This is a genomic window from Falsirhodobacter xinxiangensis, from assembly GCF_004959935.1.
GTDB lineage: Bacteria > Pseudomonadota > Alphaproteobacteria > Rhodobacterales > Rhodobacteraceae > Falsirhodobacter > Falsirhodobacter xinxiangensis.
In genome coordinates this window covers 168,390-225,465 of sequence record NZ_SMYN01000006.1, presented here as the reverse complement: position 1 = coordinate 225,465, position 57,076 = coordinate 168,390, and the positions used below count along the sequence as shown (strand labels likewise).

52 protein-coding genes and 2 pseudogenes (1 of these 54 running past the window's edge) are annotated in these 57,076 nt (G+C 65.4%); 39 read left to right on the top strand and 15 right to left on the bottom strand.

What is annotated here, in order from left to right:
- The 8 genes from E2K76_RS10020 to E2K76_RS21115 form a co-directional block, all read left to right on the top strand.
- Positions 1-1,310, top strand: partial view of a TerC family protein gene (locus tag E2K76_RS10020; RefSeq protein ID WP_136684157.1) — the 3' portion only. The gene continues 241 nt to the left of window position 1, outside the view; only the last 1,310 of its 1,551 coding nucleotides appear in the window; its start codon lies beyond the left edge, outside the window; its stop codon occupies positions 1,308-1,310.
- Positions 1,311-1,688: 378 nt separating this feature from the next.
- Positions 1,689-3,770, top strand: coding sequence for a hydantoinase/oxoprolinase family protein (locus E2K76_RS10015; protein ID WP_136684156.1), 2,082 nt, complete (start codon positions 1,689-1,691; stop codon positions 3,768-3,770).
- Positions 3,767-5,422, top strand: coding sequence for a hydantoinase B/oxoprolinase family protein (locus E2K76_RS10010; protein WP_136684155.1), 1,656 nt, complete (start codon positions 3,767-3,769; stop codon positions 5,420-5,422). Before E2K76_RS10015 ends, E2K76_RS10010 begins: the two co-directional genes overlap by 4 nt.
- Complete coding sequence (locus tag E2K76_RS10005) at positions 5,419-6,981, top strand: ABC transporter substrate-binding protein (RefSeq protein WP_136684154.1); 1,563 nt, start codon at positions 5,419-5,421, stop codon at positions 6,979-6,981. The genes E2K76_RS10010 and E2K76_RS10005 overlap by 4 nt, the downstream gene beginning before the upstream one ends.
- Complete coding sequence (locus E2K76_RS10000) at positions 6,978-7,934, top strand: ABC transporter permease (RefSeq protein WP_136684153.1); 957 nt, start codon at positions 6,978-6,980, stop codon at positions 7,932-7,934. Before E2K76_RS10005 ends, E2K76_RS10000 begins: the two co-directional genes overlap by 4 nt.
- Complete coding sequence (locus E2K76_RS09995; RefSeq protein WP_136684152.1) at positions 7,931-8,785, top strand: ABC transporter permease; 855 nt, start codon at positions 7,931-7,933, stop codon at positions 8,783-8,785. Before E2K76_RS10000 ends, E2K76_RS09995 begins: the two co-directional genes overlap by 4 nt.
- Positions 8,782-10,425, top strand: coding sequence for an ABC transporter ATP-binding protein (locus tag E2K76_RS09990; protein ID WP_136684151.1), 1,644 nt, complete (start codon positions 8,782-8,784; stop codon positions 10,423-10,425). The genes E2K76_RS09995 and E2K76_RS09990 overlap by 4 nt, the downstream gene beginning before the upstream one ends.
- A gap of 165 nt (positions 10,426-10,590) precedes the next feature.
- Positions 10,591-10,758, top strand: a complete 168-nt coding sequence (locus tag E2K76_RS21115) for a hypothetical protein (protein WP_350339342.1) — start codon at positions 10,591-10,593, stop codon at positions 10,756-10,758.
- 170 nt (positions 10,759-10,928) lie between these two features.
- Here the strand turns inward: E2K76_RS21115 and E2K76_RS20815 are convergent.
- Positions 10,929-11,100 (bottom strand): annotated as a pseudogene (locus tag E2K76_RS20815) (transposase); the annotation flags it as partial.
- A 356-nt stretch (positions 11,101-11,456) separates the two neighbouring features.
- Here E2K76_RS20815 and E2K76_RS09975 point away from each other — a divergent pair.
- The 6 genes from E2K76_RS09975 (at position 11,457) to E2K76_RS09950 (ending at position 17,644) form a co-directional block, all read left to right on the top strand.
- Positions 11,457-12,422 (top strand): DUF4394 domain-containing protein, encoded by a 966-nt coding sequence (locus E2K76_RS09975; RefSeq protein WP_136684180.1) that lies wholly within the window; start codon positions 11,457-11,459, stop codon positions 12,420-12,422.
- Between the two features lie 509 nt (positions 12,423-12,931).
- Complete coding sequence (locus tag E2K76_RS20810; protein ID WP_246032934.1) at positions 12,932-14,557, top strand: alpha/beta hydrolase; 1,626 nt, start codon at positions 12,932-12,934, stop codon at positions 14,555-14,557.
- A gap of 57 nt (positions 14,558-14,614) precedes the next feature.
- Positions 14,615-15,949 (top strand): metal-dependent hydrolase family protein, encoded by a 1,335-nt coding sequence (locus E2K76_RS09965; RefSeq protein ID WP_246032933.1) that lies wholly within the window; start codon positions 14,615-14,617, stop codon positions 15,947-15,949.
- A 46-nt stretch (positions 15,950-15,995) separates the two neighbouring features.
- A complete protein-coding gene (locus tag E2K76_RS09960) occupies positions 15,996-16,700 on the top strand; it encodes a porin family protein (RefSeq protein ID WP_136684148.1) in 705 nt (234 codons plus the stop codon).
- A 29-nt stretch (positions 16,701-16,729) separates the two neighbouring features.
- Positions 16,730-16,999 carry a hypothetical protein gene (locus E2K76_RS09955; RefSeq protein ID WP_136684147.1) on the top strand — a complete coding sequence of 90 codons (270 nt, stop codon included), beginning with the start codon at positions 16,730-16,732 and terminating at the stop codon, positions 16,997-16,999.
- Positions 17,000-17,092: 93 nt separating this feature from the next.
- Entirely contained in the window at positions 17,093-17,644 is a 552-nt protein-coding gene (locus E2K76_RS09950; protein WP_136684146.1) for a cytochrome b, read from the top strand.
- Positions 17,645-17,648: 4 nt separating this feature from the next.
- Here E2K76_RS09950 and E2K76_RS09945 read toward each other — a convergent pair whose 3' ends face one another.
- Positions 17,649-18,398, bottom strand: coding sequence for an IclR family transcriptional regulator domain-containing protein (locus E2K76_RS09945; RefSeq protein ID WP_136684145.1), 750 nt, complete (start codon positions 18,396-18,398; stop codon positions 17,649-17,651).
- A 100-nt stretch (positions 18,399-18,498) separates the two neighbouring features.
- On the opposite strand from E2K76_RS09945, the gene E2K76_RS09940 reads away from it, so the two are divergent.
- The 3 genes and pseudogenes from E2K76_RS09940 to E2K76_RS09930 all read left to right on the top strand — a co-directional run bounded on the left by E2K76_RS09940 (position 18,499) and on the right by E2K76_RS09930 (position 21,108).
- Positions 18,499-19,218 carry a 3-oxoacid CoA-transferase subunit A gene (locus E2K76_RS09940; protein WP_136684144.1) on the top strand — a complete coding sequence of 240 codons (720 nt, stop codon included), beginning with the start codon at positions 18,499-18,501 and terminating at the stop codon, positions 19,216-19,218.
- Positions 19,218-19,880, top strand: a complete 663-nt coding sequence (locus tag E2K76_RS09935; protein ID WP_136684143.1) for a 3-oxoacid CoA-transferase subunit B — start codon at positions 19,218-19,220, stop codon at positions 19,878-19,880. Before E2K76_RS09940 ends, E2K76_RS09935 begins: the two co-directional genes overlap by 1 nt.
- 2 nt (positions 19,881-19,882) lie before the next feature.
- Positions 19,883-21,108 (top strand): annotated as a pseudogene (locus E2K76_RS09930) (thiolase family protein).
- 31 nt (positions 21,109-21,139) lie between these two features.
- Here the strand turns inward: E2K76_RS09930 and E2K76_RS09925 are convergent.
- Both E2K76_RS09925 and E2K76_RS09920 read right to left on the bottom strand, forming a co-directional pair.
- Positions 21,140-22,390, bottom strand: a complete 1,251-nt coding sequence (locus E2K76_RS09925; RefSeq protein WP_136684142.1) for an Nramp family divalent metal transporter — start codon at positions 22,388-22,390, stop codon at positions 21,140-21,142.
- A gap of 48 nt (positions 22,391-22,438) precedes the next feature.
- Positions 22,439-23,350: a LysR substrate-binding domain-containing protein gene (locus E2K76_RS09920; RefSeq protein WP_136684141.1), complete on the bottom strand. Its 912-nt coding sequence runs from the start codon at positions 23,348-23,350 to the stop codon at positions 22,439-22,441.
- Positions 23,351-23,432: 82 nt separating this feature from the next.
- On the opposite strand from E2K76_RS09920, the gene pcaD reads away from it, so the two are divergent.
- The 6 genes from pcaD (at position 23,433) to E2K76_RS09890 (ending at position 28,729) form a co-directional block, all read left to right on the top strand.
- On the top strand, positions 23,433-24,200 hold the full coding sequence (gene pcaD / locus E2K76_RS09915; RefSeq protein ID WP_136684140.1) for a 3-oxoadipate enol-lactonase: 768 nt from the start codon (positions 23,433-23,435) through the stop codon (positions 24,198-24,200).
- Positions 24,193-24,573 (top strand): 4-carboxymuconolactone decarboxylase, encoded by a 381-nt coding sequence (gene pcaC, locus E2K76_RS09910; RefSeq protein ID WP_136684139.1) that lies wholly within the window; start codon positions 24,193-24,195, stop codon positions 24,571-24,573. The genes pcaD and pcaC overlap by 8 nt, the downstream gene beginning before the upstream one ends.
- Before the next feature lie 17 nt (positions 24,574-24,590).
- Positions 24,591-25,337: a protocatechuate 3,4-dioxygenase subunit beta gene (gene pcaH, locus E2K76_RS09905; RefSeq protein WP_136684179.1), complete on the top strand. Its 747-nt coding sequence runs from the start codon at positions 24,591-24,593 to the stop codon at positions 25,335-25,337.
- Positions 25,337-25,930 carry a protocatechuate 3,4-dioxygenase subunit alpha gene (pcaG, locus tag E2K76_RS09900; protein WP_136684138.1) on the top strand — a complete coding sequence of 198 codons (594 nt, stop codon included), beginning with the start codon at positions 25,337-25,339 and terminating at the stop codon, positions 25,928-25,930. The genes pcaH and pcaG overlap by 1 nt, the downstream gene beginning before the upstream one ends.
- 11 nt (positions 25,931-25,941) lie before the next feature.
- The gene (locus E2K76_RS09895; protein ID WP_136684137.1) at positions 25,942-27,261 is read left to right on the top strand and encodes a class-II fumarase/aspartase family protein; all 1,320 of its coding nucleotides are present in this window, start codon (positions 25,942-25,944) and stop codon (positions 27,259-27,261) included.
- 205 nt (positions 27,262-27,466) lie between these two features.
- Positions 27,467-28,729, top strand: a complete 1,263-nt coding sequence (locus tag E2K76_RS09890) for an MFS transporter (protein WP_136684136.1) — start codon at positions 27,467-27,469, stop codon at positions 28,727-28,729.
- A 13-nt stretch (positions 28,730-28,742) separates the two neighbouring features.
- Here the strand turns inward: E2K76_RS09890 and pobA are convergent, their stop codons facing one another.
- Complete coding sequence (gene pobA / locus E2K76_RS09885) at positions 28,743-29,909, bottom strand: 4-hydroxybenzoate 3-monooxygenase (RefSeq protein ID WP_136684135.1); 1,167 nt, start codon at positions 29,907-29,909, stop codon at positions 28,743-28,745.
- Positions 29,910-29,999: 90 nt separating this feature from the next.
- On the opposite strand from pobA, the gene E2K76_RS09880 reads away from it, so the two are divergent.
- A complete protein-coding gene (locus E2K76_RS09880; protein WP_136684134.1) occupies positions 30,000-30,833 on the top strand; it encodes a helix-turn-helix domain-containing protein in 834 nt (277 codons plus the stop codon).
- 9 nt (positions 30,834-30,842) lie between these two features.
- Here the strand turns inward: E2K76_RS09880 and E2K76_RS09875 are convergent, their stop codons facing one another.
- On the bottom strand, positions 30,843-31,694 hold the full coding sequence (locus tag E2K76_RS09875) for a LysR substrate-binding domain-containing protein (protein WP_246032932.1): 852 nt from the start codon (positions 31,692-31,694) through the stop codon (positions 30,843-30,845).
- Between the two features lie 137 nt (positions 31,695-31,831).
- Between E2K76_RS09875 and E2K76_RS09870 the strand changes: the two genes are divergently transcribed.
- The 4 genes from E2K76_RS09870 to E2K76_RS09860 all read left to right on the top strand — a co-directional run bounded on the left by E2K76_RS09870 (position 31,832) and on the right by E2K76_RS09860 (position 34,676).
- On the top strand, positions 31,832-33,070 hold the full coding sequence (locus tag E2K76_RS09870) for an aromatic ring-hydroxylating oxygenase subunit alpha (RefSeq protein WP_136684132.1): 1,239 nt from the start codon (positions 31,832-31,834) through the stop codon (positions 33,068-33,070).
- Positions 33,071-34,138 carry a 2Fe-2S iron-sulfur cluster-binding protein gene (locus E2K76_RS09865; RefSeq protein ID WP_136684131.1) on the top strand — a complete coding sequence of 356 codons (1,068 nt, stop codon included), beginning with the start codon at positions 33,071-33,073 and terminating at the stop codon, positions 34,136-34,138.
- 85 nt (positions 34,139-34,223) lie between these two features.
- A complete protein-coding gene (locus E2K76_RS20595) occupies positions 34,224-34,421 on the top strand; it encodes a hypothetical protein (protein WP_220432201.1) in 198 nt (65 codons plus the stop codon).
- Between the two features lie 33 nt (positions 34,422-34,454).
- Positions 34,455-34,676, top strand: coding sequence for an aldo/keto reductase (locus E2K76_RS09860; RefSeq protein WP_136684130.1), 222 nt, complete (start codon positions 34,455-34,457; stop codon positions 34,674-34,676).
- Positions 34,677-34,716: 40 nt separating this feature from the next.
- Here the strand turns inward: E2K76_RS09860 and E2K76_RS09855 are convergent, their stop codons facing one another.
- Positions 34,717-36,864: a TonB-dependent siderophore receptor gene (locus E2K76_RS09855; protein ID WP_136684129.1), complete on the bottom strand. Its 2,148-nt coding sequence runs from the start codon at positions 36,862-36,864 to the stop codon at positions 34,717-34,719.
- Positions 36,865-37,106: 242 nt separating this feature from the next.
- Entirely contained in the window at positions 37,107-37,994 is an 888-nt protein-coding gene (locus E2K76_RS09850) for an AraC family transcriptional regulator (protein WP_169053257.1), read from the bottom strand.
- A gap of 161 nt (positions 37,995-38,155) precedes the next feature.
- Here E2K76_RS09850 and E2K76_RS09845 point away from each other — a divergent pair, with 161 nt between their 5' ends.
- The gene (locus E2K76_RS09845) at positions 38,156-39,091 is read left to right on the top strand and encodes a GNAT family N-acetyltransferase (protein ID WP_136684127.1); all 936 of its coding nucleotides are present in this window, start codon (positions 38,156-38,158) and stop codon (positions 39,089-39,091) included.
- On the opposite strand, the gene E2K76_RS09840 is transcribed toward E2K76_RS09845, so the two are convergent.
- Entirely contained in the window at positions 39,083-40,360 is a 1,278-nt protein-coding gene (locus tag E2K76_RS09840) for an NAD(P)/FAD-dependent oxidoreductase (protein WP_136684126.1), read from the bottom strand. The two genes, E2K76_RS09845 and E2K76_RS09840, sit on opposite strands and share 9 nt — an antisense overlap.
- Positions 40,357-41,019, bottom strand: coding sequence for a haloacid dehalogenase type II (locus tag E2K76_RS09835; RefSeq protein ID WP_136684125.1), 663 nt, complete (start codon positions 41,017-41,019; stop codon positions 40,357-40,359). Before E2K76_RS09835 ends, E2K76_RS09840 begins: the two co-directional genes overlap by 4 nt.
- A gap of 197 nt (positions 41,020-41,216) precedes the next feature.
- Between E2K76_RS09835 and E2K76_RS09830 the strand changes: the two genes are divergently transcribed.
- From E2K76_RS09830 to E2K76_RS09785, 10 genes are all read left to right on the top strand, one after another.
- Positions 41,217-41,576, top strand: coding sequence for a cupin domain-containing protein (locus E2K76_RS09830; RefSeq protein WP_136684124.1), 360 nt, complete (start codon positions 41,217-41,219; stop codon positions 41,574-41,576).
- Entirely contained in the window at positions 41,573-42,655 is a 1,083-nt protein-coding gene (gene argE / locus E2K76_RS09825) for an acetylornithine deacetylase (protein ID WP_136684123.1), read from the top strand. Before E2K76_RS09830 ends, argE begins: the two co-directional genes overlap by 4 nt.
- A gap of 115 nt (positions 42,656-42,770) precedes the next feature.
- On the top strand, positions 42,771-43,559 hold the full coding sequence (locus E2K76_RS09820) for a GNAT family N-acetyltransferase (protein ID WP_136684122.1): 789 nt from the start codon (positions 42,771-42,773) through the stop codon (positions 43,557-43,559).
- 12 nt (positions 43,560-43,571) lie between these two features.
- A complete protein-coding gene (locus E2K76_RS09815; RefSeq protein ID WP_136684121.1) occupies positions 43,572-44,936 on the top strand; it encodes an aspartate aminotransferase family protein in 1,365 nt (454 codons plus the stop codon).
- On the top strand, positions 44,933-45,823 hold the full coding sequence (locus E2K76_RS09810; RefSeq protein WP_136684120.1) for a 2-hydroxyacid dehydrogenase: 891 nt from the start codon (positions 44,933-44,935) through the stop codon (positions 45,821-45,823). The genes E2K76_RS09815 and E2K76_RS09810 overlap by 4 nt, the downstream gene beginning before the upstream one ends.
- Before the next feature lie 133 nt (positions 45,824-45,956).
- The gene (locus tag E2K76_RS09805) at positions 45,957-46,685 is read left to right on the top strand and encodes an HAD-IA family hydrolase (protein ID WP_136684119.1); all 729 of its coding nucleotides are present in this window, start codon (positions 45,957-45,959) and stop codon (positions 46,683-46,685) included.
- A 58-nt stretch (positions 46,686-46,743) separates the two neighbouring features.
- Complete coding sequence (locus tag E2K76_RS09800) at positions 46,744-48,357, top strand: ABC transporter substrate-binding protein (RefSeq protein ID WP_136684118.1); 1,614 nt, start codon at positions 46,744-46,746, stop codon at positions 48,355-48,357.
- Positions 48,358-48,406: 49 nt separating this feature from the next.
- A complete protein-coding gene (locus E2K76_RS09795; RefSeq protein WP_136684117.1) occupies positions 48,407-49,366 on the top strand; it encodes an ABC transporter permease in 960 nt (319 codons plus the stop codon).
- Positions 49,366-50,214: an ABC transporter permease gene (locus tag E2K76_RS09790; RefSeq protein ID WP_136684116.1), complete on the top strand. Its 849-nt coding sequence runs from the start codon at positions 49,366-49,368 to the stop codon at positions 50,212-50,214. The genes E2K76_RS09795 and E2K76_RS09790 overlap by 1 nt, the downstream gene beginning before the upstream one ends.
- Positions 50,214-51,860 carry an ABC transporter ATP-binding protein gene (locus E2K76_RS09785; RefSeq protein WP_136684115.1) on the top strand — a complete coding sequence of 549 codons (1,647 nt, stop codon included), beginning with the start codon at positions 50,214-50,216 and terminating at the stop codon, positions 51,858-51,860. Before E2K76_RS09790 ends, E2K76_RS09785 begins: the two co-directional genes overlap by 1 nt.
- Here E2K76_RS09785 and E2K76_RS09780 read toward each other — a convergent pair whose 3' ends face one another.
- The 5 genes from E2K76_RS09780 to E2K76_RS09760 form a co-directional block, all read right to left on the bottom strand.
- Positions 51,861-53,003: a serine hydrolase gene (locus tag E2K76_RS09780; protein ID WP_136684114.1), complete on the bottom strand. Its 1,143-nt coding sequence runs from the start codon at positions 53,001-53,003 to the stop codon at positions 51,861-51,863. It abuts the gene before it with no gap.
- A gap of 101 nt (positions 53,004-53,104) precedes the next feature.
- Positions 53,105-53,863 (bottom strand): ABC transporter ATP-binding protein, encoded by a 759-nt coding sequence (locus E2K76_RS09775; RefSeq protein ID WP_136684113.1) that lies wholly within the window; start codon positions 53,861-53,863, stop codon positions 53,105-53,107.
- A gap of 12 nt (positions 53,864-53,875) precedes the next feature.
- Entirely contained in the window at positions 53,876-54,841 is a 966-nt protein-coding gene (locus E2K76_RS09770) for an ABC transporter substrate-binding protein (protein WP_136684112.1), read from the bottom strand.
- Between the two features lie 24 nt (positions 54,842-54,865).
- Complete coding sequence (locus E2K76_RS09765; RefSeq protein WP_136684111.1) at positions 54,866-55,678, bottom strand: ABC transporter permease; 813 nt, start codon at positions 55,676-55,678, stop codon at positions 54,866-54,868.
- A gap of 4 nt (positions 55,679-55,682) precedes the next feature.
- Entirely contained in the window at positions 55,683-57,026 is a 1,344-nt protein-coding gene (locus E2K76_RS09760; RefSeq protein WP_136684110.1) for an LLM class flavin-dependent oxidoreductase, read from the bottom strand.
- Positions 57,027-57,076 lie beyond the last annotated feature (50 nt).

Below are 57,076 nucleotides of genomic sequence, written 5' to 3'. Positions count from 1 at the left end.
TCGGGCATCCCTTCTCGGGGCGCGACCTGATCCTGATCTTCGGGGGCCTGTTCCTCTTGTTCAAAGGCACGATGGAGCTGCACGAGCGTCTGGAAGGCGCGTCCCACCACAAGCAAGCCAACCCCGTCCACGCCGTCTTCTGGCAGTTGCTCGTGCAGATCGTGGTGCTGGATGCGGTCTTCTCGCTCGACAGCGTCATCACTGCGGTGGGAATGGTCGAACATCTGTCTGTGATGATGATCGCCGTCATCGTCGCCGTGGGCGTCATGATGCTGTCGGCAAAACCGTTGATGGCATTCGTGTCGCGCCACCCGACCGTGGTGATCCTGTGCCTCGGCTTTCTGATGATGATCGGTTTCTCGCTTATCACCGAGGGTTTCGGCTTCCACATCCCGAAGGGCTATCTCTATGCCGCCATCGGCTTCTCGGTCGGGATCGAGGCGTTGAACCAGATTGCCCGCCGCAACCGCGAACGGGTGCTGACCACGGGCGATCTGCGCGACCGCACCGCCGGGGCGGTCCTGCGGATGCTGGGCGGCGCGCGGGGCGAGGACCTTGGCGGAGCCGCCGATACGATGGCCAAGCAGGTCGAGGAGCAGTCGATCTTTGGCCGCGAGGAGAAGGACATGATCCGTTCCGTCCTGACACTGGCCGACCGCCCCGCAACATCGGTGATGACCCCCCGGAACGAGATCGACTGGCTGGACCTGAACGCGGACGAGGATACCTTGCGCGAGCAGATCCTGATCCAAGGCCATTCGCGCTTCCTTCTGGCGCGCGGCGGCTTGGAGAACTTCGTCGGTGCCGCGCTGGCCAAGGACCTTCTGCGCGATTTGCTGACGGCAGGCAGGATCGACCTTGCCAACTCCGTCCGCGAACCTTTGATCGTGCATGAAAGCCTGAATGTGGTGCGCCTGATGGAACAGCTTCGCACCTCTCCCGTGCAGCTTGCCGTCATCCCGGACGAATTCGGCGCGTTGGAGGGTATCGCAACGCCGACCGACATCCTGGAGGCCATCGCAGGCGACTTCCCGGAGGAGGGAGAGGAGCCGTTGCTGGCCGAGCAGGCCGAAGACGGGTCTTGGCACTTCAGCGGCTGGATCGACATCCGCCGCGCGGGTGACCTGCTGGAGACGGACTTCAGAGACGAGGCCGAACGCTATTCCACGCTGGCAGGTTATGTCCTGTGGTCGCTGGGACGCCTGCCGGAGACCGGTGAGGCGGTGATCATCGGCGAATGGACCTTCGAGATCGAAAAGATCGAGAACCGGGCGATCGAGATGTTGAGGGCACGGCGGATCGCGGCCTAGGGACTATGAGAGGGGGCGACGCCGCCCCCCTGTGCCAATCGGGTTGCGGCCAGCCTTGATCAATTCCGTGCCGGCAGCGCCCGTTAGCTCGCGATGGAGGGTCCTGGATTTTCCGGGGCTCGGCCCCGACCTCCGCTTTGCCGATCACGGCGGGGCGCCGTCAGCATCCGGTTGTCGCCCCGAACCTCCCTGATCGGCCTTGGATCGCACCTCTGACCGGCCGGAGAACGAGAGTTCTTTCCCCGTGCCTGTCGGGGCGGAACCAGCGCGCCGGGCGATGGCAAAACAGGAAAGGCTTCTATCGCTCTGAGCCTGACCGAAGACGTAGACTTTCGATCCGAAGCGCCTGTGCGCGCCTTTGAAACGAAGGATCAGAACTTGTCTTCCTTACGCCTCTCGTCGGATGTCGGCGGCACTTTTACCGATATCGTTCTTCAAGAAGGCGATAGCCGTTGGACCGCAAAGGTCCTCACGACCCCCGCCGCTCCCGAAAAGGGGGTGATGCAGGGCGTGGCCGAAATCCTCGCGCTTGCCGGGCGGAGCCTTCGGGATGTCGCAAGCTTCGTGCACGGAACCACCCTTGCCACCAATGCGATCATCGAACGCCGTGGCGCGAGGACGGCGCTTTTGACCACGAAAGGCTTTCGCGACGTTCTGGAGATCGGGACCGAAAGCCGTTACGATCAATACGAACTGGCGCTGGATCGTCCTGCCCCGCTTGTCGCGCGTCCTCTGCGGCTGACGGTGGCGGAACGTATCGACGCGCGCGGCAAGGTGCTTTTGCCGCTTGATGAGCCTGCGCTGCATGCGATTGCGGAGCGGGCGAGGGCGGAGCGTGTCGAGAGCCTCGCCATCGCGTTCCTGCATGCCTATGCCAATCCAAAGCATGAGCAGCGCGCGGGCGAAATCCTGCGGGCGATGGTGCCCGGTCTGGCGATCTCGCTTTCGTCGGACGTCTGCCCCGAGATTCGCGAATATGAACGTATCTCGACGACGGTCGCGAATGCCTATGTCCAGCCTTTGATCGACGGATATCTGGGGCGGCTTCAACAGGAACTGCGCGAAAGGGGCTTTGTCGGAACGCTTGCGCTGATCACTTCGGGCGGGGGGCTGACCTCCATCGAAACGGCGCGGGCGTTTCCCGTGCGGCTGGTCGAATCCGGTCCGGCGGGCGGGGCGGTCTTTGCTGCAGAGGTTGCCGCGCGGCTGGACGAGCGGCGCGTCATCGCATTCGATATGGGCGGCACCACCGCCAAGGTCAGCCTGATCCGCGACTTCCGCACGGAATCCGCCCGCCTGTTCGAGGTGGACCGCGCCGCCAGGTTCCTCAAAGGGTCGGGCCTGCCGCTGCGTATTCCGGTGATCGAATTGGTCGAGATCGGCGCGGGCGGCGGATCGCTGGCCGGTGTGGATCATCTGGGCCGCATCGGCGTCGGGCCGGAAAGCGCGTCCTCGGTGCCCGGTCCCGCCTCCTATGGACTTGGAGGCGCTCGTCCTGCTGTCACGGATGCCGATGTGGCGCTGGGCCTGATCCGGCCCGATGGTTTCGCCGGGGGGGCAATCACGCTCGATCCCGAAAAGGCGCGGGCGGCATTGCGCGAAGCGATCGGCGCGCCGCTGGGCTTGGATGACGAAACCGCCGCCCATGCGGTCTATGAGGTGGTGTGCGAGAATATGGCCAGCGCCGCCCGGGCGCATACGGTGGAACGGGGCGTCGATGCCTCGGATCATACCATGATCGCATTCGGCGGCGCGGCCCCGCTGCATGTCGCCCGCGTGGCCGAGAAGATCGGCGTGCCGCGGGTGATCATCCCCTCCAACGCTGGTGTCGGCTCGGCTGTCGGCTTCCTTGCCGCGCCCGTCGCGCTGGAGATCGTCCGCAGCGCATATCAGCGGCTGGACCGGTTCGATCCCGTCGCCGCAACCGCGGTGCTGGACGAGGTCGGCCGCGAGATCCGCGCATGGGTCGAACCCGCATCCCAAGGCGCGCCCACGCAGGAGACGCGGATTGCCTTCATGCGCTATGTCGGCCAAGGGCACGAGATCGCCGTTTCCCTGCCGCTGCGCGCGCTGACGGACGCCGATGGCGATGCGATCCGCGCCGAATACGAGGCGACTTACGAGGCCCATTTCGGGCGCCGCATCCCGAATGCCGCCATCGAAATCCTGGCGTGGTCCGTCAGCGCGGCGACGGCACAGGACCGCCCCAAGGCCATCGCGCCGGTCACGACCCGCATCCCAGCCCGCCCCGGCGGCAGCACCCGCATCTTCGACGGGCGCGCGGGCGCATGGCGCGACGTCCATCTTTACGACAGGGCGGCGCTTTCCCCCGGTTCGACCCTGTCCGGCCCCGCCCTTATCGCCGAGGCCGAGACCACCACCTTCGTCACCGCCGCCTTCGACGCATGGATCGACGCGGCAGGCTCCATCGTCCTCGACCGCAAGGGAGCAGCAGCATGACATTTCACGGCAAGATCGGACTGATCGACCGCCAGATCATGTGGAACCGCCTACTGGCCGTTGTCGAGGAACAGGCGCAGGTTCTGCAGCGCACCGCCTTTTCCACCATCGTGCGCGAATCCGGCGATCTTGCGGCGGGCGTGTTCGACGCGCAGGGGCGGATGCTGGCGCAAGCCGTGACCGGCACACCGGGTCACATCAACTCCATGGCGCTGGCGGTCGGACATGTCATCGCGCATCACCCGCTGCACACGATGAAACCCGGGGATGTATTCATTCATAACGATCCGTGGATGGGCACCGGGCACACCAACGATATCTCGGTCACGACACCCTGCTTCGCCGGGGACCGCCTGATCGGGTTCGCCGCCTGCAACAGCCATGTGCTGGACATCGGCGGGATGGCGGACTGGACCTCCTCGACCGACGTGTTCATGGAGGGGCTGTATCTGCCCATCGTGCGCCTTGTCCGCGAAGGCGTGGTGGACGAGACGCTGATGGCCGTGATCCGCGCCAATACGCGTCAGCCGGTCGAAACCATCGGCGACGTCTATTCCCTGCTGAACTGCAACGAAATCGCCTGCCGCCGCCTGCGCGAGATGATGGAGGAGTTCAGCCTGACCGAGCTGGACGAGCTGGCGGAACACATCATCGAAACCTCGCGCCAAGGCGTGCTGAAGAAGATCGCGGCGCTTCCCAAGGGCACGTGGCGGTCCGAGATCGCGTTGGATGGCATGGACGAGCCGATCGTGCTGAAGGCGGCGCTGACCATCGCCGATGACGGCATCCATGTCGATTACTCCGGCTCGGCCCCGATGACGAAGCGGAACTTCAACGTGCCGTTCTGCTATACGCTGGCCTATACCAGCTATGCCCTTGGCGTCGCGGTCATCAAGGACATCCCGAACAATGCCGGATCGCTTGCGCCGCGCACGGCCTTTGCGCCCGAAGGGTCGATCCTGAACGCGCTTAAGCCTGCGGCGGTGATCTCGCGCGCGCAGATGGGGTTGATGCTGCCCGACCTGATCTTCGGCTGCCTGCGTCAGGCGATCCCGGACCGCATCCCGGCCGAAGGGGCGGGCGTTCTGTGGAACATCAACGCCCGCGGCCCCCGCACCAGCCCGCCGGTCTTCGGTGATGAGTTCCGGGTCGGCGTCGTCACCACCGGCGGCATGGGCGCGTTGCCCTTCCGCGACGGGCTGTCGGCCACCGGCTTTCCCAGCGGTGTGCGCGGGGGCTCGGTCGAGATTTTCGAGAGCATGTCCACCGTCACCGTCTGGCGCAAGGAATACCGGCAGGACAGCGGCGGCCCCGGTCAGCATCGCGGCGGCCTTGGCCAGATCATCGAGATCGAGAACGGCATCCCCGAGACGTTCATCTTCGGCAACAACCTCGAACGGCTGCGCTTTCCACCGCGCGGGGCAGCGGGCGGGCATGACGGAGCCTTGGGCAGCGTTCGGGCCGCGACCCGCGATCTGACGGTGAAGCAGCTTCACGACATCGCGCCCGGCGAACGGCTGGTCCTGCAATCGCCCGGCGGCGGGGGCATGGGCGATCCGCGAGAGCGCGACCGCGCTGCCGTGCGCCGCGATCTGGAAAACGAACTCATCTCGGCCCAGGCGGCACGGGACATCTATGGATACGAGCCATGAAAAGACGCGACCTTCTTGCCGGACTCGCCGGACTTCCGCTGACCGCCCTTCTGCCGCGCATCGCGCTGGCGGCGGGGGGTGGCGGCACCGTCACAGCCGTCGCGGCCACCGAAACGCCGGTGCTTCTGGCGTTCGTCAACACCTCCAGCACGATCTGGTCGGCCAAGACCACCGAAGGGCTGCTGGAATTCGATCACGACCTGACCCCGCGCCCGCTTCTGGCCGCCGAATGGGATGTGGCCGAGGACGGGTTGACCTATACCTTCAGGTTGCGGCAGGGCGTCAAATGGCATGACGGGAATGATTTCACCGCCGATGACGTGACATTCTCGCTGGAGACGATGAAGCGCCTGCACCCGCGCAACCGTTCCACCTTCGCGCATATCACCGCGTTCGAGGCGCCGGACCCGCATACCGTCATCCTGCGGCTGGAAAAGCCGACGCCGTTCCTGCTGACCGCGCTGTCATCGGGCGAGTCCCCCATCGTGCCGAAGCATCTTTACGCCGAGGATGCGGACCCGCTGACCCATCCCAACAACACCGCGCCCATCGGCACCGGTCCCTATGTCTTCAAGGAATGGGTGCGCGGCAGCCACCTGATCTTCGACCGCAATCCGAACTATTGGGACGCCGACCTGCCGCGCGTGGACCGGCTGGTGGTGCGCTTCATCACCGATGCCGCGGCCCGCACCATTGCGTTCGAAACGGGCGACGTCGATATCGGCGTGCGCACCCCCGTTCCCTTCCGCGATCTGGAGGGGCTGGAGGATTTGGAGCATATCGTGCTGGAGCCGCAGGGCTACACCTATTCTCCGCCCAATATCACCATCGTCGAGGCGAACCTGCGCGATCCGATCCTGTCGGACCTGCGCGTGCGCCAAGCCATCGCCCATTCCATCGACCGCGAGGCGCTGGCCAAGATCGTCTTCTATGGCCGCGCGACGCCCTCGGCCTCCGCCGTGGTTCCCTATCACAAGGACTTCCATCTGGCCGATCCCAGCCCCTATGCGCTGGATTTGGGCGCGGCAAAGGCCCTTCTGGCCGAGGCGGGGCATCCGGACGGCGTGACCCTGACGCTGGACTACACCAGCGAGGATCAGCGACTGGTGGGCGAGTTCCTGCGCGCCTCGCTGTCCCGCGCGGGCATCGCGCTGGAGCTGCGCGGGCAGGACATGGGCACCCTGATCGCCCGCATCTATGGCGATCAGGCGTATCAACTGCACCTCGCCTCGATCTCCAACCTGTTCGACCCACAGGTGGGGGTTCAGCGGCTGTATTGGTCCAAGAACATCATCAAGGGCGTCGCATTCTCGAACGGCACCGGATACCAGAACCCCGAAGTGGACGCGCTGCTGGAAGCCGCCGCGACCAGCACCGACCGCGCCGCCCGGATTGAGGCGTGGCACGAGGTCCAGCGCATCGTCGCGCGCGACGTGCCGAACTTCCCTCTTGTCGCACCGACATGGCTGACCATCGCCAACACCCGGATCGAGGGGCACACCTCCGGGGCCGAAGGGGCCTATGACGGATCGCTGCGCCGTCTGGCCGTGCGCGCATGATCCGGCGCGCTGCCCTTCACGCGATCCCGACGATGGTGGGGGTCGTGATCGTCAGCTTTCTGATGCTGCACCTGATGCCCGGCGACGCGGTGGACGCGCTGGCGGGCATATCCGGCGGAGCATCGGCGGAAACGGTGGCGGCGATGCGGTCGGCATATGGGCTTGACGATCCGCTGGGCGTGCAGCTTGCGCGCTATGCCGCGGGGGTGTTCACATTGGATTTCGGGCATTCCATCAGCTATGGCGCGCCGGTCTTTGATGTAATCGTGGACCGCTTGCCCGCCACGCTGCTGCTGGCGGCCACAGCGTTCACCATCGCGTTGGTGATCGGGGTCGCGGCAGGCTGGGCGATGGCGGTCTTTGCGGACCGCTGGCAGGACCGCACGCTTTCGGCAGGGGTGCTGTTCCTCTATTCCGCGCCCAGCTTCTGGGTCGGGTTGATGGCGATCGTGGTGTTTTCGGCCAAGCTGAACCTGTTCCCGCTGGGCGGAGCCGAGACCATCGGCGCCGACCTGACCGGCTGGGCACTGGTGGCGGATCGGCTTCATCACCTGATCCTTCCGGCTTCGGCGCTGGCAGCCTTCTTCGTTGCCATCTATGCCCGCCTGACCCGTGCCGCCATGCTGGAGGTGCTGCACCAGGACTTCATCCGCACCGCCCGGGCCAAAGGGCTGCATCCCCTGCGCCTGCAATTCCGCCATGGCCTTCGCAATGCGCTGATCCCGGTCGTCACGATGGCGGGGCTGCATTTCGGCAATCTCGTCGGCGGCGCGGTCGTGGTCGAGACGGTGTTCAACTGGCCCGGCCTTGGCCGTCTGACGATGGGGGCGCTTGCCTCGCGCGATATCAGCGTGCTGCTGGGCATCTTGCTGATGACATCGGTGGTGGTGATCGCGGCGAACATCCTGATCGACTGGCTGGTCGCACGGCTTGATCCGAGGGTTTCGGCATGACGGTCATCGACCACCCCCTGCGCGCGCGACCCAAACGCCGGCCCTTGCGCGATCCGTTTCTTCTGCTTCCGCTTCTGGTGCTGCTGGCCGTTGCGGTCATGGCGATCAGCGCGCCATGGCTCTTTCCCGGTGATCCGCTGGACATGGTCGCGATGCCCTACCTCTGGCCGCTGGATGATCCTGCGTTTCCGCTGGGGACGGACTCGCTCGGGCGCGATCTGACGGCGGGGCTGTTCCACGGCGCGCGGGCGACATTGCTGGTCGGGATTTCCTCTGCCGCGCTGTGCCTCGGTTTCGGCACGCTGATCGGGGCGGCGGCGGGGTATCTTGGCGGCAGGACCGACCTGATCCTGATGCGCGTGACCGAGATTTTCCAGACCATGCCGACGATGCTGCTGGTCATCGTGCTGCTGGCGATCAGCGACCCGTCGCTGACGCTGATCGTGGTCGCAATCGGTCTGGCCTCCTGGCCCATGGTTGCGCGGTTGGCGCGCGCGGAATTCATCACCCTGCGTCACCGCGATTTCGTGCTGGCGGCCCGCGCGCTTGGCTACGGCCCGTTCCGCATCGTGTTCATCGAGATTTTGCCCAACGCGCTGCCAACGCTCATCGTCGCGACATCGGTGCTGATCGCCAACGGCATCCTGATCGAAAGCGCGGTATCCTTCCTCAACCTTGGCGATGCGAATACCGTCACCTGGGGCAGCCTGATCGGGGCAGGGCGCACGCAAATCCGCACCGAATGGTATCTGTCGGCCATTCCCGGCATCGCGATCATCCTGACCGTCCTTGCGGTGAACTTCCTGGGCGATCGCCTGACCCGCATCCTGAACCCGAGGCTCCGCGCATGACCCTTCTGAAGATCGAAAACCTTGGCGTCCGCTTCGGCGATCACGATGCCGTCGCGGGGCTGGACCTGTCGCTGGCAAAGGGCGAGGCCGTCGCGCTGGTGGGTGAAAGCGGTTGTGGCAAGTCCACGACCGCCCTTTCGGTGATGCGGCTTCTGCCACCGGCGGCCAGGCTGCGGGGCCGTGTGCTTCTGGACGGGACCGACCTGCTTTCGCTGTCCGAGCCGCAGATGCGGCGGGTGCGCGGCAACCGCATCTCGATGATCTTTCAGGAACCGATGACCTCGCTCAATCCGGTGCACAGCATCGGCGCGCAGATCGTCGAGGCGATCCGCCAGCACGCGGATATCGACAAGCCCGCCGCGCGCAAACGGGCGCTGGAACTGCTGGATATGGTCCATATGCCGGACAGCGCCCGCCGGATCGACGATTTCCCGCATGAATTTTCCGGCGGACAGCGCCAGCGCGTGATGATTGCCATGGCGATAGCCTCCCGCCCCGAACTGATGATCGCGGACGAGCCGACGACGGCGCTGGACGCCACGATCCAGCACCAGATCCTTTCGCTTCTGGACGAGCTTCGGCGCGAACTGGGGATGGGCCTGCTGCTGATCAGCCACGATCTGTCTGTCGTCTCGCGCTGGACCGATCGCGCCGTGATCATGCATCACGGCCAGCATATGGAAGAACTTGCGGCGAAGGATCTGTTCACCAGCGGCCATCACCCTTACACGCGCGGGCTGGTCTCGGCGTCGCTCCGGCTCGATCGGGATCAGCATTACCGCAGCTCGCGTCTGCCGGAGATCCGGGTCACGCGCGATGCGGGCGATTATGCCTTCAGCGTGGTCCGGCGCCCGGCGCCCGTCGCCGCTGTGCCGGATGACGGGATCGCCCTGCGGACGCATGATCTGACCGTCACTTACAAGACCGCGCGGGGGCCGGTCACGGCGCTTGACGGCGTGTCGGTCGCGATCCCCAAAGGCGGCACCCTTGGCCTCGTCGGGGAATCCGGCAGCGGCAAATCGACCTTGGCGCGGGCGCTGACACAGCTTGTCACCGCAACCTCGGGGCGGATCGAGCTGGACGGGCAGGACGTGACCCATCCGCGCGGCGCGGCGCTGCGCGATCTGCGCCGGCGGGTGCAGATGGTGTTTCAGGACCCGTATGCCTCGCTGAACCCTCGCCATTCGGTCGGCTATATCCTTGAAACGCCGCTGGCTGTGCATGACGGCCTTGGCTCGGCGGAACGCGCGAAGAAGGTGCGGCAAGTGCTGGATCAGGTCGGGCTGCCCGCCGCCGCCGCAGACCGGATGCCCCACGAATTCTCGGGCGGGCAGCGCCAGCGTATCGGGATCGCCCGCGCGCTTGTCATGCGGCCTTCGGTCTTGATCTGCGACGAGCCGGTCTCGGCGCTGGACGTCTCGGTTCAGGCGACGATCCTGAACCTGTTGTCGGACCTGAAGGCGGAGCTTGGCTTTTCCTGCCTGTTCATCTCGCACGATCTTGCGGTGGTGCAATTCGTCTCGGACCGCGTGGTCGTCATGCGAAACGCCCGCGTGGTCGAAGAGAACGATCACCTGTCGATTTGGAGGCGACCGCAGACCGACTATACCCGCGGGCTGATCGCTGCCGCGAGCGGATGACCTGCCCATCGTCGCGAAGGAGGCCTAGGCCAGCGCACACGAGGCTGTCAGCGGGCTTGTCATCAGTCTGGGCATTGCGGCAACCGCGCTTGTTGCTGGCGGAGGTGACGGTCGGCAGTTCAAGAAGGCGCGATCTGGGCCGCATGGTTGGGATTCGTTTCGGCAGTGCATTCAATCGGGGGCAAGCAGACCCTGATGGGCATCAGCGAGCGTGGAAACCGTCACGTGCGGCGGCTGATCCCACGGCGCGAGATCATGCCTTCTGCATCTCAACCGCGCAAACCACGCCTTGGGAGGCTGGCACAGTGGCCCGGATTGTCTGGGCCATCCTGACCGAGCCCGGCAATGTCCATGTGCAGTCGAAAGGCGCAGCTGCGAGCTGACCTCCTCGCAGCAGAACCAATTGCAGGGGACGTGATAACCAAACGGTTGATCGACCACGGGTAAGCCACGCGCGAAAAAATGACTGTATCCCGCGCTACTAAACTGGAACCTGAGGGGCGGATGTCGAGCATCTGATCGGCCAATAACCGCTTCAGCTCGGAATTCTCATCCGTGACCGCGTCCAGCCGTTTGGCCCCGGACGCCGTCATCACGGAATACTTCGCCTTCCAAGCATAGAAGGTGCCCTCAGAGGTCAGCACACTTTGCGTCTGTCTTGTGCTCATTCAGAATGCCAATGATCTTCGGGGCCCGAGCCCGCACGCACGGCAATGTCGGATGGCAGGTGGGGCCAGAGAAGAACGGGCTTCCCGAAATGCCGCCGTGCTTGAGCGCGCAGAAGAATGGGATGAAGATCGTTCATCTTGCGCGACCCCTACAGTGGCGTGTCGCAGTCATGATTGGCTGGCAAAGGGGTCGGGACGCGATCAACATGCTGAAGACCCGACTCTAAACACCGCAAAATTCGATTTGGATGCACCTGCGTCCAAAAACATAAAAGTTCCTTAACGCTTTGACCGAGCTACAATTTCGTGCGTCAGAACGCAGTACGATCTGACGGCCTTTAACCAGTAATCGGAGAAATCCTCATGAAGCTATACACCGCTCTTTTGGGCAGTGCAGTGTCCGTATTTGTTGCAAGCGCGGCTTCGGCGGCGACGGTCCCTTCGGGCGCAACGGGGTATGCGCTGGGCAATAACGGCACCACTCTGGTGACCATGCAAGACCTGAACACGCCCGGCATAGCCACCGGACAGGCAATCACCGACGCCTCGGGCGCGCGCGTTTCGCTAAGCTCTCTGGCGTTCCGGCCATCGAACAGATCCATGTATGGATACAGCGACGTGAATGATACGGTCTATACGGTCGACGTCGCCTCGGGCATCGCAACTGCGGTCGTTACTGCGGGCGCTGCCGAGCGGACCTCGACCGACTCGCTCGGCTTTGATTTCAACAACGTTCTGGATGCTGCACGGATCGTCACCACCGCGGACGAGAACCGCGTTTTCTTCCCCAAGAACACCCCACCCAATATTGCAGGTGAAGCCGCCGGGATCATGGATCTGGCCTATGCGGCCGGTGACGTGAACGAGGGCAACGACCCGTCTGTTTTCGCCAATGCCTATACCAACGCGGTCGCCAATCCGACGGCGAACGTGCAGTTCGTGCTGGATAGCCAGTGGGACTCGCTGGCGATCCTTGCCAACAATGCCGGCACGCTGACCACGATCGGCAGCCTGTTCGTCGACGGCAAGGCGTTCGACTTCACCAGCGCAGGTGGCTTCGACATCCTGTCGCTGGCCGAGGGCGACAATCAGGCGCTGGCGCTGCTGTCGACCGGATTCTCCACCGGCCTTTACCAGATCGACCTGACCGCCGATGCCTTGGGCAGGGTGAACGCCTATCTTATCAGTGACGCGCCTTCGGATTTCGGTGCGTTGGACGGGTTTGCCGTCGCCTCGCCCGCGCCGGTGCCGCTGCCGGCCGGGATCGTCCTGCTGGGCACGGGCCTCATTGCTGTCGCAGGTCTGTCGCGTCGCCGCAAAGCTGCCTGACGGATGGAGGCGGGCGATCCGCCCGCCTCGCCCTTTGCGCAGGCAAGACGTCCATGGTCCGAATGAGGCAGGTCCGGCCGTTCGGATTCGTGATCATCGGCGAGTGCGTTCGCAGATTTCCTCGACCTTGCGAACTTCATCCTGCGGGTGATTGGCGAATGTGCGGGCCCATCGCTGTTCGGCAACGGCAACGGCGCCTTCTCGCTTGGCTGGACGGACCCCTATGCCGTCGCCCCCGTTCCGCTTCCGGCCCCGGCGCTGCTTTCGGCCATTGGCCTGCTGGCGATGCGGACACGTCACCGCCAAACGTAACGACACGGAAATGCGAATGGGAAAGCCGGGGCAGTTCTTGCCGCGGCTTGTTGCTTTTGACCGATGGAAACAGCCGACGATGCGGGCGAGTCCGCAATCGCTCTTGCAGTTCCATCCCGATCGGCCATGGTCTGCCAACCGAACGGCGTTCCTGGGGCAAGCGTGTTATGGGCAACTGGCAAGAAGTTTTCGGTGCCGTGGCTGCACGCGTCTCCGGCATCGGCTTGATCGTCGGCACCTTTTTCATGGCGGCATCTTTGACCCCCAGCCTCATCCCGCGCAGCGATCTGGTGCAGGGGGTTCTTGCGGGGGTCAGCTTCACAGCGGGCTATGGCATCGCGCTGCTTCTGAAATGGCTGTGGCTCTATGTCCAGCTGCCGGTGCCGGGGGCATGGCTGTCGCGCAAGCTTTTCGTCGTGTCGGGGTCGCTTTGCGTGCTGACGGCGGCAACGTTCCTTGTCAAGGCGGCGGACTGGCAGAATGCGATCCGCGAGGCGATGGGCATCGCGCCCGTTCCGACCGCGCTGCCGATCCTGATCGGGGCGATCGCCGCGGGAACGGCGATCATCCTCGTCGGGTCCGGCAAGCTTCTGGGTATCCTGTGGCAGCGCGTCTCGCTGCGGCTTGGGCGCTATGTCCGGCCCCGTCTGGCGCGGATCATCGGGCTTGCGCTGGTGCTGGGCATCGTGACTTTTCTTGGCAACGGCGTTCTGTTCAGCGGTTTCCTTCGCATCGCCGACAGTTCCGCGCAGGCGCTGGATGCGGTGATCGAGCCGGATCTGGCCGCGCCCGCCGATCCCATGTCCACGGGCAGCGCCGCGTCCCTGATCTCGTGGGAGGATCTGGGGCGCGAGGGTCGCAACTTCATCGGCGGCGCGATCCGTGCGGATCGTATCCGGCAGGTGACCGGACTGGAGGCGATCGACCCTGTGCGCGTCTATGTCGGCCTGAATGCCGCCGAGGAACCGGCGGAGCGTGCCGCTTTGGCCGTGGCAGAGCTGGAGCGCATCGGTGGGTTCGATCGCAGCCATCTGGTGATCGCCATGCCCACGGGCACCGGCTGGATGGACCCCGCCGCGTTCGAAACGCTGGAATATCTGCAACGTGGCGATGTCGCGACGTTGGCGATCCAGTATTCCTATCTGCAAAGCTGGCTGTCGCTGCTGGTAGAGCCGGAATATTCGACCGAAGCGGGCCGCGCGCTGTTCAGCGCGGTTTATACGCGGTGGAAACAGCTGCCCGAGGCGACGCGCCCGGAACTGTTCCTTTATGGCCTGAGCCTTGGCGCCTACAGCTCGCAGCAATCGATGCGGCTGCACGAGATCATCGACGAGCCGGTCTCGGGCGCGCTTTGGGTCGGCCCGCCCTTCGTCAGCCCGCTTTGGCAGACGCTGACAGCGGAACGCGAACCCGGATCACCGGCATGGCTGCCAAAGTTGGATCAGGGGCAGATGGTGCGGTTCACGAATGGCACGGATGGGCTGGACGGCGCCGCGGAATGGGGGCGGATGCGGATCGTGTATCTGCAATATGCCAGCGATCCGATCGTATTCTTCAGATCCGACAGCGCGTTTCGCAAACCCGATTGGATGGAGGAACCGCGCGGTCCCGACGTTTCCCGCGAACTGCGCTGGTATCCGATCATCAGCTTTCTTCAGCAGGGCTTCGACATGGCCATCGCATTGGCCGTCCCGATGGGTCACGGGCATCTCTATGCCTTCACCGACCATATCGCGCCATGGATGGAAGTGATGCCACCGCAGGGTTGGGAGCCGTCCGACATTTCCCGGCTGCGCGCGCATCTTCAGACGCGGAACGACTAATCGTTGACAAGGGCATTTCCCGCCATCACGGTGACGTGACCGAGTGGGAGATATGGAATGTGCCGTGTCTGCTTCGAAACCGCGCCCGGAAAACTGCAGTTCTGCCATTGCGGAAGCCCCGATACCCTTGCTGCGATGCGCCGGATCGAAGCGGATATCTCCCGCCGCCAGATGATCGGCGGAATGGCGGCGGTCGTGGGTATGTTCGCGGGGTTCGGCCTTGCTCCGGTCCGCGCGCAGGCGGCCGGGCGGCCTCTGCTTCTGACCAATCTGCGGTTCTTCGACGGCCATGATCCGGTGCTGAAAAGCGGCATGGACATTCTGATCGACGGTGACCGCATCGCGGCGCTTCCGGCTGTGGGGCAGGGCCCGGCCGATGCAGAACGGATCGATTGCGGCGGCCGCACCGTCATCCCCGGCCTGATCGACAGCCATTGGCACACGACGCTGGCCGCCATCAGCCAGATCGCCGCGCTGACGCAGGATATCGGCTTCGTTCACCTGATGGCCGGCAAGGAAGCGGGCGATACGCTGATGCGCGGCTTCACCACCGTGCGTGACGTGGGCGGCCCGGCCTTTGGCTTGCAGGCGGCGGTGGATCGCGGCGTGGTGACGGGGCCGCGTATCTTTCCGTCCGGGGCGATCCTGTCGCAAACCTCGGGGCACGGCGATTTCCGGTTCCAGAACAGTCTTCCGATGATGCCTTCGGACCCGGCGGATTACGCCACGCGCCAAGGGATGACCGCATTGGCCGATGGCGCGCCCGAAGTTCTGCGGCGCACGCGCGAGCAGTTGATGAAGGGCGCGAGCCAGATCAAGATCTCGGCAGGGGGCGGCGTCGCCTCGGCCTATGATCCGCTGGAATCGCTTCAGTTCACCGAGGCCGAGATGCGCGCCGCCGTTGATGCCGCCAGCGATTGGGGCACTTATGTCTGCGCGCATGTCTATACCTCGGCAGGCATTCGGCGCTGCATCACGGCGGGGGTGCGGTCGATCGAACATGGGCAGTTGGCGGACGAGGACACCGTGCGCATGATGGCCGACAATGGAACCTGGTGGTCGATCCAGCCCTTCCTTGCCGACAAGGACGCCAATACCTACACCGATCCCAAGGCCGTCGCCGCGCAGCGGACCGTGGCCGAGGGCACGGTTCGCGCCTTCGAGTTCGCCGAAAAGCACGGTGTGAACTGGGCCTTCGGCACCGATATCCTTTACGGCGGTGGCGAGGCGCAGGGGCGGCGGGCGATCTGCTGGCGCTTTCGGGTGCCCGCGCGCCCTATGACGGGCGGTTGGGTGTGGTGGCCGAAGGGGCGCTGGCCGATCTGCTGGTCATCGACGGCGATGCCGAAGCGAGCCTCGATTGGGTCACCGACACGGCGAACCTGCGGCTGATCATGAAAGGGGGCCGCGTGTTCAAGGATACGCTGGGGGCGGCGCCATGATCCGGACCTGCGCATTGCTGCTTGTCACGGCCCTGCCCGCAGCGGCGCAGGACTGGTCGGCGCAGGTCACGCCCTATGTCTGGGGGGTTGGTCTTGGCGGCGACATCACCCCGTTCACCGGCGCGCCGGGCATCTCTTTCGACAAGTCGATTTCCGAAGTCATCGAGGATTCCGACGGCGCGTTCTTCCTGTCGGGCTTGGTGCGGCGCGAACGGGTCGTGTTCATGGGCGATCTCAGCTGGTCGTCGTCATCCCGCGCGGGTCGCGTGGGGCCCGGCTTCCCGGCCGAGGGAAAGCTGACGCAGCGCTCGATCACGCTTCTGGGCGGCTGGCGGGTGGTGACCAACGACGAACTGACGCTGGACGCACTTGCCGGAGCGCGGGCATGGAGCATCGACGGCAGCGTGACAAGCGTGCTGCGGGCATCGGTCAGCAAGGATTTCGTGGACCCCATCGTCGCATTGCGCGCCAATTTCGCCTTGGCCCCGCAATGGTCCGCAATTCTCTACGCCGATGTCGGCGGCTTCGGCGTCGGCTCCGAAAACACCAGCCAGATCCTTGCCACCGTCAATTATCAGGCAAGCGAGCGCCTCTGGCTATCCGTCGGCTATCGCCAGCTCGCCGTCGATTACCGCAGCGGCGGCACCGATCTGGACGTGATCGTGGCCGGTCCCCTTCTGGGGGCGACATGGCGGTTCTGATGCCTGACACGAACGAAAAAGGACCAATGATGCGCCTGACACTCCTGATGCTCCCGATCCTTGCGGCGCTTGCCGCTTGTGCCGAACAAGGAACCTCCGAACCCGTTCGCATCCTGAAAAGCGATGGGGAGCAGGTCGTCATCCGTGGCCTGATCGACGCCACCCGCACCACCCCGCCGCCAAGGTATGACACGCTGGCAGCGGCGGAATGTGCGAAATCCGGCAAGACCGCGTCACTGGTCTCCATGACGCAAGCGTCCACATTCGCGTTCGACGTCACCTACAGGTGCGCAGGCTGAGCCGAAGGGCCCCGGCCCGCGCCATCCCTTCACGCCTTGCGCTCGGGCCGATGCGATGCCACAGAACCCGACGAATTTCGTAGGGGATGCGATGTGGCGACAGGCGAATGGCATGACAGCGCGGCGCGGTTCGGGCGGGCGTCGCGTATCCTTCACTGGGGCGCGGCGGTTCTTCTGCTGTGGCAGTTCCTCATCCTCGCCGGCTATGGGCTGACGGGCGGCTCGCCCCTGCTGGACCGGATCGCATCGTTTGGCCCGTCGCACGGTTCGGTCGGATTGATGCTGCTGGCGCTGACGCTGCCGCGTCTGATCTGGTCCTTGCGCCAGCGTGGCGGGCGCCCGCCGCTGGGCTGGCTGGCCCGCGCGTTCCACGCGGCGCTTTACGCAATCATGCTGGCGATCCCCCTGCTTGGGTTGCTGCGGGCCTATGGCTCGGGCAAGGGTTGGCATCATTGGGGCGTGCAGATCGTTCCCGAGACGGGCACGGAAATCCCGTGGATGATCCGCGCCGCCGACCTCGCCCATGGCGAGTTGGGCTGGGCGCTGCTGGCCATGATCGCAGGCCATGCCGGGATGGCCTGCTTCCACCAGTTCTGGATGCGCGACCGGGTCTTGTCGCGGATGGTGGGGCCGATCAGGGACTGACCGATCAGGTCAGCACCTTGCGAAGTTCCGCCTGTATCACCCGAAGCGCGCCCAGATACCGCTCGGCCAGATCCTCGACCCTTGCCTGAGTCGCCGGAAGGCCAAGGTTCATCGCCGCAACGACGCGCCCATGCGAGTCCATCAGCGGCACGGCGATGGAGCGCAGGCCGATTTCCACCTCCTGATCGATCAGCGCATAGCCGTCCGCCCGCGCGGCCGCGATGCGGGCCATCACGGCGTCAGGGTCGGTCAACGTGTGGGGGGTGCGGGCCGCGAGGATGCCAAGACGCGACCGCGCTTCGGTTTCGGGAAGGGCAGCCAGCAAGACCCGGCCCATCGAGGTGCAGAAGGCCGGCAGGCGGCTGCCGGGCATCAACGCGATGGACATGACCTTTTTCTGCGCCGCTCGCGCGACATAGACGATCTCGCTGCGGTCGAGGATCGAGACGGACGAACTTTCGCCAACCATGTCCGACAGTTGATCGAGCCAAGGCTGCACTAGCCCCGGCAGCGGCATGGTGGCAAGGCAGGCGGTGCCAAGCCGAAGCACATGCGGCGTGAGGGTGAAGAATTTGCCGTCGAAGGCCGCATAGCCAAGCTCTGCCAGCGTCAGCAGACAGCGCCGCGCCGTTGCACGGTCAAGGTCTGCACGCGCCGCCGCCTCGGTGATCGTCAGGCGCGGCTTCTCCGCCGAAAACGCCTCGATCACTCGCAGTCCCTTGGCAAGACCACCCATCGTGTCGCGTTTTTCCATGCCATTCCTGTGCGAATAACGAACAAAGATAACATAGCGCACAAAAGCGTTGCAGTCCATCGGGGGCGGACCTAGCCATGATGCAACAAGGAGAAACATCATGGACAAGACGATCCCGTCCCTGGCCGCCGCTGTCGCGGATATTCCGGACGGCGCGACCCTGATGATCGGCGGCTTCGGTGGCTCCGGCGCACCGATCGAGCTGATCCACGCATTGATCGACCGTTTCCGCGCCACGGGCAGCCCGGCAAAGCTGACTGTCGTGAACAACAACGCGGGCAACGGGCGCATCGGCATCGCGGCGATGATCGACGCGGGGATGGTGGCCAAGATGGTCTGCTCGTTCCCACGCTCGTCCGATCCGCGCGCGTTCACCGAGGCCTATTTGGAGGGCCGCGTCGCGTTGGAGCTGGTGCCGCAAGGGACCTTGGCCGAACGCATCCGCGCGGGCGGGGCAGGGATTCCGGCTTTCTATACGCCGACCTCGTTCGGGACGGAACTGGCCGAAGGCAAACCCGTGGCCGAGTTCGACGGCAAGCCCTACGTGCAGGAACGATGGCTGAAGGCCGATTTTGCGCTGGTGAAAGGGCACCTCGGCGACACGATGGGCAACCTGACCTATCGCCTTGCCGCGCGGAACTTCAGCCCGTTGATGTGCATGGCCGCCGCCACGACCATCGCGCAGGTGTCCGAACTGGTGCAGCCGGGCGGGATCGACCCCGAACAGGTCGTCACCCCCGGCATCTTCGTGGACCATGTGGTCGAGGTGAAAAACCCGCAGCAGGAGGAAATCCTGATCCGCGAGGGGGCGGTGCATTGATGAAACTCTCCAACGCTCAGATCGCGTGGCGCGCGGCGCAGGACATCGCCGATGGCTCTTACGTGAACCTCGGGATCGGTTTCCCCGAAATGGTGGCGCGCTACAGCGTCGAGGGTCGCACGGTCGTCTATCACACCGAGAACGGGCTGCTGAACTTTGGCGAATCCCCGCGCGAAGGCGAGGAGGACTGGGACCTCATCAATGCCGGAAAGCGCGCCGTGACGCTGAAACCGGGCGCGTCCTTCTTCCACCATGCCGACAGTTTCGCGATGGTGCGGGGCGGGCATCTGGATGTGGCGATCCTTGGCGCCTATCAGGTGGCGCAGAATGGCGATCTGGCGAATTGGCGCGTGGGGTCCAAAGGCGTGCCTGCGGTGGGCGGCGCGATGGATCTGGTGCATGGCGCGAAGCAGGTCGCGGTCATCACCGAACATGTGACAAAGGATGGTCAACCGAAGCTGGTGGAGGCTTGCACCTTCCCGCTGACGGGGGTGGGCTGCGTCACCCGCGTCTATACCAGCCTTGCCGTGGTGGACATCGTGGAGGGCCGCTTCGTGCTGCGCGAGAAGCTGGCGGGTATGAGCCTTGACGAGTTGCAATCGCTGACCGGCGCGCCGCTGATTGCGGAGAACGTGGTCGATCTGAACGTGCCGGAGGTCTGAGCATGGACGTCTTCATCTGCGATTACATCCGCACGCCGATCGGGCGTTATGGCGGGGCGCTGTCGGGGGTCAGGGCAGACGATCTGGGGGCGATCCCGCTACGCGCGCTGATGACCCGCAACGCTGGCGTCGATTGGGGGGCGGTGGACGATNGACCCGCAACGCTGGCGTCGATTGGGGGGCGGTGGACGATGTGATCTTCGGCTGCGCCAATCAGGCGGGCGAGGACAACCGCAACGTCGCGCGCATGTCGGCGCTACTGGCGGGGCTGCCGGTGGGGGTCACGGGCACCACCATCAACCGTTTGTGTGGCTCGGGCATGGATGCGGTGCTGACGGCGGCGCGGGCGATCGCGGCGGGAGAGGCCGATCTGATGATCGCGGGCGGCGTGGAATCCATGTCCCGCGCGCCCTTCGTGATGCCGAAAGCCGAAAGCGCCTTTTCCCGCGCGGCGGAAATCCATGACACCACCATCGGCTGGCGTTTCGTGAACCCCGCGATGAAGGCGGCCTACGGCGTCGATTCCATGCCGCAGACCGGGCAGAACGTGGCCGACGACTTCGGCGTCTCCCGCGAGGCGCAGGACGCGATGGCGCTGGCCTCGCAGACAAAGGCGGCGGCTGCGCGCGACCGGTTGGCGCAGGAGATCACCACCGTCACCATCCCGCAGCGCAAGGGCGATCCGCTGGTCGTGACCGAGGACGAACATCCCCGCGCAACCACCGCCGAGGCGTTGGCCAAGCTGAAGCCGCTGTTTCCGAACGGCTCGGTCACGGCTGGGAACGCGTCGGGCGTGAACGACGGCGCGGCGGCGCTGATCCTTGCCAGCGCGGCGGCGGCGAAGAAGCACGGCCTGACCCCCATTGCGCGGGTCTTGGGCGGGGCTACGGCTGGCGTTGCACCGCGCATCATGGGCTTCGGCCCTGCGCCCGCATCGCAGAAGCTGATGGCGCGGCTTGGTCTGTCGCAGCAGGACTTCGCGGTGATCGAGCTGAACGAAGCTTTCGCGGCGCAGGGCATTGCGACCCTGCGGGCGTTGGGGATCGCCGACGACGACGCCCGCGTGAACCCGAACGGTGGTGCCATCGCGCTGGGCCACCCGCTGGGCATGTCCGGCGCGCGGATCACGGGGACGGCGGCCTTGCAGCTAACGCCGGGACAGAGGTCGCTGTCGACCATGTGCATCGGCGTCGGCCAAGGCATCGCCATCGCGCTGGAACGCGTCTGAAAGAGTGCCGCGCAAGCGGCACCCCCCTTCGTCACAGGAAGCGCGACACCGACGACCAGACTTGGTTCACCGCCAACGCCGCGAAGGCCGCTGCGCACAGCAGCAGAAGCAGGTTCGTGATCGGCCCGTTGCGCCATTCGCGCGGCACGCGGTCGGTGTTCAGGATCCACAGCAGCGTCACCGCCATGAACGGCATGAACAGCGCGCCCAGAACGCCATAGGCCAGGATCAGATAGACCGGCTGGCCGAAGAACAGCATCACCATCGGCGGGAAGGTCAGCCAGAAGACGTAGGCCTTGTAGTAGCTGCCGCCCGCCTTGCGGTCCTTGTGGTCGTGCGGCAGGCCCCGCACCTCGCCGGCGAAATCGGCGAACATCAGGCTGACGCCGTTCCACACCCCGATCAGCGAGCTCATGGAAGCGGCCCAGAAGCCGACGATGAACATGATGCCCATGAAACGGCCGTAGCGTTCGGTCAGAACGCCCGCCAGATCGACCATGCCCTGATCGCCCGACCCGATCGCGATGCCCGCCGAATACAGCAGTTCCGCCCCGACGATCAGCGTCGCCACCACGAAGATGCCGGTCACCAGATACGCGATCTGGTTGTCCAGCCGCATCACGCGCATGAATCGCGGCGTGTCCCAGCCCTTTTCGCGCAGCCAATAGCCATAGGCGGCCAGCGTGATCGTGCCGCCAACGCCGCCAGCCACGCTCAGGACGTTGATCATCGCGCCTTCGGGAATGATCGGGACAAGGCCGCTCAGCACTTCGCCAAGGTTCGGCACCGTCATCGCGGCGGCGGCCAGCACCGTCACGAACATCAGAAGCACGAAGAAGGTCAGCACCTTTTCGAACAGGTCATAGCGCCCGGACCAGACCAGCACGAGTCCCAGAAGACCCGAGATGATGCCCCAGACTGCCACGCTCAGCTGCGGGAACAGCGAATAGAGCGCAAGCCCCGTGCCCGCCATCGCCGCCGCGCCATAGACGAAGCCCCAGATGACGATATACGGCCCGAAATAGACGCTCGTCCATTTCCCGAGGCTCCTCCACCCCTCGAAGATGGTATTGCCGGTGGCGAGGGTGTAGCGGCCCGCACCTTCGACCAGCACGACCTTCATGATGCAGCCGATCACGACCGACCACAGCAGCGCATATCCGTATTTGCTTCCCGCGACCGTGGTGGCGATCAGATCCGCCGCCCCCACGCCCGTCGCGGCCACGACGAGGCCGGGGCCGACGATGTTCCACTTCGGCTCCCCTTGCGAATGTCCTGTCATATGTCCTCCATTCCTTCTACGCGTGCTTCTGAAGGCATCGGGCCGTAATTACCAGTCTTTCCGGCCGTTCGGGACCAGATCGCGCGCCAGCCGAAGGATCAGCGTCGCGGCGGGGCCGGCTGTGTCGTCCTCGCGCCGTGTGATGCCCACGGGGCCGGACAGGAACCCCGCGCCAAGCGGTCTTGCGATCATCTCGGCCCGCATCACCTCGGGGCGGATCACCCCGCCCGAGATCAGCCATGCCGCGTCCGAAGCCAGCACTAGGCTGCGCCCGATCTCGGGCGAGACCGTCTCGAACGCGGGGCGCAGCTTGCCGTGGCCCTGAAGCGCGATCCAGTCGTCCACCGCGCGGCGTATGATCGCGCCCTCTGGCGGCAGGATCATCGGCAGGCGGGTCAGAAGCTGCACAGGATCGGCGCTTGCCATCGGATGGCCTGCGCGCAGGGCGATCACCACCTCCTCGTCATAAAGATGGGTGAAGGACAGGCCCGCGATGTCCGCCGCCGCGGGCATCCGTCCGATCATCAGGTCGATCCCCCCGCCGCGCAGAAGCCCGAGCAGATAGTCATGCGCCCCCGTGATCATCGTCAGCACCGTTTCGGGGCGTGCGGCGCGGAATTCCAGTGCCAGCGCGGGGAACAGGCGGCGGGCGGCGGTGGGCAGCACGCCAAGTCGAAGCTTGCGCGGGGCGGTGCCGGGATGAACGGCGGCGGCGGCCGCTTCGAGCAGGTGGACCGCCTCGGCGGCGTGACGGCGAAAGGCGGTGCCCGCCTCGGTCAGCGTCAGGCGGCGGCCCTGCCGCTGGAACAGCGGTTTGCCCAGCAGCGTCTCCAGTTCGGCCAGCGTACGCGACAGGGCGGGCTGCGTAAGCCCCTGCGCCCGCGCGACGGCAGACAGATTCCCCTCGGCCGCGATGGCAAGAAATGTTCGGACGTGCCGCAGCTTGATCGCGGGATGCATAGCAAAACCATTATACTTGGGCCGTCATTTTGCATTATTCGCAGATTTTCCGATATGCAATATTATGGATGGAGGAACTGCCATGGAAATCCTTTTGCGCCCTTGGGGGGGCATGCACTACGCCGTCCAGGGTGCCGAGGATGGGCCGACGGTGGTGTTCGTCAATTCACTGGGCACGGACCTGCGTGTCTGGGACGCGCTTGTGCCGCTGTTGCCAAAAGGCCTGCGTCTGCTGCGTTTCGACAAGCGCGGGCACGGATTGTCCGAACTGGGCCCGGCAGAGGGGATCGTGGGATTTGCCGACGATGCAATCGCCCTGCTGGAGGCCGAGGCGCGGGGGCCGGTCGTCATGGTCGGCCTGTCCATCGGCGGGCTGATCGCGCAGGAGGTTGCCGCGCGCCATCCGCTTGCCGGTCTGGTGCTGTCGAACACGGCGGCCAGGCTGGGGACGGCCGAGGGATGGACCGCGCGCATCGACGCGATCCGCGAGGGCGGCATGGCGCAGATCGCCGATGGTGTGATGGACCGCTGGTTTTCTCCCGCCTTCACCGCGCGTTCGCCGTGGCGGCGGATGATGGAATGCACCGACTCCGAAGGATACATCGCCGCCTGCCGCGCACTGGCCGAGGCCGACCTGACGGAACGAACGCGGGGGCTGCGCCTGCCGGCGCTGGTCATCGCGGGCGATGCGGATGGTGCCTCGCCCCCGGGCGTCGTTGAAGCGGCGGCTGATCTGATCCCCGGCGCCGCGTTCCACCTGATCCCGTCAGGTCACCTGCCGCCGGTCGAGGCGCCGGAGGCGATGGCCGCGATCCTGAACCCCTTCCTGCAAAGGTGTCTGCATGTCTGAGATTTACGAAACCGGCATGGCCACCCGCCGCCGCGTGCTGGGCGATGCGCATGTGGACCGCGCCGAGGCGGCGAAGTCGGACCTTGATGCGCCGTTCCAGACCCTGATCACCGAGGCGGCATGGGGCCACGTCTGGTCGCGCGACACGATCACCCCGCGCGAGCGGTCCATGCTGACGATCGCGCTGCTTGCGGGGCTGGGGAACGATCACGAACTGGCCATGCATGTGCGCGCGACCCGCAACACCGGCGCATCTGCGGATGACATCATGGAGGCGCTGTTGCACGTCGCCATCTATGCCGGCGTGCCGCGCGCCAATCATGCGATCAAGATAGCCAAGCAAACCCTTGCCGAGATGGAAGCCAAGGAATGAGCCAGATCAAGCCCGCCATGGGCCATCCAGCCGGAGGGCGAAACGATGCCCGAAACCCGTTGATCGCCCGCGACCGGGACTGGCATCCCGCGCCCCTCGCGCCGGGTTACAAGACATCCGTGACCCGCGCGCCGCAGCGCCCGCTGGTCGCGATGCCGACCACGCTGTCGGAACAGACCGGCCCAGCCTTCGGCCACGGGCTGATCGGCGAACTGGACAACAACCTGATCCTGAACTTCACCGGCCAACCCGCCATCGGCGAGCGGATCATCGTGCATGGCCGCGTGACCGACGAGAATGGGCGCGGCGTTTCCGGCACGCTGGTCGAAGCGTGGCAGGCCAACGCGGGCGGGCGTTACCGTCACAAGAAGGACGGCTATCTTGCGCCGCTGGACCCCAATTTCGGCGGTTGCGGGCGCACGATCACGGCAGAAGACGGCAGCTACGAATTCCTGACCATCCGCCCCGGCGCCTATCCGTGGCCGAACCGGGTGAACGACTGGCGGCCGATGCACATCCACCTGTCGCTGTTCGGCTCGGGCTTCGGCCAGCGGCTGATCACCCAGCTCTACTTCGAGGGTGATCCACTGATCGCGCGCTGCCCCATCGTCCATACCATCGGTCAGGACAAGGCGATCCAATCGCTGATCGCGCCTTTGGACATGAACCGGGCGATCCCGATGGACTGCCTTGCCTATCGCTTCGACGTGGTGCTGCGTGGTCGCCGTCAGACCGTGTTCGAAAACCGCATGGAGGGGATGTGATGTATCCCAAGGAAACGCCCTCGCAGACCGCGGGGCCTTATGTCCATATCGGGCTGACGCCGAACTTCGTCGGCATCCATGGCATCTATGATCAGGATCTGGGCGCATCCCCCATCGCGGATGGCGCCAAGGGAGAGGTCGTGACCATCACCGGAACCGTGCGCGACGGGGCGGGCATGGTGATGCGCGATGCGCTGATCGAGACATGGCAGGCGGATGCGGCGGGGATCTATCCGTCGAACGATCCGCGCGGCGTGGCTGACCCGAACGTGTCTGGCTGGGCCCGGATCGTGGCGGATTTCGACAGCGGCGAATGGACCCTGCGGACCGTGAAGCCGGGCCGGGTCCCCGCGCCGGACGGTCGGCTCATGGCGCCGCATATCTCGCTTTGGATCGTGGCGCGGGGGATCAATATCGGCCTTCAGACGCGGCTCCATTTCGAGGATGCGGATAACGACGGCTGCCCCGTTCTGGCACGGATCGAACAAAGCGATCGGGTGGCAACGCTGATGGCGAAGAAGACCGGGCCTTCCGACTACCGCTTCAACATCATATTGCAAGGGATCGGCGAAACCGTCTTCTTCGATCTGTAAAGGAGCTCTCCATGCCCGCCCATCCCGCCGACAGCGCCATCTATCGCGGCCTTCTGGGCGACGAGGAGACGGCGCGCCTGTTCTCGGACAGTTCCGAAATTCGCGCCATGCTGCTGGTCTGGGGCGCGCTTGCGAAGGCGCAGGGCGATCTGGGCGTGATCCCTGCGGATGCCGCCGCCTTCATCGAACGCAGCACGCGGGAGGCGGTGATCGACCCCTTGGGGCTGGCGGATGCAACGGCGGTGAACGGGGTTCCGGTTCCCGCGCTGGTCGCCGCGTTTCGCAAGGCGATGGAAGCGCCGGACCTTTCGCAATACCTGCATTGGGGTACGACGAGTCAGGACATCATGGACACCGCCCTTGCGCTGCGGCTGCGGCGGGTGATGGCGTTGTGGGACGACCGGCTGGGCGCGCTGATCGCCTCGCTAGCGCGGCTGGCCGATGCCCATGCCGATTTGCCGATGGCAGCGCGGACCTACGGGCAGGCGGCGACGCCGACGACGTTCGGGGCTGTCGTTGCCGGGTGGGGCCATCCGCTTCTGCGCCATCGCCAGCGCCTGTCCGAACTGCGGTCGGGGTTGGCTGTCTCGCTCTCGGGGGCGGCGGGGACATTGTCGGCCATGGCCGAGGGGCCGAAGGTCCGGGCCGCGATGGCTGCCTCGCTGGGTCTGCGCGATCCGGAGCACAGCTGGCATTCCGACCGTTCGCCCATCGTGGATCTCGCCGCGTGGATGGCCGCTGTGACGGCATCGCTGGGCAAGATCGGCCAGGACCTCATCCTGTCGGCGCAGACCGGCATTTCCGAGGTGGCGGTCGAAGGGGCGGGTGCATCGTCCACCATGCCGCAAAAGCAGAACCCGGTTGCGCCGTCGGTGCTGGTCGCACTGGCGCGGCTCGTCGCGGCGGGATCGGGCGCGGTCACCGGGGCGGCGGTCCATGCCCAACAGCGCGACGGGTCGGCCTGGTTCGTCGAATGGCTGACTCTGCCGTCGATGGCGATTGCGACGGGTCGATCCTTGGCATTGGCGCGGGATGTGGCGGATCGAGTCCGCCCCGACGCATCCGCGATGCAGCGCGGGCTTTCACAGGATTGCGGCCTGATCATGGCCGAGGCGGCCAGCTTCGTCCTTGCCCGCCAGTTGGGCCGTGTGGAGGCGCAGGCCAGCGTCAAGACCCTGTCGAAAGAGGCGCTGGCGCTGGGCTTGCCGCTGACCGACCTCTTGGCCCGTGACTTTCCGCAGACGGACTGGTCCGCCGCATTGGGCGGAAGCATGTCCGGCACCGCAGCCGACGACGCCCGCGCCTTCGCTGCCCTCGCACGGACGGGCTGAGCCTACGGGATCATCCCGTCGCGAACCGCAGCGCGGGATTCATAATCTTGCGGTTATCAAGATGGCCCGACTTTGCATTTCCCATTCATGTATCGGCATGTCATCCAAGATACCGGAGGTGGACCGGCGCGCCGGTCGGGGGTGGAGATAAGCGGTGCTCCCCGGACATCGCGGTCCCGGCCTCCATCTGTGGAGGATGAATGACATGACGACGAGTTACGATGCCGCAGGCCCTGCCAAGGCATCCTGGGTGACGACGCTGTGCTGGATCGCGGTGGTGCTGGACGGGTTCGATCTGGTGGTGCTGGGCGCCCTGATCCCGACGCTGACCAATCCCGAAGCACCCTTCATCACCAATGCCGAAGCGACCTTCATCTCGACCATCGGTCTGGTGGGGATGACGTTTGGGGCGCTGTCGATCGGCGCGGCCACGGACCGGATCGGCCGCCGCCGTGCGCTGATCTGGGCCGTCGCGGCGTTTTCGGTGCTGACGCTGCTGTGCGGTCTGGCGCAGAACGCATTCCAGCTTGGGCTGTTCCGGTTCCTTGCGGGCTTCGGTCTGGGCGGCTGCCTTCCGACGGCCATCGCCATGGTGACCGAGTTTTCCAAAGGGCAGGCGGGAAAGGCCTCGACGCGGGTGATGACCGGCTATCACGTGGGCGCGGTTGCGACGGCGGTGCTGGGTCTCGTGCTGCTGCCCAGCCTTGGCTGGCGCAGCATGTTCGTTGCGGGCGCGCTTCCGGGGCTGGTCCTCGTGCCGCTGATGATGCGGCATCTGGCGGAAAGCCCGGCCTATCTTCTGTCGCAGGGCCGCCGGGCCGAGGCCGAGGCAATCGCCCGTCAGCACGGCATCGCGCTGGTGGAACCCGTCGCGGGGGCGCCCAAGGCGTCGATCGGTACGTTGTTCGAGGGGGGCTATCTGCGCACCACGCTTGCGATCTGGGTCACGTCCTTCATGGGGCTGCTGCTGGTCTATGCGCTGAACAGCTGGCTTCCGGCGCTGATGGTCGCTGCCGATTACGGGCTGGAACGCGGGCTTTGGCTGCTCTTGCTTCTGAATGCCGGGGCGATCTGCGGGCTTCTGGTGGCGGGACAGGTGGGCGACCGCGTGGGGCTGAAACCCGCCGCCGTCGCGTGGTTCGCCGCGGGTGCGGTGCTGCTGGCGATCCTGTCGTGGAAGATGCCGGTGGCGCTGCTGTATCCGATGGTGTTCCTGACCGGATGCTTCGTCTTTTCAGCACAGGTTCTGGTCTATGCCTTCACTGCCGCCTCGCACCCCGCCGGAGTTCGCGCGACGGCAATCGGGATGTCCGCAGGCGTCGGGCGGCTTGGCGCGATCGCCGGCCCGCTGATCGGCGGGACGCTGGTCGGCATGGGCATCGGCCATCCGTGGGGCTTCTACGTCTTTGCCGCCGTCGGCCTGATCGGCGCGATCGCGATGAGCGCGGCAGTCATGCACAAGGCCTGACTGCCGCCATGCCCTAGAACGGCAGACCGACATAGTTGCGTGCCATCGTCTCTTGCGCCGATGGCACGTCGCGCAACATATGCAGCTCGGTTTCCTGAATGCGCTGGTCGAACGTGCTCTGGTCTGGGAAGCGGTGGAGGATCGACGTCATCCACCAGCTGAAGCGCATCGCCGCCCAGACCCGTTTCAGCGCCCGGTCCGAGTAATGCTCGACCCCCGACATGTCGCCGCTTTGCGCGGCGACAAGCGCCTCGTACAGATAGTGGACGTCGGAAACCGCAAGATTCAACCCCTTGGCCCCGGTGGGCGGGACGATATGCGCCGCATCGCCGACAAGGAACAGCCGCCCCCACCGCATTGGCTCGGACACGAAACTGCGCAGCGGGGCGATGGATTTCTCGATCGAGGTGCCGGTCTCCAACGCGGCGGCGACATCGGCGGGCAGGCGGGCGCGAAGCTCGTCCCAGAACGCGGCGTCGGACCAATCTTCGACCTTGTCGGTCAGCGGCACCTGAATGTAATAGCGCGACAGCGCGTCGTTGCGCATCGAGGCCAACGCGAAGCCGCGCGGGTGGTTGGCGTAGACCAGTTCGTCCGCCGCGGGTTTCGTGCGCGACAGGATACCCAGCCAGCCGAAGGGATAGACGCGCTCGAATTCCTTGCGCACGGTTTCAGGGATGGTCTTGCGACTGACGCCGTGAAAGCCATCGCACCCCGCGATCCAGTCGCAGTCCAGCCGATGCGATTGGCCATCCTTGGTGAAGGTCACATGCGGGTTGCCCGTTTCGACGTCATGCAGGACCACGTCCGACACCTCGTGCAGGATGGTCGCGCCGATGGCGTCCTGCGCTTCGTAAAGATCGCGCGTCATCTCGGTCTGGCCATAGACCATCACCTCGCGCCCGCAAGCCTCGGTGAAATCCACGCGAAAACGCCCTTCCGCCGTGGACAGATAGCAGCCGTGATGGGGGTGGCCCTCCTTTTCCATCCGCGCGCCGCAGCCGGCTTCATGCAACATCCGCACGGTGCCTTGTTCCAGCACGCCCGCACGGATGCGAGACAGCACATGGGCGCGCGTTTGCCGCTCCAGCACGACGGTCGCAATGCCTGCGCGGTTCAGAAGCTGCGACAAAAGCAGACCGGACGGCCCGCCGCCGATGATTGCGACCTGCGTTTTCATGGTATCCTCCCAATTCCTCGGGGGGCAGGATGCCAGCGGCGCGCGCGACAGGATATGGACGCAGCGGTCAAAGAATAGCACTTTTCGAACATGACGATCCCGACCTTCGATCTCTATGGCGAGCATTCGGCCTTTCCCGATCTGCTGCATTGCGAAACCATCAACGACCGCGCCGCACTGCACGATTGGCAGATCGGGGTGCATCGCCATGCCGACCTGCACCAGTTCTTCCTGCTGACTGGTGGGCGCGCGGAAATGACCGTGGATGCCGAGACGCGGGTGCTGGAGCTTCCCGCCATCGCCAGCGTTCCGCGCAACGCGGTCCACGGGTTCCGTTTCGCCCAAGGCACACGGGGGTATGTGGTGACGCTGCCCGTCTCGGCCTTCCCGCAGATCTTCGGCGATGACAGCGAGATTGCCGCCCGCCTGATGACATGGGGCGCGGCGGTGGCGGACGCGCCGATCCGCGACACGGTGGAGGCCTTGGCGCAGGAACATCGCGGCGCCGGTTTCGCGCGCCTGACCCTGCTGACCGGTCTGACGCTTCGGCTGGCGGCTCTGGTGGCGCGGCAGATGGACGGGCCGCAGACGCATCCCTATGCGCGGCGGATGGCGGCGCTGGATGCGCTGATCCGTGCGCGGCTTCGCAGCCGTTGGCGGGTGGCCGACTATGCCGCGGCGCTGGGCATGACGCCGACGCATCTGAGCCGGGTGACGCGGGCCGAGACGGGGCTGTCCGCTTCGGCCTATATCGAGCGGCACCTGTTCCAGGAGGCACGCCGCCTTCTGGCCTATACCCGCGCCAGCACGGCAGAGATCGGCTGGATGCTCGGGTTCGAGGATGCCAGCTATTTTTCGCGCGCGTTTCGCCGTCATTGCGGGATGCCGCCCAATGCCTATCGGCGGCAGTTCCTGCGCGACTAGGCGCGCCGACTATACGTTTGCGGCCAGCCAGTCGGCGAACAGCCGCGCCTTGGCCGAGGCGTGCGGATGGACCTGCATGGTGAATGCGGAATGGGACGGGACGCTGTCCTGCATCAGCGCGACAAGCCTCCCGCTGCGCAGCAGCCCCGATGCCAGCCCCTCCCATCCCAGCACCGCGCCAACGCTGTCCTCGGCGGCCTGAAGGGCGATCATGTGGTTGTTGACGAAGAACCCCGCGGCAACCGGGGCAGGGCATCCAAGATGGGCGAACCATTCGCTCCAGCCTGCCCAGAGCGCGTTGCTGTGGTTCACATGGATCAGCGGCGCCGCCGCCAGTTCGGCCAGCGTCGAGACATCGTGGCGGGCCGCGAAGTCCGGCGAGCCGAGGGCGAGGATGCGGTCGCGGAACAGCTCGTGCCATTCGTGCCCGTTATCCTCGGGCAGGGCGTAGCCGACCGCGATATCCGAACGCCCGTCCGAGCCGACCACGTCGCTGACGATCTGCGAGACGGAAACCGAAGGATGGAGTTTCCAGAACGACCTGATCCGCGGCATCAGCCAAAGCGCGCTGACGGCGGTGGTCGCCCGCAGGGTCACATCGACGTTTTCGGGGCGCGCGCGAAGCTGGCCGATGGCGTCGGTGATCCCTTCGAACCCCCGGCGGACGGCCACCAGAAGAAACGCCCCCCGTTCCGTCAGCTCGACACCGCGGTGGCGCCTGTTGAACAGCATGCAGCCCAGATCCCGTTCCAGCAGTTTTATCTGGTGGCTGATGGCAGAGGCGGTGACGTTCATCTCGTCGGCGGCAACCTTGAAGCTGCCATTCCGCGCCGCCGCCTCGAAGCAAATGAGCGCGGTCATCGAGGAGAAATCGTGAGGGCTTCGCATCTTGGACCTCGCATGAAATCAGATCAACCCAGATGAATTTTTTCCCAGTTGTCAACTGTCGGGCCCGAGGCGGAACATGACAGCAATATGTCATTCAGCCCAGGTGCCAAATGAATGCTCCTAATCCCGATATCCAACAACTCCTTGCACGCCGCGTCCCGGGTTATGCGCTGGAACAGCCGTTCTACACCTCGCCCGAGATCTATCAGCAGGATCTGGAAAACATCTGGTGTCGCGAATGGCTTTACGCCATTCCCGCGTGCCAGCTGACCAAGGGGGGCGCCTATGTCACCCTTCAGATCGGGGCGTATAACGTCATCATCGTGAAGGGCCGCGACAACGAAATCCGCGCCTTCCACAATTCTTGCCGTCATCGTGGATCGATGGTGTGCAAATCGCGCGAAGGCAAGGTTGCGAAACTGGTCTGCCCCTACCATTCCTGGACCTATGATTTGGACGGCAAGCTGCTTTGGGCCGACAAGATGGACGCCGATTTCGACCCGTCCAAGCACGGCCTTCGCAACGTCGCGCTGCGCGAGGTCAGCGGTCTGGTCTATATCTGTCTGGCCGACAGCCCGCCCGATTTCGAGGAATTCGCCCAGAAGGCCGCGCCTTATCTGGACGTCCACGACCTGCGCGATGCCAAGGTCGCCTTCACCTCCACCATCGTCGAGAACGGCAACTGGAAGCTGGTGTGGGAGAACAACCGCGAATGCTACCATTGCAGCGCAAACCATCCTTCGCTTTGCCGGTCCTTCCCGCTGGACCCCGAGATGTCGGGGATCATGCCCGACGGCAGCATTTCGGCCAAACTTCAGGCGCATTACGACCGCTGCGAGGCGGCAGGCGCCCCGGCAAGGTTCCTGATCAACGAGACAGGCCAGTTCCGGCTGAGCCGCGTGCCGCTGGAGGGTGAGGCAGTCAGCTACACGATGGATGGCAAAGTGGGCGCGACCAAGCCGCTGGGACGCGTGACGGTGCCGGATGCGGGAACGTTGCTGGTCTTCAACTATCCCAGCACGTGGAACCACTTCTTGCCCGATCAGTCGATGACCTTCCGCGTCACCCCCATCAGCCCGACCGAGACCGAGGTGACGACGACATGGCTTGTCCACAAGGATGCGGTCGAGGGCGTGGATTACGACCTGAACCGCCTGACCGAAGTCTGGATCGCCACCAATGACGAAGACCGCGAGGTGGTCGAAACGAACCAGATGGGCATCAACTCTCCCGCGTTCATCCCGGGCCCGTATTCGAGCCATTGGGAAAGCGGCGTGATCCAGTTCACCGACTGGTATGCCGCCGCGCTGGAACGGGCGCTTGCGCCGAAACGCATGGCTGCCGAATAGATGAACGTCCTGACCAAACCGCGGCTGGCATTCTGGACGGATGCCGAGGAACTGGAATGCACCTCCTTTCTGAAGGAGGCGCCCAATGTCATGACCTTCAGCTTCCAAAGCCCGTCCGGCGCGCTGTTCAACTTCGATCCGGGGCAGTTCCTGACGCTGGAACTGCCCACCGCGGATGGTCCGGTCCATCGCACCTATACGATCTCGTCCTCGCCCTCGCGTCCGACATCGCTGACGGTGACGGTCAAGGCGCAGCCGGATTCGATCGGCACACGCTGGATGTTCGACAACCTGCGTCCGGGAATGCGCCTCAAGGTGCGCGGCCCCGGCGGAGGGTTCTCGATGATGAACCACCCGGCCGCGAAATACCTGTTCATCTCGGCTGGGTCGGGCATCACGCCGATGATGTCGATGACGACCTTCCTTTACGATTCCGGCCGGCCGTCCGACATTGTCTTCGTCAACTGCGCCAAGCGCCCGTCCGAGATCATCTTTCGCGAACGGCTTGAACATATGGCCTCGCGCGTGACGGGGATCGATCTGAAATGGATCGTGGAGACGACCGACCCCTATCAGCCGTGGACCGGCTATCGCGGGTTTTTCAACCAGTTGATGCTGGGCCTGATCGCGCAGGACTATCTGGAGCGCGAAGTGTTCTGCTGCGGCCCCGCGCCGTTCATGCAAGCCGTCCGCGATGCGCTGACGGGCCTTGGCTTCGACATGGACCGCTATCATCAGGAAAGCTTCGGCGGCCCGCTGCGCGAGGTCGAGAGAGTTCCCGACGATGTCCTTCCACAGGATGACGCCACCGCCGTCGTGACCTTCGCAGGGTCCGGAAAGGTGGCGAAATGCGCCCAGACGGACACGATCCTGATGGTCGCCCGCGCGGCGGGCATCCCACTGGCCACCGGCTGCGGCATGGGCATCTGCGGCACCTGCATCGTTCAGAAAACATCCGGGCAGGTCCATATGGTCCATAACGGTGGCATCACCGACGAGGATGTGGAGGCCGGATACATCCTCGCCTGCTGCTCGCACCCGATAGGGGATGTGGAAATCGACCTTTAACCTCCGATCCACGAATGTCGGGCGGCCATCTTAACCCGTCTCTCTCGCGCAGTATCTCGCCCCGATATTGCGCCGCAGGGAGGGAATGGAAACTTCCGGCGATGCGGATGCAGCAAAGCTGATCTGCCGCGCGGGTGAAGCAGATTCCTCAGCCGCGATAGATCCGCGCACGGTCCGCGATGCAAACGATATGAGGATGCAGCCCTGTCCCGATCTTCTTTCGGGGAATGATCATGCTGACGAAACATCAATCATCCACCGTCACGAACACTTCGCCCAATAAAGGCGCGGCCGACATTGTTCGACCGGGGCGGGCGTGACCGAAGCTCTGCGTGCCTATCTGAAGATTGCTCGTGATTTCGGGATCAACCCGGCGCAGCTTGCCATCGCCTATGTCACCAGCCGTCAGTTCGTGACCTCTAACATCAACGGCGCGACGAACCTGGGGCAGCTGCACGCCGACCTGCGGGCCAGCGCCGTGCAGATCACGGCAGAGATCGAGGCCGTCCACCAGATCCACCGCGATCCTGCGCCGTGACGTCGAAACGGGCCCCGCCTTCTGCAGGGCCCGTGCGGTCTTACCAGCTTTTGCGCAACGTCGCCCGGATGGTGCGCTCGTCGCCATAGAAGTTCGCGATGTTGTCGAAGTTCTTGGTGGCGATGTATTCGCGGTCGAACAGGTTGTTGACGTTCAGCGCAATCTCGGTGCCCTCGCCAAGCTGATAGCTTGCCATCGCATCGAACACGACGGCCGATCCCAGCTTGGTGGTGTTCGCATCGTCCGCGAAACGCGCCCCCGTAAGGCGCGCACCGCCGCCGATCTTCAACCCGTCGATGGCCAGGCCGTCCCCAAAGGTGTAGTCCGCCCAGACCGACGCCGAATGCTTTGACGTCAGCTGCGGGACGTTCCCGTCGGTTTCCGGCGCCGAGCCACGCACGATTTCCGCATCCCAATAGGAATAGCCCACCAGCAGGTTCGTTGCGTCGTTGATCGCCATCCGCGCTTCGATTTCCGCGCCTTTGACGTTCGTCTCTCCGATCTGGGTGGTGACGAAGGCACCATCGACAGTCTCGGTCCGCGGGGCGTTCTTTTGCGTCAGATCGAAGATCGCGAAGCTGATGAGGGCATCGCCGCCACCGGGACGGTATTTTACGCCCGCTTCAAGCTGCTCACCTTCCTGCGGTTTCAGCGCGCCGATGGAGGCATTGTAGAAACCGGACACCGGGTTGAACGATTCCGAATAGTTGGCATAGAAGCTAAGATCCGGCGTCGCCTTGTAGGTGAGGCCCGCGCGTTTGGTGAAGGCCGTCTGCGTGCTGTCCTGCTCGGGTGCGGTCAGAACCTCGGTCTCCACTCGGTCGTGCCGCCCGCCCAGCGTCACGATCCAGCGGTCGTCGAAGGTCAGCTCCTGCTGCAGATAGATGCCGGTCGCCTTCTGCTTCATCGCCAGCAGCGATTCATTCGGCAGGGAAATGCAATCGGGTCCGCAATACACGGGGTCGTTCGGATCGACCGCGCCCGCCGTGCCGGTCCGGCTGAATTCCCGCAGGTCGTCATCGGTGTAATCCGCGCCCAGCAGCGTCCGGCTTTGGATGTCGCCGAAGCTGGTATCGTATTGCAGCTGGTTGTCGATGGCGAAGCGGTCGATCTCACCGTCGAGGTGATAGGCGTTGCGATATGTGCGGTCCTCGACGGGGATGAGGGGATTGCCTTCCGCATCGACCCCGGATTGGCCATCCCAATAGACCTGCTTGTAGACCATCTCGATGTTCGACTGGCGGGCGTTCTGGCGGAAGGTCAGGCCGTTGCCGAAATCGTGGCTGAACTCGTAGCCGAAGCTGCGCTCGTCGCGGTCCATGTCGCCGAACCCCGGCTCTCCGAAATAGGTGTCGCGCGGGGCGGTCGAGCCGACGGGGATCGAGTTGCCCGAGTTTCCGTCGCTGTCGAACCAGTTCGCCAGCAGCGTGAGCGAGGTCGCAGCCGTGGGCTTCCAGCTGAGCGCACCGGCCAGATAACGCGCGTCGTTGTCCTGAAAGTCGGTATCCTCCTTGGCATCCTTGACCTTTGCCGTCAGGCGATAGGTCCAGACACCGTCCGCATCCAGCGGCGCGCCGAAATCGGTGCCGATCTCGGCATGGTCCTCGCCCACGGTGGTATAGACCTCGCCGAAGGCCAGATCCTGCGGACGTTTGGTGATGACGTTCACCAGACCGCCCGGACCGTTCAGCCCGAACAGGGTCGAGGTCGAACCCTTCAGCACGTCGATCCGCTGGACCGAATAAGGTTCGATCTTGCCGCCGGTGAAGTTAAAGGACCGCAGCGGCAGCCCGTCACGATAAGTGCCTGCGCTGTTGGCCGAAAAACCCCGGATGCGGAAGAAGTCGTATCGGTTGTCCGAGCCGTATTCGTCCACCGACACGCTGCCGGTATAGGCCAGCGCCTGCATCAGGTTATCGGGCGCGCGGGTCCGCAGTTCCTCTTGCGTGACGACGGAAACCTGCGCGGGGATGTCGATGATCTCGGACACGGTCTTGCTGCCGGTCGCGGTATAGCCTGCGACGACGGTGTTGTCCTCGCCGAAGACCGAGGCGCCCTGAATATAGATGGGGGCAAGAAGGATGTCGCCGGACGTGTCCTGCGCTGCCGCCGCGACCGGGCCAAGGGCCGCGCCGGAAAGAAGGATGGCAAGCGCGACGCGGCGCTGCCTGCGGGATTCAGATGCCATGAGGCACTCCTGTCTGATGGACTGAGCTGGCTCGATCCCGCGGGGGTCTGGCTGGCGTTTGATTGGGGCGGTTGTCAGGATCGGCGGAGCAACAGGACTTCGGCGAGGTCTGCTGGGGTCATGTTGTTCGCATAGGCTCCGATCGAACTGGTTCCGGGATGGGGCCGAAACGCGTCCTGCCGAAGCTGGCAGCTAGCATAACTCGGCGCCGTCGGTATTGCACCAATCGACTGCCTTTGGCATCAGGGGCGCGTCTCCTGCGCCACTCGCCGCAGCCCCCCGGGCGTCGCACCGACATAGGCGCGAACCGCGCGGGTGAAATGCGCCTGATCCGTGTATCCCAGTTGCAGCGCGATCTCGTGCAGCGGCAGGGCGGTCTGCTCGATCATCTCGCAAGCGCGCTGGGCGCGCAGGCGGGCGATCCAGGCTTGGGCGGACAGGCCCATGCCGGCACGGAAACGGCGGTTAAACCAGCTTTCCGAAAGCTCCACCACCGCCGCAAGTTCCGCCGTGCCGATGCGCCGGTGCAGATGGGCCAGCACATGTTCGCGCAGACGCCTCATCTGCGCGCCGCCCAGACGCGGATCGGCCGGAGTGCGGGCCGTATCGCCGAAAAGCCCGCCCAGAAGGGCCTGCACGAGGCCCAGCACATAGACCTCGCCATGTTTCGGGGCTGCGACTTCGGCGGCCAGAAGTTCCGAGATGACCAGCAGATCGCCCGGCTCGCGCCGTTCGACCATGACGCGCAGCGCGGCAGCGGCGGCGATCTTGCCCATCCGCCCCGCAAGCATCCCCTGCGCCAGCCCCGGAGAGAGATACAGGTCAAGGTGCCGGAAGCCGATGGCCGCAGAGAATGCGGTCCAGCTGGGCATTCCTGGCGGCACATAGGCGATCCGCGCCATCGGGCGGCTCGCAGTGCTGCCCTCGTCATTGGTGATGCGGATCGCATCGCCCACATCGTCGAAGAAGACGATGATCCGCGGGTTGTGCGAGGCATAGAAGCCACTTGCATCGGGCTTTGCCCGGGCATGCCACAGATCGGCGATCACCGTGTCGAAATGGCGATAGCGCAGCGGCGCCGTCACCTCGATCCCCTCGGTCCGATAGGTCAGGTTGCGCGAGAATCCCATCCATCGTCCTTCGGCCTGCGGTCGGATCGACATTTACATCGGCCCCGCGCGGCGTTCCATCGCGCAATATGGCATAATCTTCGATCTTCGCACTCAATACGGCAGGATATCGCGGCCGTTCGCGCATAAACTTTCCCAAAACGTGGGAGAGCGCCAGCCGGATGGGACAGGGCAAGCCGCAAATGTCGGCAGAGCAGCGGATGGAGGCGTTTCTTGCCAAAGGCTCCGCCACTGCCGAGCAAAGGCTGAAGATCGACGCCTATAACGCACAGACGCAGCCGATCGGGCTGGCGCAGCGCCGCCTGCTGCATGAATTGACCGTCAGCGTGCTTTGGCCTCACCGCGATCACGATCTGGATCTGTTCCTGTCGCTGGGGCAGGGGTATCTGGCCACGGACGAGATCGGTAGACCCGTGGGATCGGCGATGTATTTCGCGATGGGCGAGGATTTCGCGATGCTGGGGATGATGGTCACGGCGCCGCGTCTTCAGGCACTGGGCGCGGGGCGCTGGCTGTTGCAGAGCATCATGCGCGATTGCGCAGGGCGCGACCTGCGGCTGAGCGCGACGCGGTCGGGATACCGGCTGTATGAGACGGCCGGATTCACCCCGGTCGGGATCATCCACCAGCAGCAGGGCATCGCCAAGGCCCCGCCCGTGGACCCGGTGCGGGGGCTGGCGATCAGGCCGCTGGAGGATGCCGACGGCGACGCGCTCCGCGATCTGGACGAGGCTGCCTATGGGGCCTCGCGCAGACATGTGATTGATCGGTTGATGCCGCTTTCGACCGGGACGGTGGCGCTGCGGGATGGCGCGCTGCGCGGCTTTGCCCTGACGCGGCGGTTCGGCAGGGGGGCGGTCATCGGGCCGGTCGTGGCCGAGGATGACGAGATGGCGATCCAGCTTGTCGCGCCGCTGATCCGGACGGGAATGTTCATGCGGCTCGACACGCCTGTCGAAAGCGAGCGGTTCACTGCCTTCCTGAAGGACGCAGGCATCGTTCCGTTCGACACTGTGACGGAAATGCGGATCGGCCCGCACCGGCGGGCGACCAGCGGGGCCATCACCTATGGCCTCGCCTCGCATTCGCTAGGATAGGCGGTCTTTCAGCCCGAACCACATGCCAACCAGCGGCAGGAACCACGGCCTGCCGCTATGCGCGGGGATCGCGGGCCAATCCATGCCCGCCAGTGGGTTCGTATCCCGACCCATCGCCATATCCGCCAAAGAGTGTCCGACAAGCGTGGACATCTGCGCCCCGTGCCCGGAATAGCCCATGCCGAACAGCATACCCTCCGCCTCTCCGGCACGCGGGAAGCGGTCCTTGGTCATGTCCACCAGCCCGCCCCAGCAATAGTCGATCTGGACATCCGCCAGCCGGGGAAAGATCGACGCCATCGACCGGCGCAGGATCAGCCCCGATTTCGCATCCGAGGTCTGGTCCGACCGCGACGAGAAGCGCGCCCGCCCGCCGAAGATCAGCCGGTTGTCGGGCGACAGGCGGAAATAATTCCCGATGTTCAGCGATGTCACGCAAGTGCGGTTGCCGGGCATGACGTCCGCCGCTTCGGCATCCGTCAGGGGCCGTGTCGCGACGATGAAGGACCCGACCGAGATGATGCGGCGTCGGAAGTATTTCAGCGTTGGGGTCGTGCCATATGCCCCCGTTGCCGCGATGACGCGGCCCGCGCGCAGGGCTCCGCGCGGCGTCTGCAGCTCCCACCCGCCCTGAACCTGCTTGCGGGCGATGACGGGGGCGTTTTCCCAGACCAGCGCGCCACGCCTATGCGCCGCCGCCGCAAGGCCGTTGACGTAGCGGCCCATATGCATCATCGCCGATTTGCGATACAGCATCGCGCCGTGAAACGCATCCGATCCGACCTCGCCCGCCAGATCGGCCTTCTCCAGCCATGCGGTGTCGGGATCGACTTCGGCATGGATCAGCTCGAAGTTCGCGCGCAGCCCCGCGACATGGCTGGCCTTGGACGCCAGCTTCAGCTTGCCCGAGCGGCGAAAGTCGCAGGCGATGCCTTCTTCGGCGATGGTCTGCTCGATCAGGTCGATCGAGCGGTCATAGGCGTGGTAGAGCGCATGGGCGCGCGCATCGCCCAGATGCGCCTTGGCGGCGGCATAGCCATGCGCGATCCCGTTGTTCAGATGCCCGCCATTGCGTCCCGACGCGCCCGCACCGACATGCGCGCCCTCCAGCACGGCGACGCGCACCCCCGCCTTCGCCAGCTTCAGCGCGGCGGAAAGTCCGGTGAACCCCGCGCCGATCACGGCGACGTCGAAGCTCCCTTCGACCGGGCCTTGCTGCCCATCGGCGAAGGGCACTGCGCTGTCATGCCAGTAGGACGCGTATTTCACAGCCCGACCACCTCGGCCAGGCCAGAGATGTCCTTCACCTCGGTATAGCCGTAATAGGGGTTCGCGGGTTCGTGGCCGCGGTTCACCCAGACCTTGTTCCGGATGCCCAGATCATGCGCCGTCATCAGGTCATAGCGGAAGCTGGACGAGACGTGCAGCACATCCTCGGGGCCGCAGCCAAGCTGGTCGAACATATATTCGAACGCCTGCATCTGCGGCTTGTAGGCCCCTGCGCTTTCGGCGGTGAACACATGGTCGATCGGTGCGCCAAGGCGCGCGATATTGTGCGGGATCTGGACGTTCATGGAATTGGTCAGCGCCACCAGCGGGATCTTTCCGGCGATGCGCTGAAGGCCCGCGGGCACGTCCGCATGCGGGCCCCAGGTCGGCACGCGGTCATAGATATCCGCGGCAACGGCAGGATCGAAGGCGACACCGTTGCGCTTGCAGGTGCGCTCCAGCGAATTGTGCACCACCTCGGCATAGGGTTTCCACGCGCCCAGCACCTCGTCCAGCCTGTATGCGGCGAAATCGGCGATGAAGCCGTCGATCCGATCGCCCAGCGCCGCGCCGTAATGGTCGCGTGCGGCTCCGGCCATGTCGAAGAAGATCATCGTGCCGTGGCAGTCGAAAGTGATGAGTTTGGGGCGGAAGGTCATCTCGTCTCTCCGGGCGTTCCTGTTCTCCATCACCATCGCCCCGCTTCGGCAACACGGATTGCCGCAGTCCGGGCTTTGGGCGCAGGATATTGCGTATTCGCCCCCCGATGCGGCAGCGGATGCCGCCGCGCCCGGAACAACGGTGCCGCCCATGTGCGCGCGCCGGTCATGGTGGGTGGGCAACGAAAGGATATGACATGAGCCTGCTGCACCGCATCGAACCCACGCCCGCCTTCGCCCCGCGCGAGGACCTGCCCGCCCCGGACCGTCTGGTGGAAGGTTCGCCGTCGTTCAAGACATGGCCGCTGGACGAATCCAATGGCACCTGGACCCAGACCCGCACCGGCATCTGGGAGGCGACCCCCGGCACCACCCGCTCGATCAAGGGCGAAGCGTTCGAATTCTGCCACCTGCTGGAAGGCGAGGTCGAGATCACCGAGGAGGGCGGCGAGATGCAGCGCTTCGTCGCGGGCGACAGTTTCGTGATGAAGCCGGGCTTCGTTGGGCTGTGGAAGACGATCCGCACCGTCCGCAAGATCTACGTCTTCGCATCATGACCCCCGAGGCGATGCTGGCCCGGCTGGTTGCATTCCCCAGCGTCGTGGGCACACCCAATGGCGCGTTGATGGAATTCGTGGCCGATCACCTGCGCGGGCACGGCATCGCCCCGACGCTTCTGCGCGGGCCGGAGGGAGACCGTTTCAACCTGTTCGCCACCATCGGCGATCCCTCGCGCGCGGGGGTGATCCTGTCGGGTCATGTCGATGTCGTCCCGGCGGGCGAGCCGGAATGGCTGGCCGACCCCTTCACCCTGCGGGAAGATGGCGATCGGCTGATCGGGCGCGGGGCCTGCGACATGAAGGGCTTCGTGGCGGCGGTGCTGTCCTCGGTGCCGGAGTTGATCGCATCTGGGGCGACCGTCCATATCGCGCTGTCCTATGACGAGGAAGCGGGATGCCGGGGCGTGCCGCATCTGATCGCCGCGCTTCCGGACCTTTGCGCGCCGCCCTCGGGCTGCATCGTGGGCGAGCCATCAAGGCTGGTGCCGGTGCTGGCCCATAAGGGAAAGGCGGCGATCCGGCTGATCTCCAAGGGGCGTCCGGCCCACAGCTCGCGCCCCGATCTGGGCATCAACGCCATCCATGCGCTGCTGCCCGCCCTGACCGCCGCCGAGGCGCAGGCCCGCGCGCTGGAGGACGGGCCGCAGGATGCGCGCTTCGTTCCGCCTTATTCCACGATCCAGATAGGCACCGTCAAAGGCGGGCAGGCGCTGAACATCGTTCCCGGCCATGCCGAGGCGGAGGTGGAGGCCCGCGCGATCCATGGCGTCGATCCCCGCTCGCTTCTGGGCCCGGTGCTGGCGGCAGGTGTTGCGGCGGAATGGCTGTCCTCCTATCCCGCGCTGGCTTTGGACCGTGCCGATCCACTGGCCGATCTGATGACGCGGGTGACGGGGCAGGAACCACTTGGCGCGGTCAGCTATGGCACCGAAGCGGGGCTGTTCCAGCAGGCGGGCATTCCCGCGATCATCTGCGGACCCGGCGACATTGCCCGCGCCCACCGCCCCGAGGAATACCTGACCCGCACCGAGCTGCACGAGGCCTGCGCGATGATCCGGGCGGTCGCGGCGGGGTGACGGCATTTTCTGCGGCGGCCTGTGATGCTTCCGCAGCAAACTGCCGCCCGCCGCGCGCAGAAGGGCGATCATGCCGGAACGCCCGACCTAGGCTGGATCAAACAGGATTGACCCCATGACCACGACGAAACACCGCATCGAGACCTTCGGCCCCCAGCACCTGGCGGGTGCGCTGCGCCTGTCGCAGCAGGCGGGCTGGCCGCACCGGGCCGAGGATTGGGCGCTGACGCTGTCCGTCTCGGACGGGGTCGTGGCGCTGGATGGCGAGGTCGTGGTCGGCACCGCGCTTTGCTCGTGCTTCGGGGATGTCGCGACGCTCAGCATGATCATCGTGGACGCGTCGATGCGTGGACGGGGATTGGGTCGCGAATTGATGGCGGCGGTTATGGACCGCGCAGGCCCGCGCGCGATGCGGCTGGTTGCCACCACCGACGGTCTGCCGCTGTATGAGAAGCTGGGCTTCGTCGCCACCGGCACCATCGCGCAGCATCAGGGGATCGCACTGACCGCAACGCCGGAACAGGCGGTGACGGAGGGCGAGCCCGATCCGGCGCTCGACCTTGCCGCCAGTGGCATGGACCGGACGAACCTTCTGGCCCGGATGGGGGGCGTGGGGCTTCGCACGACCGGCGGCTTTACCGTCCTGCGCGATTTTGGGCGAGGGCGGCTGGTCGGCCCCATCGTCGCCTCGAACGACGCTTCCGCCCGCGCCTTGCTGGCCGAAGCGGCGCGGCGCTGTGCGGGCGGTTTCCTGCGCGTGGACCTTGCGCGCGGGCTTTCGGATTTCGCCGCCTCGCTCGGCCTTGCGCATGTCGGGGGCGGTATCGCGATGACGCGCGGCGCGCGCCCCGCTGTGCCATCGGATTTCAAGACATACGCCCTCGTATCGCAAGCCTTGGGCTGAACGGAGTTTTCCATGCTTTCCAACTCACTCGTCGAACTCGACCGCCGCCATCTGGTCCATCCGGTCTCGTCCTTTCGCGGGCACGAGGCGCGGGGGGTGCGGGTGCTGTCCTCGGCAAAGGGCGCCATCGTCACGGATGCCGAAGGACGCCAGCTGATCGACGGTTTCGCTGGGCTGTGGTGCGTGAACGCGGGCTATGGCCATGAAAGCATCGTTGAGGCTGCGGCAGAACAGATGCGCCGTCTGCCCTATGCCACCGGCTATTTCGATCTGGGGGCCGAGGCGCCGATCCGTCTGGCCGCTGCGCTGGCGGAACGCAGCCCCGGCGATCTGAACCACATCTACTTCACGCTGGGCGGTTCGGACGCGGTGGACAGCACGATCCGCTTCATCCGCTATTACTGGCACGCCAAGGGGCAGCCGGGGCGCGATCAGTTCATCTCGGTCCAGCAGGGATATCACGGATCGACCACGATGGGCGCGGGGCTGACGGCGCTGCCGGGGTTCCATGACGGCTTCGGCGTGCCTTACGATTGGCAGCACAAGATTTCGTCGCACTACGCCTATCGCAACCCGAACGCCGACATCACCGCCGCCTCGGTCGCGGAACTGCGCGCCAAGATCGAGGCGATCGGGCCGGACCGCGTCGCCGCCTTCTATATCGAACCGATCCAGGGGTCGGGCGGTGTTCTGGTGCCGCCGAAGGGCTGGGTCAAGGCGATGGCCGATGTCTGCGCCGAATACGGCGTGCTGGTCGTGGCCGACGAGGTCATCACCGGTTTCGGCCGCACCGGCCCCCTGTTCGCAAGCGACGACGAAGGGATCGTGCCCGACCTGATGACCACGGCCAAGGGGCTGACTTCGGGCTATGTGCCGATGGGCGCGGTGTTCATGCGCGACCATGTCTATGAAACCATTGCCGAAGGGGCGGGGGGCAAGGCGGTGGGGCATGGTTTCACCTATTCTGCGCATCCGGTTTCTGCCGCCGTCGCGCTGGAGGTTCTGGCGCTTTACGAGGGCGGGCTGCTGGAAAACGGGCGCCGTGCAGGTGCGCGTCTGCAAGCGGGCCTTGCGACGCTGCGCGATCACCCGCTGGTGGGCGACGTGCGGGGCCGGGGGATGCTGGCGGCGGTCGAACTGGTGACGGACAAGGACGCCAAGACCCCGCTGCCCGCCGCCGTCCAGCCCGCAACGCGCCTGTTCGACCGCGCGTGGGAGCAGGGGCTGATCGTGCGGTCCTTCCCGCAGGGCATCTTCGGCTATGCCCCGCCTCTGTGCTGCACGGATGACGAGATCGACCAGATCGTCGCCCGCACCCGCCGCGTGTTGGACCTGACGCTGGACGATCCCGAAATCCGCGCGGTCCTGCGCGGATGACGCTTCTGCTGATCTCCCTGCCCGAACGGGCGGCGGTCTGGTCGCGTGTCTTTGCCGAGGCGGGGGAGCCGATCCTGCTGGACGACTCCGACCCCGAGGCGGTGACCGAGATTGCCTGCTGGACCCCGCCCGACCTTGCGCGGTTCCCAAACCTGCGGGCGGTGATCTGTGTCGGGGCGGGAACGGATCACATGCCGCCCATGCCGGACCGGGTCGTTCTGTCCCGCACGCTTGCGCCGGGGATCGAGGCGATGGTCCGCGATTGGACGGTGATGGCCGTGCTGGCAATGCACCGCGACCTGCCGCTTTATCTGGAACGGGCCTCGCGCGGGGAATGGGCCGGACATGGCGCGGCGCTTGCCCGCACGCGCCGCGTGGGGATCATGGGCATGGGCCGCATCGGTCGGCTTGTCGCGCAGGGCCTCTCCTCCCTCGGCTTTCCCGTCGCGGGGTGGAGCCGGTCAGGCGATCCGGTGGACGGGGTGGAGGTTTTCACCGACCTTGGCGCCTTCCTTGCGCGCACCGACATCGTCGTCTGCCTTCTGCCGCTGACCGATCAGACGCGGGGGATGATGGACGATGCGTTCTTCGCCGCCCTGCCGAAGGGGGCGCGGCTGGTTCATGCCGGGCGGGGTGCGCAGCTGGATATGGACGCGCTGCGCCGGGCATTGGGCGTGACGCTGGATTTCGCGATGCTGGACGTGACGAACCCCGAGCCGCTGCCGCCCGGTCATTGGGCATGGGCAGATCCGCGCGTGATCGTGACGCCGCATATCGCTGCGGTCACCGATGCGGTCGAAGGGGCCGAGCATGCGCTGGCCGTCCTGCGCGCGCTGCGGAATGGCGCGCCCGTGCCGGGGGCGGTGGACAGGGCGCGCGGCTACTGATGCCGCGCCCCGGCTGAATACGAAACAATCTGCTGCTGGCCTGCCGGGTTTCGGCAACTCCCAAGCGCGGAACAAGGCGAACCTGATCGTCAAGGGAAGGCCCGGCGATCCAGAACAGAAAGGACTGCCCGATATGGCGACCGATACCGCCGCAAAGCCGCTCGACCGTTTCGCCTACGTCTCGTTCGACGTGGTCGGCACGCTGATCGATTTCGAAGGCGCGATCACCGGGGGGCTGGCGAAGATTGCTGCCGATGCCGGGATGACCGTCGATGCCGAACAGGCACTGACCCATTACCGCGCCGCCCGCTACGAAGACGGCGCGGCACGGTTTCCCGACGATCTGGGCCGCTGCTATGGCCGCATCGCCGCCGCACTGGGCCTGCCCGACACGCCCGCGAACCGCCAGTTCATGATCGACGCGGTGGGTGAGGCGAAACCCTTTCCCGACAGCGTCGAGGCGATGGCCCGGCTGAAGACCCATTACCGGCTGATCGCGATGACCAATGCCCGCCGCTGGGCGTTCGAAAAATACGAGCAGAAGCTGGGCAACCCCTTCTGGGCATCCTTCACCACCGACGATACGGGCACCGAAAAGCCCGACCCCGCCTTCTTCCATCAGGTTTTCGATTTCGTCGCCCAGCAGGGCGGCACGAAAGACGACATCCTGCACACCGCGCAAAGCCAGCATCACGACATCGGCATCTCGCGCGAGCTTGGGATGACCAACGCCTGGATTCAGCGCCGCCATGCGCAGGACGGATACGGGGGCACCATCGAACCTGCGGCCTTCACCAAGCCGGACTACCACTACCACGCGCTGGCCGAACTGGCCGATGCGGCGGACGAAGCGTTCAAGTGACTTTCAAGGCCCGGAGGCGGTCGCCAGAACCGCCGGGCACTTCCAACAGGGGAATGCGATGAAAGACTACAGACCGAACAACTGGACGGGCCGTGACGACGCGATGGTCGAGGCCGCCATCCGCAGGGGTGCCTCGCGGCGCGACCTGCTGAAGATGCTGATGGCATCCGGAGTTGCGATGGGTGCGGGCGGCAGTCTGCTGCTGCGCGCCGGTGCCGCCGTGGCACAGACGCCGGTGACGGGCGGGCACCTGAAGGGCGCGGGCTGGTCGGCTTCGACCGCCGATACGCTGGACCCGGCCAAGGCGTCGCTTTCGACCGATTACGTCCGCTGCTGCGCCTTCTACAACCGCCTGACCTTCCTGGACGAGAAGGGCACGGCACAGATGGAACTGGCCGAAAGCATCGAGACGAGCGATGCGCTGACATGGCAGGTGAAGCTGAAGCCGGGTGTGACCTTCCATGACGGCAAATCGCTGACCGCCGCCGATGTCGTCTATTCCATGAAGCGCCACACCGATCCCGCCGTGGGGTCCAAGGCCGCGACCATCGCGAAACAGATCGCCGAAGTGTCGGCGGTGGATGATCTGACCGTGAAATTCGTGCTGGCCGCGGCCAATGCCGACCTTCCGGTGATCCTGTCGCTGCACCATTTCATGATCGTGGCGGAAGGCACCACCGACTTCACCAAGGCCAACGGCACCGGCGCCTTCGTATGCGAGACGTTCGAGCCCGGCGTGCGCTCCATCGGCACGAAGAACGCGAATTACTTCAAGGGGCAGGGGCCTTACCTCGACAGCTTCGAATATTTCGCCATTTCGGACAACAATGCCCGCGTCAATGCGGTGCTGTCGGGCGACATCCACATGGGCGCCTCGATCAACCCGCGTTCGATGCGGATGCTGGAAGGGCAAAGCCACGTACAGACTTCGGTCACGACCTCGGGGAACTATACCAACCTCAACATCCGTCTGGACATGGACCCCGGCACCAAGGCCGGCTTCGTCGAGGGGATGAAATACCTGATGAACCGCGACGCCATCGTGAACGGCGTGCTGCGCGGTCTTGGCACGGTGGGGAACGATCAGCCGGTCTCGGCCATGGACCGCTATCACAATCCGAACATCGCGCCGCGCGCATACGATCCCGAACGCGCGAAATCGCTGTTCGAAAAGGCGGGCGTTCTGGGGCAGGCGATTCCGATCGTGACCTCCGACGCGCCGACCTCGGCGGTGGACATGGCGATGGTCGTCCAGCAGGCCGGGTCCGAGGCGGGCATGCCCTTCGATGTGCAGCGCGTTCCGGCGGATGGCTACTGGTCGAACTACTGGCTGAAATCGGCGATCCATTTCGGCAACATCAACCCGCGCCCGACGCCCGACATCCTGTTCTCGCTGCTTTACGCATCGGACGCGCCGTGGAACGAAAGCCAGTATAAATCCGAGAAGTTCGATTCGATGCTGGTCGAGGCGCGTGGCGCGCTGGACGACAACCTGCGCAAGGACATCTATTGGGAGATGCAGGAGATGGTCGCGAACGAGGCCGGCACCCTCATCCCCGCCTATATCTCCAACGTCGATGCGCTTTCGTCCAAGCTGAAGGGTCTGGCCCCCAACCCGCTGGGCGGGCAGATGGGTTATGCCTTCGCCGAATACGTCTGGCTGGAAGCCTGACATCCCGGCCCCCGCATCGGCGGGGGCTTCCCGCCAAAGGAGGTGTCCGATGCTGCGTTCGGCGACCACATGGCTGCTCGTGGGGCAGCGTCTCGGCATTGCCGCGATCACTTTGCTGATCGTGTCCTTCGCCGTCTTCTTCGCGACCGAGCTGCTGCCCGGCGACGTGGCCGAGATCCTTCTGGGTCAGGCCGCAACGCCCGAGGCCGTGGCCGGACTTCGCACCGCAATGGGCCTGGACGAGCCTGCGATCTGGCGGTTCCTGTCCTGGCTGCGCGGGCTGTTCACCGGCGATCTGGGCATGTCCTATGTCAACAATGTGCAGGTGTCGGACATGCTGGCGGGGCGACTTGCCAATTCGCTGCGGCTGGCCGGGATCGTCACGGTCATCTGCGTGCCGGTGGCGTTGGCCTTGGGCATCGCATCGGCCATGTGGCGCGGATCGTGGCTGGACCGGATCGTATCTGTGCTGACGATCTCGGTCATCTCGGTGCCTGAATTCATGGTGGCAACGCTGGCCGTGCTGATCTTCGCCGTCTGGCTGGGCTGGCTGCCGGCCCTGTCCTTCGGGGTCGAGGTGGACAGCCTTGGCGCGATGCTGCGCGCCTATGCGATGCCGGTCATCACGCTGTCCTTCGTCGTGGCGGCGCAGATGATCCGCATGACCCGCGCTGCGGTGATCGAGACTGTGAACACACCCTATGTCGAAATGGCGCTGCTGAAAGGCGCCTCGCGGCGCCGGATGGTCTTGGGCCATGCGCTGCCCAACGCGCTCGGCCCCATCGCCAATGCGGTGGCGCTGTCGCTGTCTTACCTCGTCGGCGGGGTCATCATCGTGGAGACGGTCTTCAACTATCCCGGCGTGGCAAAGCTGATGGTCGATGCCGTGTCCACGCGCGATCTGCCACTGATCCAAAGCTGCGCGATGATCTTCTGCATCAGCTATCTGCTGCTGATCACCATTGCGGACGTTGTTGCCCTTCTTTCCAATCCGAGGTTGCGCCGTTGATGTCCCTGTCCCTTCGCATTCCCACCCCCGCGCGCCTTGGCTATTCCTTCAACTGGACGGGCCGTATCGGGCTGGCGATCATTCTGTTCTGGGCGGTGATCGCCTTCATCGGGCCATGGCTTGCCCCCTATCCGCCGGGCGAGATGGTGGACTGGGACTATTTCGGCGGGATGAGCGGGCAATACTGGATGGGCACCGACTATCTGGGCCGGGACATTCTTTCGCGCGTGTTGATGGGCGCGCGCTATACCGTCGGGATCGCGCTGGCTTCGGTGGTGCTGGCCTGCGCGGGCGGGGTGCTGCTGGGCATGATCGCGGGGGTCGTCGGCGGCTGGTTCGACACGCTGCTGTCGCGGCTTCTGGATGCGTTCAACGGCATCCCGTCGCTGTTGTTCGGTCTGGTCGTGGTGGCAGCGGTCGGATCGTCGATCCCGGTGCTGATCGCGACGCTTGCGGCGATCTATCTGCCCGGATCGTATCGTTTCGCCCGTGCGCTGGCGGTCAACGTCAACACGATGGATTTCGTGACGGTGGCGCGGGCGCGGGGCGAAGGCTTCGCCTATCTGATCCTGCGCGAGATCTTTCCGAACATCCTTGGCCCGGTCCTGGCGGATCTGGGGCTGCGCTTCGTCTTCATCGTGCTGGTGCTGTCGGGCCTGTCCTTCCTTGGGATCGGCGTGCAGCCGCCCCATGCAGACTGGGGCGCATTGGTGCGCGAGAACATCGAGGGGCTGTCGCTGGGCGCCCCAGCCGTCGTGTTCCCAAGCGTCGCCATCGCCTCGCTGACCATTTCGGTGAACCTGTTCATCGACAACCTGCCCACCCGTATCCGTGATCGGAGCGAATGATGACCGAAGCCCTCGTTTCCGTTCGCGACCTTCGCATCGGCGCCGTTACCGATTCCGGGCGGCAGGTCCAGATCATCGGCGGCGTCAGCTTCGACATCGCCCCCGGAGAGATCGTGGCCCTGATCGGCGAAAGCGGGTCGGGCAAGACCACCATCGCGCTATCGCTGATGGGCCATACCCGCACCGGCTGCGCCATCACCGGCGGCACGATCCGCCTTGGCCGCCATGACGTGACCGGCATGCGCGAGGCCCGCCGTGCGGCGCTGCGCGGGACCGAGGTGTCCTATGTGCCGCAATCGGCGGCGGCGGCGTTCAACCCGTCGAAACGCATCATGGATCAGGTGGTCGAAGTGACCGAGATCCACCGCCTGATGCCCCGCGATCAGGCCGAGGCGAAGGCGCGCGATCTGTTCCGCGCGCTGGCCTTGCCGAACCCCGACACCATCGGCGCGCGCTATCCCCACCAGGTTTCGGGCGGGCAGTTGCAGCGGCTTTCGGCGGCGATGGCGCTGATCGGCGATCCGTCGCTGGTGATCTTCGACGAGCCGACGACCGCGCTGGACGTGACCACCCAGATCGAGGTGCTGCGTGCCTTTCGCGCCGTCATGGACAAAAGCGCGATGGCCGGCGTCTATGTCAGCCACGACCTTGCCGTCGTCGCCCAGATCGCCGACCGCATCATCGTGCTGAAGGGCGGCGAGATTCAGGAGGAAGGCACGACCGAGCAGATCCTGAACGCGCCGACCCACCCCTATACCCGCCAGCTTCTGGATGCGTTCGAGCCGGTGCCGCATGTGCCCGCCGCCAGCCCCGGCGGGACCATTCTGGAGGTTCGGGGTCTTTTCGCGGGCTATGGCGCGGTGCGCAACGGCGAGCCTGCGGCGAAGATCCTCGACGATGTCAGCTTCAGGCTGGAACGGGGGCGCAACCTTGGGGTCATCGGGGAATCCGGTTCCGGCAAATCCACGCTGGCGCGGGCCATCGCGGGCATCCTTCCCGCCTATCGCGGCAAGGTGCGGTTCGACGGCACTGACCTGCATCCCGACCTTGCCCATCGCAGCAAGGACCAGCTTCGCCGTGCGCAGATCGTGTTCCAGCTTGCCGATACCGCCTTGAACCCGGCGCAATCGGTCGGCGCGATCCTTGCCCGCCCGCTGACCTTCTATCATGGCACCAAGGGGGCCGCGCGCGACCGGCGCGTGATCGAGCTTCTGGACATGGTCCACCTGCCCGCCGCCCTGCGCCACCGTCTGCCGTCGGAGCTTTCGGGCGGCCAGAAGCAGCGGGTCAACCTTGCCCGCGCATTGGCGGCCGAGCCGGAGTTGATCCTGTGCGACGAGATCACATCCGCGCTGGATACCGTCGTGGCGGCCGCGATCCTCGATCTGCTGAAGGAGCTGCAACGCGAACTGCATCTGAGCTACATGTTCATCAGCCACGATCTTTCGACTGTGGAGGCGATCTGCGACGAGGTTCTGGTGATGCTGAAGGGCAAGGTGGTCGAGGCCCTGCCCGCAACCGGGATGCGCGACGCAACGCATCCCTATTCGCGCTTGCTCATCTCCTCGATCCCGCAGCTTGACACCGGCTGGCTGAAAGGGCTGGAGCAGGACCCCGAGCTTATGGCGCAGTTCATGCGGCGCTGATCAGCGCGCCTCCAGCACCCGTTCGATCAGGTCCAGCGTCGCGCTGGCCCGGACGGTGTTGGGGTAGTTCCGGTTCGCCAGCACGACGACGCCGATGTTTTCCGACGGGACCATGGCGACATAGGACCCGAAGCCATTCGTCGCCCCGGTCTTGTTCAGGAAGACCGGACCCTCCGCCGGACCCGAGCGTCGCTCCATCGGTTGCTGTTTCAACGCCATGTCCGACGAATTGCCCGCCTCGATCCGCGCAGGGTCCACCGGCCACGGATAGACCTCCCAGATCATCGCCTGCCCGAACTGCGCGGTGTCGAATCCCGGCACCTGCGTCCGCGCCAGCGCCGCCGCGATTTCGGGATCGAGGTCGAGATTGCCGAGTTGCGCATCGACGAAACGCGTCATGTCCAGAATGCTGGATTTGATGCCATAGGCTTCGGCGTCCAGCATTCCCGGATTGACCCGCACCGGGCTGTCGTCGGTGCGGGAATAGCCGAAGGCATACCGCCCCGCCGCATCATCGGGAACGGTCACGAAGGTGCTGTCCAGCCCAAGACCCGGCAACAACTGCGCCTTCAGCGCCTCCTCGTATGTCCCGCCGAAGGTCTCGCCCGCGATCCGGCCCAGAAGCCCGATGCTCACGTTGGAATAGGACCGCAGGCCCCCTTCGCTGGGCTGCCATTCCGTCAGATACCGCAGAAGCGCCGCATCGTCCGCGATCCCGTCCGGCACCTGAAGCGGAAGGCCATCCGTCGCATGTGCCGCCAGATCGTCAAGCGTGATCCGGTCGAACGCGCCGCCCGCCAGCGCCGGGATGCGGGTGGACACCGCGTCATCCAGAGACAGCAGGCCCTTTTCCTCGGCCAGTGCCGCCAGCGCGACGTTGAACAGCTTGCTGTTCGATCCAAGCTCGAACAGCGTGTCCTCGTCCACCGCGCGTGCGGTGGCGCGATCCGCAAGGCCGTCGGTGAAGAAGAACTGCTTGCCATCCAGCGTGACGCCGACCGCAAGGCCGGGGATGTCGTATTCCTCGATCACCGGGCGAAAGACCTGTTCTGGGATGTCCGCAATCTGCCGTCCGGTGGGGGTTTGCGCATGGGCGGGGGCCGCAAGGGCCACCGTCGCGAAAAGAATGCCAAGCCTGCTCATCTATCTTCCTTGCCTGCGTGACCCGATTCCGGGTTCTCCATGGCGGCAAGGGTATGCAGGGCGGGGCGTGGGATCAAACCGATCTCCACGCCGCCTTTGCGTCAATGCAAGCCGAATTCGCGCAGCAAGGCTTCGCGTTGGCGCACGAAGGCAGGGCTGGTGCGGTCGCGCGGGCGCGGCAGGTTCGTTTCGATCAGGCGGGGGGTGCCATCCCCTTTGGGCAGGACCAGAACCTGATCGGCAAGATAGATCGCCTCCTCCAGATCATGGGTCACGACGATCATAGTGACCTTTTCCTCGCACCAGATCCGGACCAGTTCCTCCTGCATCACCAGCCGGGTCATGGCATCCAGCGCGCCGAAGGGTTCGTCCAGCAGCAGGATGCGTGGCTGCACCGTCAGCGCGCGGGCGATGCCGACGCGCTGGGCCATTCCGCCCGAAAGCTGACGCGGCCAGACGCCCGCGAAATCCGACAGCCCGACCAGGCGGATGTAGTGGCGCGCGCGCTCCAGCGCCTCGGTCCGCGGCGTGCCGCGCACCTCCAGACCGAAGGCGACGTTGTCCAGCACGGTCAGCCAGGGCAGCAGGCGCGGTTCCTGAAAGATCACCGCTCGTTCCGTGCCGACGCCCCGGACGGGGGTGCCGTCGATGGTGACGCCGCCCAGGTCGGGGTCCTCCAGCCCCGCCAGAATGCGCAGAAGCGTCGTCTTGCCCGACCCGCTGGCGCCGACGATGGCAAGGCTGCTGCCGCCCTCGATGTCAAGGTTGATGCCGTTCAGGACGCTGAGCTGCCTGCCCGGCAGCGCATATCCCTTGGACAGGTTCCGCAGGCTGAGCCCGCCGCTTTGCAAGCTGGTCATCGGATCGCCCCCTCAGTTGGTCGTGGTGCCGTCCTGCGGCACGTAAAGCAGGTCGGCGGCAGTGAATTTGCCGTCCTCAAGGCTGCCGTCGCGTTCCAGCACCTCGATCCAGAAGTCCAGATCGCGCGGGATCGCGTGGCCGCCTTCGCGCAGACCGAAACCGCGGAAGTGCTGGGCGATCTCGGGGTTCTCGCCGCGTTCCTCCAGCAGCTTGGCGAAGACCTCGCGCGCCTCGTCAGGGTTCTGGCGCGCCCAGTCGGCGGCGCGGGCGGCTTCCTCGACGAAGTGGCGCGCGGCTTCGGGATGGTCGTCGATGAAATCGCGGCGCAGGGTCACGAAGCCGCCCGCAATTTCGCCCAGCACGTCGAAATCGCCGAAGATGGCGCGAAGCCCGCCATTGCCGCGCGCCACGCCTTCGAACGTGGTCTGCCAATATCCGAAGGCGGCGATATCCACCTGATCCGAACGGAGGGTCTGTTCAAGCTGCGGCCCCGGCACCGTGATCAGGTTCGCGGCATCCTGCGGCAGACCCTTCTGGTGCAGCGCCTCGCGCACGGCATAATCCAGATGCGCGCCCAGCGTGTTCACGGCGATGGTCTTGCCGGCGATATCTTCGATGCTGCGGATCGGGCTGTCCTCGGGGACATAGAAGATGCTTTGCACATCCTGGCTGATCCCGTTGGTCGGATAGGCGGCGACGAAATCGTTGCCCCCGGCGATGGAGTTGATGATCGCCGCCGTTGCCGCCGACCCCAGATCGACACTGCCCGAGGCAAGCGCGAACAGCGATTCCGGCCCGCCCGAGGCATAGCCGATATTCTCGATCTCGATGCCATAGGGGTCGTAATAGCCAAGCGCGTCGGCCAGTTCATGCGGCGACAGCCCGCCATGGCTGGCAAGATAGCGGAAGGTGACGGGGTCCTCGGCCAGCGACGGGGTGGCGAATGCGAGGGCAAGGAGGAAGGGGCGGAGATACATCGGAAAAATCCTTGGAAATGGGGGTCAGTTCGTGGGGTCGGACCAGCGGCACAGCCGCCGTTGAAGCGTGACCAGCAGCGCGTTGGCCAACAGGCCAAGGCCCGCCAGCAGGAAGATCGCGGCAAACATCAGCGGGATCTGGAAGTTGTATTGGGCGTTCATCACCTGAAACCCGACGCCCTTGTTCGCGCCGATCATCTCGGACGCGATCAGCAGCAGAAGCGCGGTCGTCGCCGACAGACGAAGCCCGATGAAGATCGCGGGCAGGGCGGCGGGCAGGATCACGCGGCGGAAGACGGCAAGGCGGGATGCGCCGTAGCTGCGGGCCATCTCGATCAGCTTTGCATCCACTTCCTTCACGCCGCCGGTGGTGGCCAGCAGGATCGGGAACAGGGTCGCCCAGAAGATGACGAAGACCTTCGACGCCTCGCCCAATCCCAGCAGCAGGATGAACACCGGGTAAAGCGCCAGCGCCGAGGTTTGGCGAAACAGTTGCAGGATCGGGTCCAGCGCCTGTTCCACAAGCCGGATCTGCCCCATCAGCAGCCCAAGCGGAATGCCGATGGCGATGGCGGCGGCATAGGCCGTGCCCGCGCGTTGCAGGCTGATCGCGATATCGTCCAGAAGTGCCCCGGTCCAAAGGCCCTTCCACAGTGCCGCCGCGATGGCATCCGGCGGTGGGAAGACGGCGGGGCTCACCCAGCCTGCCTTGCTGGCCACCTGCCAAAGAACCAGAAACGCGGCCAGCAGCCCGTATCGGCGCAGAATTGCGAGGACGGGCAGCCGCGGCAGGGTCAGATTGCGCGTCGCGGTGCGGGGAATGTCGGGAAAGCTCATGTCGTCACTCCGCCGCGTGGGGCAGGCGAAGGGCCCAGCGGTTTTCGGGGCGCGGCAGACCAAGGTTCTCGCGCAGGGTGCGACCCTCATAGCGGGTGCGGAACAGGCCGCGCCGTTGCAGCTCGGGCACGACCAAATCGACGAAATCGTCCAGCGCAGTGGGCAGCCATGGCGGCAGGATGTTGAATCCGTCAGCGGCCTGAAGGGTGAACCAATCCTCCAGCTGGTCCGCGATCTGGGTGGCCGAACCGACGATCGTGTAATGCCCGCGCGCCGTGGCGATCCATTGGTAAAGCTGACGGATGGTGAAGCCATTTTCGTCCGCGATCTGGCGGATCAGGACTTGCCGGCTCTTGTTCCCTTCGGTCGGTGGGCTGGGCGGCAGGGGGCCGTCAAGCGGATGGCCCGTCAGGTCCAGCGTGCCGCCCGTAAGTGTGTTCAGCAGGGCGATCCCGTCTTCGGGCAGGATCAATTCGGTCAGGCGGGCGTATTTCTCCTTCGCCTCCTCCTCGGTCCGGCCGATGAAGGGGGCGACGCCGGGCATGATCAGCACATGGTCCGGGTTGCGCCCCGCCTTTGCCGCCCGATCCTTGATGTCGGAATAGAAGTCCTGCGCCGAGGCGAGGGTCTGATGCGCGGTGAAGATCACTTCGGCGGTTTCTGCCGCAAGCTGGCGTCCGTCTTCGGAGCTTCCGGCCTGAACCACGACCGGATGGCCCTGCACCGGGCGCGGCGTGTTCAGCGGGCCCAGCACCTGGAAATGTTCGCCGCGGTGGTCGATCTCGTGATATTTCGTGCGGTCGAAGAAACGTCCGCTGTCCTTGTCGCGCAGGAAGGCGTCGTCCTCCCAGCTGTCCCAAAGCTGGCGCACCACATCCACATGTTCGCGCGCGCGGGCATAGCGGGTGGCATGGGGAAGCTGTTCGTCGCGGTTGAAGTTGCGCGCCGTGTCATCCCCGGTCGAGGTGACGACGTTCCACCCGGCCCGCCCGCCCGAGATCAGGTCAAGCGAGGCGAACTTGCGCGCGACGGTGTATGGCTCCTCATAGGTGGTCGATCCGGTCGCGATGAAACCCAGATGTTTCGTCAGCGGAGCAAGCGCCGAGAACAGCGTCAGCGGCTCGAACCCGACGACCTTGGCATTGCCGCCCTCGATCCCGCCGAATTTTGCCGAAAGTCCGTCCGCAAGGAAATAGGCGTCGAACAGGCCACGTTCCGCCGTCTGGGCAAGCTGCACGTGGAAATTGAAATCCGTTGCACCGTTTGCGGGCGAGTCCGGGTGGCGCCATGCCGCGATATGCTGGCCACCGCCGGGCAGGAAGGCGCCCAGCTTGATTTGTCGTGTCATGTCTTTTCTCCGCGCAATGGGAAACCGTGCGGCGGGACGCTGTTTTGCCG

Excerpts from the sequence above, each read along its gene's own strand:
- E2K76_RS10010 (WP_136684155.1), top strand. The coding sequence starts at position 3,767 with ATGACATTTCACGGCAAGATCGGACTGATCGACCGCCAGATCATGTGG.
- E2K76_RS10005 (WP_136684154.1), top strand. The coding sequence starts at position 5,419 with ATGAAAAGACGCGACCTTCTTGCCGGACTCGCCGGACTTCCGCTGACC.
- E2K76_RS10000 (WP_136684153.1), top strand. The coding sequence starts at position 6,978 with ATGATCCGGCGCGCTGCCCTTCACGCGATCCCGACGATGGTGGGGGTC.
- E2K76_RS09995 (WP_136684152.1), top strand. The coding sequence starts at position 7,931 with ATGACGGTCATCGACCACCCCCTGCGCGCGCGACCCAAACGCCGGCCC.
- E2K76_RS09990 (WP_136684151.1), top strand. The coding sequence starts at position 8,782 with ATGACCCTTCTGAAGATCGAAAACCTTGGCGTCCGCTTCGGCGATCAC.
- E2K76_RS09975 (WP_136684180.1), top strand. The coding sequence starts at position 11,457 with ATGAAGCTATACACCGCTCTTTTGGGCAGTGCAGTGTCCGTATTTGTT.
- E2K76_RS09965 (WP_246032933.1), top strand. The coding sequence starts at position 14,615 with ATGTGCCGTGTCTGCTTCGAAACCGCGCCCGGAAAACTGCAGTTCTGC.
- E2K76_RS09960 (WP_136684148.1), top strand. The coding sequence starts at position 15,996 with ATGATCCGGACCTGCGCATTGCTGCTTGTCACGGCCCTGCCCGCAGCG.
- E2K76_RS09955 (WP_136684147.1), top strand. The coding sequence starts at position 16,730 with ATGCGCCTGACACTCCTGATGCTCCCGATCCTTGCGGCGCTTGCCGCT.
- E2K76_RS09945 (WP_136684145.1), bottom strand. The coding sequence starts at position 18,398 with ATGGAAAAACGCGACACGATGGGTGGTCTTGCCAAGGGACTGCGAGTG.
- E2K76_RS09940 (WP_136684144.1), top strand. The coding sequence starts at position 18,499 with ATGGACAAGACGATCCCGTCCCTGGCCGCCGCTGTCGCGGATATTCCG.
- E2K76_RS09935 (WP_136684143.1), top strand. The coding sequence starts at position 19,218 with ATGAAACTCTCCAACGCTCAGATCGCGTGGCGCGCGGCGCAGGACATC.
- E2K76_RS09925 (WP_136684142.1), bottom strand. The coding sequence starts at position 22,390 with ATGACAGGACATTCGCAAGGGGAGCCGAAGTGGAACATCGTCGGCCCC.
- E2K76_RS09920 (WP_136684141.1), bottom strand. The coding sequence starts at position 23,350 with ATGCATCCCGCGATCAAGCTGCGGCACGTCCGAACATTTCTTGCCATC.
- pcaD (WP_136684140.1), top strand. The coding sequence starts at position 23,433 with ATGGAAATCCTTTTGCGCCCTTGGGGGGGCATGCACTACGCCGTCCAG.
- pcaC (WP_136684139.1), top strand. The coding sequence starts at position 24,193 with ATGTCTGAGATTTACGAAACCGGCATGGCCACCCGCCGCCGCGTGCTG.
- pcaH (WP_136684179.1), top strand. The coding sequence starts at position 24,591 with ATGGGCCATCCAGCCGGAGGGCGAAACGATGCCCGAAACCCGTTGATC.
- pcaG (WP_136684138.1), top strand. The coding sequence starts at position 25,337 with ATGTATCCCAAGGAAACGCCCTCGCAGACCGCGGGGCCTTATGTCCAT.
- E2K76_RS09895 (WP_136684137.1), top strand. The coding sequence starts at position 25,942 with ATGCCCGCCCATCCCGCCGACAGCGCCATCTATCGCGGCCTTCTGGGC.
- E2K76_RS09890 (WP_136684136.1), top strand. The coding sequence starts at position 27,467 with ATGACGACGAGTTACGATGCCGCAGGCCCTGCCAAGGCATCCTGGGTG.
- pobA (WP_136684135.1), bottom strand. The coding sequence starts at position 29,909 with ATGAAAACGCAGGTCGCAATCATCGGCGGCGGGCCGTCCGGTCTGCTT.
- E2K76_RS09880 (WP_136684134.1), top strand. The coding sequence starts at position 30,000 with ATGACGATCCCGACCTTCGATCTCTATGGCGAGCATTCGGCCTTTCCC.
- E2K76_RS09875 (WP_246032932.1), bottom strand. The coding sequence starts at position 31,694 with ATGACCGCGCTCATTTGCTTCGAGGCGGCGGCGCGGAATGGCAGCTTC.
- E2K76_RS09870 (WP_136684132.1), top strand. The coding sequence starts at position 31,832 with ATGAATGCTCCTAATCCCGATATCCAACAACTCCTTGCACGCCGCGTC.
- E2K76_RS09865 (WP_136684131.1), top strand. The coding sequence starts at position 33,071 with ATGAACGTCCTGACCAAACCGCGGCTGGCATTCTGGACGGATGCCGAG.
- E2K76_RS20595 (WP_220432201.1), top strand. The coding sequence starts at position 34,224 with ATGGAAACTTCCGGCGATGCGGATGCAGCAAAGCTGATCTGCCGCGCG.
- E2K76_RS09855 (WP_136684129.1), bottom strand. The coding sequence starts at position 36,864 with ATGGCATCTGAATCCCGCAGGCAGCGCCGCGTCGCGCTTGCCATCCTT.
- E2K76_RS09850 (WP_169053257.1), bottom strand. The coding sequence starts at position 37,994 with ATGGGATTCTCGCGCAACCTGACCTATCGGACCGAGGGGATCGAGGTG.
- E2K76_RS09845 (WP_136684127.1), top strand. The coding sequence starts at position 38,156 with ATGGGACAGGGCAAGCCGCAAATGTCGGCAGAGCAGCGGATGGAGGCG.
- E2K76_RS09835 (WP_136684125.1), bottom strand. The coding sequence starts at position 41,019 with ATGACCTTCCGCCCCAAACTCATCACTTTCGACTGCCACGGCACGATG.
- E2K76_RS09830 (WP_136684124.1), top strand. The coding sequence starts at position 41,217 with ATGAGCCTGCTGCACCGCATCGAACCCACGCCCGCCTTCGCCCCGCGC.
- argE (WP_136684123.1), top strand. The coding sequence starts at position 41,573 with ATGACCCCCGAGGCGATGCTGGCCCGGCTGGTTGCATTCCCCAGCGTC.
- E2K76_RS09820 (WP_136684122.1), top strand. The coding sequence starts at position 42,771 with ATGACCACGACGAAACACCGCATCGAGACCTTCGGCCCCCAGCACCTG.
- E2K76_RS09815 (WP_136684121.1), top strand. The coding sequence starts at position 43,572 with ATGCTTTCCAACTCACTCGTCGAACTCGACCGCCGCCATCTGGTCCAT.
- E2K76_RS09810 (WP_136684120.1), top strand. The coding sequence starts at position 44,933 with ATGACGCTTCTGCTGATCTCCCTGCCCGAACGGGCGGCGGTCTGGTCG.
- E2K76_RS09805 (WP_136684119.1), top strand. The coding sequence starts at position 45,957 with ATGGCGACCGATACCGCCGCAAAGCCGCTCGACCGTTTCGCCTACGTC.
- E2K76_RS09800 (WP_136684118.1), top strand. The coding sequence starts at position 46,744 with ATGAAAGACTACAGACCGAACAACTGGACGGGCCGTGACGACGCGATG.
- E2K76_RS09795 (WP_136684117.1), top strand. The coding sequence starts at position 48,407 with ATGCTGCGTTCGGCGACCACATGGCTGCTCGTGGGGCAGCGTCTCGGC.
- E2K76_RS09790 (WP_136684116.1), top strand. The coding sequence starts at position 49,366 with ATGTCCCTGTCCCTTCGCATTCCCACCCCCGCGCGCCTTGGCTATTCC.
- E2K76_RS09785 (WP_136684115.1), top strand. The coding sequence starts at position 50,214 with ATGACCGAAGCCCTCGTTTCCGTTCGCGACCTTCGCATCGGCGCCGTT.
- E2K76_RS09780 (WP_136684114.1), bottom strand. The coding sequence starts at position 53,003 with ATGAGCAGGCTTGGCATTCTTTTCGCGACGGTGGCCCTTGCGGCCCCC.
- E2K76_RS09775 (WP_136684113.1), bottom strand. The coding sequence starts at position 53,863 with ATGACCAGCTTGCAAAGCGGCGGGCTCAGCCTGCGGAACCTGTCCAAG.
- E2K76_RS09770 (WP_136684112.1), bottom strand. The coding sequence starts at position 54,841 with ATGTATCTCCGCCCCTTCCTCCTTGCCCTCGCATTCGCCACCCCGTCG.
- E2K76_RS09765 (WP_136684111.1), bottom strand. The coding sequence starts at position 55,678 with ATGAGCTTTCCCGACATTCCCCGCACCGCGACGCGCAATCTGACCCTG.
- E2K76_RS09760 (WP_136684110.1), bottom strand. The coding sequence starts at position 57,026 with ATGACACGACAAATCAAGCTGGGCGCCTTCCTGCCCGGCGGTGGCCAG.